Here is a 56,674-nt window from a genome sequence, read left to right on the forward strand (position 1 = left end):
CCGTCCCGGTTTTGGGATGAGTGGGTTAGAGAGAATCAGTTAGCTATCGCATAGCTGCTGGACTGCTTAAAGGGACCCAACCAGGGGCACGCTAATGTTGGAAGAATAGGCTTTGCACTCGGCGATGGCGCGGCTCCCATCGAGTTCATGCTCAATGGAAATGTCTAGTTCAACGCCCTCACTAGTGACATTCAGGCTTTCAGTTGAAGGTGCTTTATAGCCAAGGTGATGCATCACCTGCGCCATAAAATGTTCGAATAGGTGACCCCTCCGATTTCCTTGTTCATTTGGAGTGTCCCCAGACGCGAGAAGGATGACGATCGGATCTTTAACGACAACTTGATTCATGGCCCCCACCAGATGCTTGATTAGGTTCAGCCTACGCGAGCAAATATAGCATCCGGCGGAACGACTCCATTGACACGGGTTATGGATCCCATGCTCACTCCGGGTCCTGAAGGAAGCTCAAATTCCGGTAACACAGGAAAACCCCTGACTTCGGTCGGATTGGTTTCTTCGTCGGCCACTTTCCTACGGATACGAAGCTGTCCGAATGAAAACTAGTTGATGATATTTCAACCTTTCCTCTAAAACGGATGTCAAGGAATATCGGCCTAGTTCACCCGACATTGTCTAGATATCTAACGGCGCGCTCGAATAGTTGAGCTGCCAACACTTGGCCATGGTTCACGGTTTCCGAATCTACAGTGCCATAAGCCATGCCGACAAGCAGACCCTCTCCATCGACAACGGGGCATCCCGAGAATCCGTCAGTTTGAGGCGGTTCAACTAGGTGCACAACATCTGGCATGACAAGGGAGTGTAACTGCACCTTCTTTTCAGGCCACGGCGCGCAACCGACCATGTAAAGTGTTTGGCCAGGGATGAGATCATTTACCAAGTCAACAGGTAGATGGAATATCTCAGAGGCGTTCAGTATAAGGTCGTCCGGATCCAGCGGCAGTAGGATCATGTCCACTAACACACTAGGAATGTCATGGGCCCGGAGAAACTTGAAACGCGGACGTCTGTTGCCAAATGTACCTACATCGAACAACGACATCACGGTTTCGCTTGTCCCGGTCGGCGCGTATTGAATTTGGTCCGCCCACAACGTCCAATCATCCGTCTGAGAAACTTTTCCAGTCGCGAGATGCGCCACCGTGACCAGATACACCTGATTATCGACCGAAATCAAGAAACCTGTTCCGACATTGAACGATCCGTCGCCATCCGGTGACAGAGCCTTCAAAGGAAAAACTTTTTGGTGTAAATCCACTAGACAACAGCAACTTTCTATGCGTGAACAGTCAAATCCTGCGAGGCCGGTTCGGCGAAGTCCATCACGCCGGGCGATAGACATGTGGGTGTCCGTGTTCGAATTACGAGGGTTCCAAGCCTCGGAACCGAGTTGGTCTTGTGCCGCCTACGGTACCGGCTTTAGGGTACAGCTGCGTAACGCACTAGCCCATCGAGCAATAAGAATTAGACATGTCTTCTTTACTCCTTCCAAAGTAGCAGTAATTCATACATCTGCTTCAATGAGTTACAGGAATTTCAAGAGCAGGCTTCGCATTACAGTGGTCTGGCCATGGTTAATTTCCCAGCAAGAAATATTGGCAATTTCGTCTGATCCAGACAGACATGACCATGACAACTGCGGCTTGAATCCGACAAGACGCGAGACCCCATTCCTATATGACATGAAGTGCAATCCGATGCTCTAATGTCCCAGAAAAGTACTGTAGGATTATCGACTTAGTGTTAAGCAGAATTACATACTGCGCATGAGTAATTTCTATCCCAAATCTAAATTAACCAGAGATCGTTTTAGTCGTCCGAAATTGATTATTCTAGTAAATTTCATCCGCTTCCATTCTCGAGGGCGCAAGGATAATTGCGTTCCCGAACACATCTCGGCCACTTAATTTGTATCTTGCCGAATGGGGCTATACGCCGGCACCGGGAATTCGCAACTGGGCCCTAGCTTCGGCGCCCGGGTTTCCAACACGTTACAGCCGCCTATCGGCTCCCCGATCGCCCTGGTGAAATTAAGTTCCCTTCGGCGCAACAACCTGAGCACCTCGGTGAAATACCTGTTTGAAAAGCTCAGAAGCATCAAACGCTAGAGAAGGGATCGGGTAGCGTGAGCGCACAGCTAGAAGCACCTGGCACATCGCAGGCACTGGACATCCAGCCGGGACGCTGGGTCGGCAACTGGACCCCGGAGGATCCTGCCTTCTGGAAGCACACCGGATCAGCGGTAGCCAGCCAAAACCTCAGGTGGTCCATCTTCGCCGAGTTCCTCGGTTTCAGCGTATGGCAGCTTTTCGCCATCATCGTGGTCTATCTCCCGGCCGCCGGATTCAGCTACAGCACCACCGAACTGTTCTGGCTGATCTCCATCCCAAGCCTCGTCGGAGCGACGCTGCGCATCCCCTACACGTTCATGGTCGCCCGGTTCGGCGGACGCAATTGGACAGTGATTTCCGCATTGCTCCTGCTGATTCCTGCCGGCGGCATCACGCTCGCGCTGGCCGATGCGTCCACGCCGTTCTGGGTCATGCTCAGCCTCGCAGCGCTGACCGGCTTCGGCGGCGGCAACTTTGCCTCCTCGATGGCAAATATCACCTACTTCTACCCGGCCGCCCGCAAGGGCTGGGCGCTGGGGCTGAACGCTGCTGGCGGCAACCTCGGCGCGGCCGTCGCCCAGCTGCTCGTGCCGGTCATTGTCACGGTGTTCGCCGCCGGGGCGCTGCAGCTCCCGCTGGCTGGGTTGCTCTGGATCCCGCTGATTCTGCTCTCCGCGTGGGGTGCCTGGAAGTACATGCACAATCTGTCATCGGCACGCTCGGATATCCGTGGCGCGGTAGCCTGCCTGAGGGAAAAGCACCTGTGGATCATTTCGGCGCTGTATGTGGGGACATTCGGCTCCTTCATTGGATTCTCGGCAGTCTTCCCCAAGCTGATCGTTGACACCTTCCCGGAATACGCCGCCTTGCCGCTGGGCACCGCCACCATCACCTTGGCCTTCCTCGGCCCGCTGGTCGCATCGCTGGCCCGCCCGTACGGTGGCAAGATCGCCGACAAGCTCGGCGGCGCACGCATCACCGTGGCCACCTTTGCGGCCATGGCCTTGATTACCGCCGCACTGGTGATCAGCCTGCCCCGGGCGAACTTCTGGGTCTTCCTCGCCTTGTTCTTGCTGCTCTTCACCGCAAGCGGCATCGGCAATGGCTCGACCTATCGCATGATCCCGGCAGTCTTTGCCCTGAGCGGCCAGGGACCTCAGGCCGGACAAGTGGATTCTTCCCGCAAGGCTGCTGCCGCACTCGGATTGATCTCGGCCATCGGCGCCTACGGCGGCTTCCTGATTCCGCAAGCCTTGGGCCTGTCCGTTTCCACGACGGGAGCCTACACCGCGGCATTCATCATCTTCATCGCCGCCTACCTGCTGCTCATGGCCACCGCATGGTTCACCTATGCGCGACCCGGCACCCGCTTCGCGAAGCACGGAGTCTAGGATGACCGCCACGCATTGCCCCTACTGCGCCCTGCAGTGCGGCATCACCCTGGAACCCAAAACGCAGGCCGAGGCCTCGGAACCGGTGAGCTTGAAGGGCCGGGACTTCGAGACCAACGGCGGGGCGCTGTGCCGGAAGGGATATAGCGCCGCGACACTGCTGGATCATCCCGAGCGCCTGCAGACGCCGCTGCTGCGCCAAGCCGATGGCAGATTTGCACCGATCGGCTGGGAGCAGGCATTGGATCTGATGGCCGACAAGGCGCGGAGCATCCGTGCCGAATCCGGTGCTGATGCGCTAGCGGTTTTCGGTTCCGGATCGCTGACGAACGAAAAGGCCTACCAGCTGGGCAAGTTCGCGCGGCTGGCCCTGGGCACGTCGCGCATCGACTATAACGGCCGGTTCTGCATGTCCTCGGCTGCCGCGGGCACCAACCGCGCCTTTGGCCTGGACCGCGGTTTGCCGTTCCCGCTGGCGGATCTGGATGAGGCGGGGATGATCCTGATGCTCGGTTCCAACGTCGCCGACACGATGCCGCCTTTTGTCCGGCATTTGGCCGGGGCGCGTGAGAACGGCGGACTGGTGGTGGTTGATCCGCGGCGTTCGGCAACCGCCAAGCTCTGCGAAGATAATGCCGGCTGGCACTTGCAGCCCACCCCGGCCACCGACCTGCCGCTGCTGCTGGGCCTGGCCCACGTGCTGGTGGCCGAGTCCTTGGCCGACACCGGTTATCTGGCAGCCCGCACCAATGGTTTCGACGCAGTGAAAGCATCATTGGCCAGCTGGTGGCCGGAGCGGACGGCCCAGGTCACCGGCGTTCCCGCCGAGCAGATCCGGCGTACCGCCCGGGCCCTGGCGCAGGCGGCCAGCGAAGCCAAGGCCGGCGGCAAGCCCGTCTACATCCTCACCGGCCGGGGCATCGAACAGCACGCCAACGGCACCGATACGGTCACCGCCGCGATCAACCTCGCCTTGCTGCTCGGCCTGCCCGGAACTATGGCCGGCGGCTACGGCACCATCACCGGCCAGGGCAATGGGCAGGGCGGCCGGGAGCACGGACAGAAATGCGACCAGCTTCCCGGCTACCGCAAGATCACCGACCCGGAACACCGTGCACAGGTGGCCCGAGTCTGGGGCGTGGAACCCGAAATCATCCCCGGTCCCGGGCTACCTGCCGTTGAGCTGCTCGAAGCGCTGGGCACCCCAACCGGTCCGCGCATGATGATGATCCACGGGGCCAACCCGGTGATCTCCGCACCCGATGCCTCGAAGGTGAGCCGGGCACTGGCCAGCCTCGATTTCCTGGTGGTCTGCGACTTCTTCCTATCGGAAACTGCAGCCCAGGCAGACCTGGTGCTGCCGGTGCTGCAATGGGCCGAAGAGGAAGGCAGCATGACCAACTTGGAGGGCCGGATCCTGCGCCGCCGCGCCGCCTTGGAGGCACCGGGAAATGCGCGCAGCGAACTGTGGATCCTCTCCCAGCTCGCCCAGCGGCTGGACGCTCCCGGCCGCTTCTCCCCCGATCCGCGGGAAGTCTTCGAAGAACTCAAAGAAGCGTCAGCCGGCGGCTTGGCTGACTACTCGGGGGTGCGTTGGGATGATCTCGATGCCGGTGCCGCTATCTATTGGCCCTGTCCTGCAGGCACCGCGGTGACGGCCGAACCCGGCATCCGCAACGGCACCCCGCGCCTGTTCCTAGACGGCTTTGCCCACGCAGATCGGCGTGCGGTGCTGGTTCCGGTGGCATTCCAGCCTGCGCCCCGGAAGAATACCAGCGCTACCGTCTCACTGGTGACCGGCCGTCTGCTGGAGCACTACCAGTCCGGCGCGCAGACCCGCCGAGTTCCCGAGCTGGCCCACGCCGCACCAGAACCAATGCTTGAAATCCATCCGGCAACCGCATTGGCGCACCAGATTGCCCATGGGCAGAAGGTCGTGATCAGCAATCAACGTGGTGAGGTGACCGCCCGGGCGCTGCTGACCGCTGATGCCCGGCTGGACACGGTCTTCCTGCCGTTCCACTACCCGACGTCGGGAACCGCGAACCTGCTGACCGAGGCCAAGGTTGACCCGCACAGCAGGATGCCTGAATTCAAGCACGCCCATGTTTCGCTGAACGCTGTGGAAGAGGAACAATGACCGAGCAACGCCCGCAACGCATCGTCATCATCGGCTTCGGCCCCGTCGCCGCATCCCTCGTCGAGGGGCTGCTGCCCGCGGCGGCTTCCGGCCAGTGCGCCATCACCGTGATCAGCGCCGAAGATCATCTGGCCTACAACCGCGTGCTGCTCGCTGAGCTGGCCGTGGGCGCCGCCGAGCTCGAGCATCTGGGCATGGTGGATCCCCAACGGCTGGCAGATGCCGGAGTCGAGGTGCGCTTGGGTGTGCGGGCCACCGGCATCGACCGTTCGCGGCGCCGAGTCCATCTGCAGGACGCTGGCCATATTTCCTATGACCGTCTGGTCTTCGCCACCGGTGCCCGTGCTGTAGTCCCGACGCTCAACGGCCTGAACTTCGATCCGCATGCGGAAACTTCCCTGCCTGCCGGGGTCTTTGCCCTGCGCACCGTGGATGATGCCCATCAGCTGCGGGAATCGCTCGGTGCCAGCCGGCGCATTGCAGTTCTGGGCGGCGGCGTGTTAGGCATCGAAGCCGCCTTGGCCATTGCCACTACGGGGGCGCAACCGGTGCTGGTGCACCATGGCCCAGCACCCTTGGGACGGGTCGTGGACGCAGACGGCGGGGCGCTGCTAACTAAGAATCTGCGCGACGCCGGCGTCGAGGTGATTTCCGGAGTGAAGGCCACTGGCATTCAAAAGGATGAGCAAGAATTCGCCGGGCTGATGACCTCCACCCACGGACTGATCCAGGCTGACGCCCTGCTCATTTCCACCGGTGTGCGAGCCAGAACCGAGCTGGCTTCGGGCTGCGGGTTGCCCGTGGGCCGGGGCATCAAGACCGATGAATTCCTCTGCGCCGATACCGAGCAACGAATTTTTGCCGTGGGCGACTGCGCAGAAGTTGCCGGGCAACCGCCGGTCGGGTTGTTGGCCCCGGGGTGGGCCCAGGCCGCATGGTTGTCCCAGTACTTTTCGCAGCAGGTTGGTTCGGGAGCTGCCGAACCGCTTCCTGCGCCGGATTTCTCCGCCTCCGACGTGCTGATGCTCAAGGGCCAGGGCATCGAGCTGACCGCGGCCGGCGACATCAGCGCCGGCTATTGGGATGAACCGGACCTGCAGGCAACCGTCTATGCGGATCCTGCGCGCGGACGCTATCTGAAGATCGTCACCCGCAAGGATGCCGTCACCGGGTTCCTGGCCATGGGCTTGCCGCAAACCAGTGCCGAGCTTGTGCTTGCCTATGAACGGGGCACCGCGTTGCCTGAAGACCGTTCGGCCCTGTTGCGCTTGGATGATCCGGCGACTGATCAGGTCTCTGCAATCCCCAGCGATGAAGACCAGCTCTGCCGTTGTTCTGGCGCCACCTACGGCCAGGTGGCCCACGCGGTGAACGCGGGATGCACCACCGTCGCGCAAGTGGGTGAAAGCTGCCGCGCGGGCACCGGCTGCGGCGGGTGCAAGGCGAAAATCGAAGAGCTGCTGGCCAAGGCTCCCGCCGTGGCGTAATAGCAATGATGGCAGTCGGCTCCTAGCGGCACAGAACCGCTCAGTGAAGCACCCGGTACACCAGATGCACTTCACTGGCGAAGGCCGAGGTCTGAATGCGTTCCAGCTCGATATGCTGCCCCAAACCTTCGAACAGGGATATGCCGCTACCAAGCAATACCGAGGCAATATCCAGGTGCAGCTCGTCGACCAGTCCCAGGGCAAGGCACTGCCGCGATATTTTCCCGCCCAGCAAGCTGACAAAACCGCCTTTGGCATCCTGCTTGGCTGATTCCACTGCGCCGGCAATGTCATCAACAACGAAGGTGTAGGTGATGCCGTCGCGTACCACCGGCTCAGTGGCTGTATGAGTCATCAGGTATACCGGGACCTGAAGCATCCCTCCATAAGGGATTTCGCCCTCCTCGATCGTTTGCGTCCGATTCGCACCGCCGACAATGGCTCCGATCTTCTCCATGACCAAGGCAACGACCCCATCATCTTCGGGGGCGGAGGGACGGCCAAACATCCAGTCCACCCCACCCTCAGCATCCGCGAGAAACCCATCGAGGGTGATGGTCGCATGGATAATCACAGTGGCCATAGCTTCGTTCCTTTTCACCAGGGGTACGGCTGTCAATGAAAGCAGTCAAGAAAGCCAACGCCGACGACCATGTCAGGTGCCACCCTAGAACAACCGCTGACACGCTGGCTAGCCTTTACTGGACCTCCTCAGACCTGATGCCACCAACATTGGTGCCCCAACCGGCTGTCACCGATCATCGGAATCAGCGGTTACCTCGCTTGGTTAATGACGGTGGCATTGAGGCCTGCACTGGGTGTTCCATGCCCAGAGGCACGCCGCAAAACGACGCAGGGACAAAAGCCGTTGGCTTTTGTCCCTGCGTCTTGATGATGATGCGAGTTGTCGTGTTTCTTGGCGTCTCTGCTGGACATTGCATTTGCTGGAGCTAGTTGGTTGCAAGCGATTCCGTCTCGTCGAGGATTTCGAACCAGCCTTGCCAGGCCGAATGCTCGACGTTCAGGATGCACTCTGATTTGATGCTCATTTGATCTGCTCCATCCATAGCTGTCCCTCGATTTCCATGAGCCGTTGCACGGGCAGCGGCAGCGAATCGGCGTTCAGGCACTCGCCGGTATCCAGTCGGTACACTTCCTTGTGCAGCGGGCAGGCTACCGTGGCCACTGAAGCACCATCGACGACTGTGTCACCCAGAATTCCACGGGCCATGACCTTCGCGCCGCTGGTCGGGCAATGATGCGAGGTGGCGTAGAAGGCGTCTTCTTCGGTGCGGAACAGGGCCAGCTGCGTGGTCTCGTGCCAGAGCGCTTCTCCCCACCCGCGCTCCAGCTCTCCGCTGCGGCACAGCGGAGCCAAGCTCAGAGTAGCTTCACGGGTGTCTTCTGCGATTTGCGTGCTCATGATTCCCAGTCCTTCGTGGTTGGTTTTCGCTGATGAATCGAGCTTAGAATCCGCATGTTTCGCCCTATGCCCAACGCGATTGCTGGTCGGTAAAGCATCGCTAACAGCAATTTCAATCGCCGTGAATCGAAAATCCTCCCGTCATTCCGCCGATTTCCGCTGTTCCCTTTCCTTGGCTGAATCGAATTCCCGGCCAAATGATTCGTTCATGTTTCAGCTCCTTCACCAGGACGTCGATCCATGGTGGAGAGAATTGCGCCGGCCGAAACACAAGGGTAATTGCCGCGCAAAACGCGCTTTCTACAGTGGTCTCATCAGCCTGAAACTCACCGTTTCCCAGCGAAAGTCGAAATAGATCATGGGTACAACACACACTGCACGCAACATCCTGGTCATCGGCGGCGGCCCCGCGGCCCACCGCTTCACCGAAGCCTTGGCCAGCCGCGCACCGCAAGATCTGCACATCACGGTACTGACCGAGGAAACCCACCTACCCTATGACCGCGTGGCCCTCTCCCAAGCGTTGACCAACCCCGGGGTGGATCTCACCCTCGGCGATCCGAAGCTCTGGGAAGCTGAGCATGTCACCTTGGAAACCAACGCCAAGGCCGTGGCTATCGACAGCACACAGCGCACGGTCGCCACCGCCGATGGACGCAGCTTCGCATATGACGAATTGGTGCTCGCCACCGGATCCAACGCTGCCACCTTGCCCATCGCCGGCAACGAGCACACGTTCGTCTATCGCACGCTGGAAGATGTCTGGTCCATCGCCGAGAAGGTCAAGGAGCTTTCAACCACGCTCGGCCGCGCCCCGGTGGTGGCCACCATCGGCGGCGGGCTGCTTGGATTGGAAGCCGCCGCAGGTGCCCAGGCGCTGGGCGCCGAAGCTGTCGTCATTGACGGCGGCAAGTGGCTGATGGGCACCCAGCTGGATGAAGGTGCTGGCCAAGCCATGGGCCGGCTCATTGAGCAGACAGGTTTCACCGTCCACAACGGGGTCTTCCCGCAGGAGATCCTGACCAGCCAGGACTCCGGCAGCCGAGTAGTTACCGGAGTGCTGATGGCAGATGAACGCGTGATCGAAGCCGACATGGTCATCGTGTCGATCGGCGTGCGACCCCGCGATGAACTGATCCGCAACTACAACGCGGCCCTGGACGAGTCCGGCAGCGAAGCGCCCCGCTTCGGCATGGGTCCGCGCGGCGGCGTGGTCATCGATTCGCATTGCGCCACGGATATCGAGCACATCTGGGCCATTGGAGAGGTCGCGAACTACGAGGGATTCTGCATCGGCCTGGTCGCGCCGGCCAACGCCATGGCTGAAATCGTGGCCGAGCAGTTGGCCGGCGGCGAGGCCGAATTCGCCGGCTTCGACACTGCCACCAAGCTCAAGCTCTCCGGGGTGGACGTTGCCAGCTTCGGCGACGGCTTCGCCCGAGCCGAGGGTGCATTGGAAGTGGTCTACGCGGATGCCCCGCGTGGCCTGTACCAGAAGCTCGTGGTGTCATCCGACGCCAAGACCCTGCTCGGCGGCATCTTCGTGGGAGATGCCACCCCGTACCAGTCATTGCGTCCGCTGCTCGGCCGGGAACTGCCCGGCGAACCAGGCGCATACCTCAGCGCACTGGGCGGCGAGGCGCCGGAGGGCGAACTGCCCGATGACGCGACGCTGTGCTCCTGCAATTCGGTTACTGCTGGCACCATCCGCGATGCCGTCTCCGGTTGCGGCTGTTTCGAGGGCGAGGCTCCGGTGACCACCGTTTCCGGGCTGAAGGGGTGCACCCGTGCCGGCACCCAGTGCGGCTCCTGCGTTCCGATGCTCAAGAAGGTCATGGAAGCGCAGATGCTCAAGGACGGTGCGGAAGTATCCACCGCCCTGTGCGAGCATATTTCCTTCTCCCGCCCGGAACTCTACGAAGCCATCCGTGTGGCCGGGTTGCAGGCCTTCGGCGAGGTGATGGAGCGTTTCGGCACCGGCAAGGGTTGCGATATCTGCAAGCCGGTCATCGCCAACATCCTCTCCTCGCAGACCAGCGTGCACCCGATGGACGCAGGACTTGCCGGCGCCCAGGACACCAACGACCGCGTGCTGGCAAATATGCAGAAGGACGGCACTTACTCGGTGGTCCCGCGCATCCCGGGCGGGGAGATCACCCCGGAAAAGCTAGGCGTGATTGCGGCGGTGGCGCAGAAGTACGGCTTGTACACGAAGCTCACCGGCGGCCTGCGCATCGACATGTTCGGCGCCCGGCTGGAGCAGCTGCCGGAGATCTGGCGCGAGCTGGTGGATGCCGGTTTCGAATCCGGACAGGCCTACGGAAAGTCGCTGCGCAATGTGAAGACCTGCGTGGGTTCCTCCTGGTGCCGGTACGGCATGCTCGATTCCACCGCGCTGGGCATCGAGATGGAGCTGCGCTACCGCGGCCTGCGCGCACCGCACAAGCTGAAGATGGGCGTCTCCGGCTGCGCCCGCGAATGCGCCGAGGCCCGCGCCAAGGATATCGGCGTCATCGCCACCACAGATGGCTGGAACCTGTATGTGGGCGGCAATGGCGGTGCCAACCCGGCACACGCCCAGCTGCTCGCCGGCGGCCTGGATGAGCAGACGCTGTTCAAGTACATCGACCGCTACCTGATGTACTACATCCGCACCGCGGACAAGCTGCAGCGGACCGCGCATTGGCTCCAGGACCTGGATGGCGGTCTGGAGCGCGCCAAGCAGGTGGTGATCGAGGATTCGCTGGGGTTGGCTCAGGAGCTGGAAGCTGCCATGGAAGCCCATGTGGCAAACTACGAGGACGAGTGGGCGGCGACCCTGGCCGACCCGGTGAAGCTCAAGCGCTTCCGCTCCTTCGTGAACACCGCGGCTCCGGATACCGCGCTGGAATACATTACGGAGCGGGGGCAGCAGCGCCCCGCCGAGCCGGTGGCACTAGGTGCCAGCATTCCCGTCGGGGCGCCGCGAAACTAGGAGCTGTTTCCCACCCGCGCTGCTACCAGCGCGGGTGGATCTGCTCGCGCAGCTTGGCGTCGTAGAGAGCGCGGACCGAGGCGTTGAAGCCCTCGGAGATCTGCAGCGAACCGGCTGCCGCGTTGGCGCGGGCCTGCTGCGCGTTGCGGGCGCCGGGGATGATGGTGCTCACCCCGTCCTGGGCTGCCAGCCAGGCCAAAGCCACCTGCGCGCTGCTTGCCTCGGGCGTCTCGGCGGCAGCCAGCTTCGCGAACTCGCTAGCGGTTTCGAGCCCGGTGGCGTAGTCCACGCCGGAGAAGGTCTCGCCGACGTCGAAGGAGGAGCCGTCGCGGTTGAAGTTGCGGTGGTCATCCTTGGCGAACTCGGTCTGCAGCGTGTAGCGGTTGGTCAGCAGTCCGCTGGCCAGCGGCACGCGGGCGATGATGCCCACCCCTGCCTCGCGGGCTGCCGGCAGCACGGTGTCCAGCGGCTTGTGCCGGAAGGCATTAATGATGATCTGCACGGTGGCGATGTTCGGGCGTGCCATCGCGGTGAGCGCCTCGTCCACGGTTTCCACCGAAACGCCATAGTTGGCCATCCGTCCCTCGTCCACCATGGTGTCCAGGGCATCATAGATCGCATCGGTCGAGTACACCGGGGTTGGCGGGCAGTGCAGCTGGACCAGGTCCAGGGTGTCCACGCCCAAGTTCTTGCGGGAACGGTCGTTCCATGCGCGGAAGGCGTCCAGGTTGTAGTTCTCAGGCAGCTGCTCCACACGGCGGCCCATCTTGGTGGCTACGGTGACGCCCGCATCCGGATTGGCCTTCAGCCAGGTGCCGATCAGCTGCTCGCTGCGGCCATCACCGTAGACATCGGCGGTGTCGAAGAAGTTCACCCCGGCTTCGTAGGCGGCATCGAGCACGGCCAGCGCGTCGGCTTCATCCACCGAGCCCCAGTCGGCGCCAAGCTGCCAGGTGCCCAGGCCAATGGCCGATACGTTGCGGTGGGTACGTCCAAGTTCTCGTTGTTGCATGTCTACGATTCTAGTTCCCGCAACCTGTTTTCCTGGGGATGGCAAAATCTCCTTCGCCGCGTTGCCGTGTCCAAAACGGTTCTCAATTATCTAAACGATAGAATATTGAATACCATCACGTCATCGAGGAGATCATGTTCCCCACCATCATTACCGTCCTTTGCGCCATCGCAGGATTGCTTGTCTTGCTTGCCGGAAATGCCATGAAACCGGAAAACAAGAATCGTGCCGCCACCCGCTTCACCGGAATCACCGTTTTCATCGTGTCACTGATCGTGCTGGCCATCATGTCCACCACCATCGTGCAGCCACGCACCGTCGGCGTGAAGGTCGCGCTGGGCAAGCCGACCTCCGTGGTGAGCAACGGCTTCCATCTGAAGTGGCCATGGGAAAAGGTCGAAAAGCTGGATGGGTCGGTGCAGAACGATGTCTACTCAGCCGACAGTGCCATCCCGGTCCGGCTGGGCAACAACGGCCGCGCCGATGTGGATGCGTCCATCCAGTGGCAGCTGAAGACCGATGATGCCATGGATGTTTTCCTGGATTACCGCACCTTCGAGGGCATCCAGTCCAATTTGGTCGACCGCAACTTCCGTGCCGCGCTGAACGAGGTCATGGCCACCTACGATCCGCTGGAATACGGCGAACCCGCCAGCGGCGGCCAGGATCTGGAAGGACTGGCGAAGTCGGTGCAGGAAAAGATGCAGGCCAAGGTCAAGACCCAGATCGAGATTCGCTCGGTCACCTTGCCGATCATCAATTTCGATGAGCCGACGCAGAACCGCATTAACGAGCTGCAGGCGGAAACCGCCAAGACCCGCGTGGCCCAGCAACGCAAGCAGACCAGCGAGGCCGAAGCCGAAGCCAACAAGATCCTGGAACGCTCGCTGACCCCGGAGACCTTGACGTCCAAATGCCTGGATATCGTGGCCGAGTCCGGCCAGAGCCCTATCGGCTGCTTCCCCAATTCCGGGGTCCAGCCGATCACCATGACCGGTGACAAGCAGAAGGACTCCAGCCAGTAAAGCCATTCACGTCCAAAACGCCCCAGTTCATTGAACTGGGGCGTTTGGCTTTTTGTGATGGGTGCTGCCGCTAGCCTTGCGGCATCGGCCGGTCGCCGGCGTGGCCCGGCTGCTCCGAGATGACCTGGATTTCCAGGCCCTTCGAGTCGTACAGCTTACCGTCGATCAGGCGGTCGCCGTCTTCGAGGCCGGCCAGCTGGTACTTGTAGACAGTACGCAGCGAGGTTTCCTGCTTGCCCCAGTTCAGCTCATTGAAGATGATGTTCAGCAGCACGGCCATGATGGTGGCCGAGGAGATGCTGGACTGGAAGATGGTGCTCACCCAGGCAGGGAATTCAGCGTAGAAATCAGGCTTGACCATCGGGATGCAGCCGAAGGCCAGCGAGGTCGCGATGATCAGCATGTTCATGTTGTCATCCTTGGCCTTGGCCAAGGTGCGGATGCCTGCCGCTGCCACCGAGCCGAACAGCACCACGCCGGCACCACCCAGCACCGGGGCAGGGATCGAGGCGACCACGCGGCCGAGCACCGGCAGCAGGCCAAGGACCACCAGGATGCCGCCGCCGGCGGCCACCACGAAGCGGCTCTTCACACCGGTAATCGCCACCAGGCCCACATTCTGCGCGAAGGCCGACTGGGTGAAGGTGTTGAAGACCGGGGCGACCGTGGAGGAGAGCATGTCAGCGCGCAGGCCGTTGGCGATACGCCGCGAATCCACCTTGGAACCGGTCACCTCGGCCACCGCCAGCATGTCCGCGGTGGTTTCGGTGTAGGTCACCAGGATGACGATCATCATCGAGATGATGGCACCGATTTCGAAGACCGGTGCGCCGAAGGCGAAGGGCGTGGGAACCGCGAAGATGTCGCCGGTGAGCACCTGGGAGAAATCAGCCATGCCCAGGAACACTGCCACCAGCGTGCCCAGCGCGATGGACAGCAGGATCGACAGGCGCGAAAGCGCCGGGACGCCGGACTTGGACAAGGCCAGCAGGATCAGCAGGGTGATAGCGGCCAGGGCGATATTCTCCAGCGAGCCGTAGGAGTCCCCGGCACTGGCACCGCCCATGGCCCAGTCGGCGGTGACCGGGAAGAGCGAGACGCCGATAATCGTGATCACCACGCCGGTGACCACCGGCGGGAAGAAGCGCAGCAACTTGGCGAAGAACGGGGCGATGATGATGCCGATGGCGCCAGAGGCAAGCACCGCGCCGAATACTGCCGGCATGCCTCCCCCGCCGTTGAGGATGGCGATCATGGTAGCCACGCCGGAGAAGGACGTGCCCTGGACCAGCGGCAGCTGGGCGCCGAAGAACGGCACGCCCAAGGTTTGCAGGATGGTGGCCAGGCCGCCGATGAACAGGCAGCTGGCAACGAGCACACCCATTTCGGCTGTGTCCATGCCCGCGGCGCCACCCATCACCAGCGGCGGTGCGATGATGCCGCCGTACATGGTCAGCACATGCTGGAAACCGTAGGCCACGGTTTTATGGGCAGGCAGGCGTTCGTCTTCTGGTCTGATGCTCTCAGCGGCTTGGCTGCGGGCAGCACTCATGGGGAATTTCCTCTTCGGTGGACTGCGGAATGGCGCATCCCATGCGTTCGGATGCGCCCCGCCGTCAATTCTCCCGTACCGGGGCGCCCGATGGACAACCGGCAAGGCCCGAATGGCTGCGAGGTGCCTTACGTCAAGCGCTTAGCGTTCCTCTGGTTCAGCTATCCAGCGTGCGCCCGGGCTGCTGGGTGTGCTCGACGAAGCGCACCATCATCGCCTTGAAGCCCGGCGTATTGGATTCGCGGGCCACCAGATCGCGGTGCACCAGCGCGTTGGCTTCCGGGTAGTAGGCCGCCACGCAGCCCTTGGCCGTCGGGTAGGACACCAAGCGGAAGCGGTTGGCGCGGCGCTCGGTCCCGCGGAAGACCGAGATGACATCGACCAGGTCGCGGTCCTGGAAGCCGGTCGCCGCCAGATCCTCCGGGTTGATCAGGATGACCCGGCGCCCGTCCTTGATGCCGCGGTAGCGGTCGTCCAGCCCGTAGAACGTGGTGTTGTACTGGTCATGGCTGCGCATGGTCTGCAGGATCAGGTGTCCCTCGGGTGCTTCCAAGGCCTCGAATTCCGAAACCGTGAAGCGACCCTTGCCGATATCGGTGGCGAAGGAGCGGGTGTCGCGCGGCGGGTTGGGCAGCACGAAACCGTTCTTGTCGCGCACCCGGCGGTTGAAGTCCTCGAAGCCGGGCAGCACCCGCTCGATGTGGTCGCGGATCACGTCGTAATCCTCGGCCATGGCCCGCCAGTTCACCGGGTGGTTGTCGCCCAGGATGGCCTGCGCCATGCGCGCGACGATCACGGGTTCGGCCAGCAGGTGGTCGGAGACCGGGGTGAGCCGGCCCCGGGTGGACTTGATCACCGACATGGAGTCCTCCACGGAGAGGAACTGCGCGCCTGAAGGGTGCTTGTCGTCCTTGTCGGTGCGGCCCAGGGTGGGCAGGATCAGCGAGGTCTTGCCGTGCACCACATGCGAGCGGTTGGGCTTGGTGGAGATGTGCACTGTCAGCTTGGCGCGCTGCATGCCAGCTTCGAGGGCTTCGGTATCCGAGTTGGCCAGGGCGAAGTTGCCGCCCATGGACACGAACACATCCACCTCGTCCTTTTCGAAGGCGTGCAGCGCTTCGGTGGAATCGTAGCCGTGGGCGCGCGGGGATTCGATGCCGAATTCGGCGTCCAAGGCGGTGAGCAGCTGCTCGGTGGGCTTTTCCCAGATGCCCATGGTGCGGTCGCCCTGCACATTCGAGTGGCCGCGCACCGGGCAGGCGCCGGCGCCGGGCTTGCCGAAGTTTCCCTGGAGCAGCAGCAGGTTGATGATTTCCTTCAGCGTCGGCACCGAGTGCGGCTGCTGGGTCAACCCCAGCGCCCAGCAGATGATGGTGGCCTTGGACTTGGCCAGCAGCATTGCGATCTCGGTGATCTGGGTGCGGGTCAGGCCGGTGGCCTTTTCCGTGGCGTCCCAGTCCAAGGTGGCGCGCGCGTCCTTGTAGGCCTCGAAGCCGTCGGTCACCGCGGCGATGAACTCGTGGTCCACCACCGTGCCCGGATGCTTCTTCTCTTCTTCCAGCAGCAGGTGGCCGAAGGCCTGGAACAGGGCCAGGTCGCCGCCGACCTTGATCTGCAGGAAGTCGCTGGAAATCGGGTCCGCCTTGCCCAGCATGCCGCCCACGGTCTGCGGGTCCTTGAAGCCGAAGAAGCCGGCTTCCGGCAGCGGGTTCACCGCGACCACGCGGGCGCCGCGCTTCCGCGCGTCGGCCAGCGCGGAGAGCATGCGCGGGTGGTTGGTGCCGGGGTTCTGCCCCACCACGAAGATCAGATCCGTATGCTCGAAGTCTTCCAGCGACACGGTGCCCTTGCCGATGCCGATGGTCGGGTTCAGCGCCGTTCCGGAGGACTCGTGGCACATGTTCGAGCAGTCGGGCAGGTTGTTGGTGCCCAGGCTGCGGGCCAGCAGCTGGTACATGAACGCGGTCTCGTTCGCGGTGCGCCCGGAGGTGTAGAACACGCACTTGTCCGGGGTGGTCGCATTGACGTGCGCGCCAATGGTCGAGAAGGCCTCGGCCCAGCTGATCGGCGAGTAGTGGGTGTCCCCTTCGCGGATGATCATCGGGGTGGTGATCCGGCCCTGCGAGCCCAGCCAGTATTCGGTCTTATCGCGCAAGTCCTCGATGGAGTGCTGCGCGAACCATTCCGGGGTGACGGTGCGGGCGCTGGCTTCCTCGGCGATGGCCTTGGCGCCGTTCTCGCAGAATTCGGCGGGCTTGCGCTTGCCGGTGATGGATTCAGGCCAGGCGCAGCCCGGGCAGTCGAAACCGTCGTGCTGGTTGACGCGCAGCATCGAGCGAAGGGTGCGCGACGGGCCGGCTTCGGCGAAACCGCGCTCCATGGACACCATCACGGCTTTGAGGCCGGCGGCGGCGTGCTTTGGTTCGCTGACCTTCAGCTCATCTTCATTGATGTCTTTCTTGGGTGCCGAGCGATGCATGAGACCCTCCTGGTTGGTGGCGCGCGCGGAACTGATATCCAGCTCACATATTACAAGGCTACGCTGTGATCACCCGATGCGCATGTGTATAAATGTTCACGCTGCGTCCGCGGGAGAACGCAGCGAGCGTCAGGCCTGATTCCTCGGCCAGATCCGCGGCCAGCGACGAGGGCGCGCTGACCGCCGCCAGCACCGGAATTCCGGCCATCGCGGCCTTCTGCACCAGCTCGAAGGAGGCGCGTCCGGATACCTGCAGTACGGTGTCCCCCAGCGGCAGCAACCCCTCGCGCAGGGCAGCCCCGATGACCTTGTCCACCGCATTATGACGCCCTACGTCCTCGCGCAGGATCAGCAGCTCCCCGGAGGCGGAGAACAACCCGGCCGCGTGCACTCCCCCGGTGGCGGAGAACAGCTGCTGCGATTCGCGCAGGGTGTCGGGCAGGCCCAGCAGGGTTTCCAGCTCCACCTGCCCGGCGTCCGGAGCCGGCGCGAAGGCGGCTTTCTTGCGCACCTCGTCGATGGAATTGGTCCCGCAGATCCCGCAGGCGGAACTGGTGACCACATTGCGGGCGGCCAGCAGATCGGGATGCTTTGCTCCCGGACCCAGCTGCACCTCGATGACGTTGTAGGTCTGGTTGCCCGCTTCGTCGGTGCCGGCGCAATAGCGCAGGGAGACCAGGTGCTCGGAAGCGGAAATGATGCCCTCGCCCACCAAGAAGCCGGTGACCATATCGAAGTCGTCGCCCGGCGTGCGCATGGAGGTGGTGTAGGAGGTGTGGCCGAAGCGGATCTCCAGCGGCTCCTCGCCGGCCAGCTTCTCCTCGCGGACGCGCGAACCCTCCAGCGTCGCCCTGACGATGCGGCGGCGCGCGATCTTGCGGCCCATGTGCTTCTCCTGCCTGCTGCTCTTCTCCCCTGAGTGTGGCACCCTTGGCCAGAGGAGGCAAAGCGGAAGTGCGGCGGCCGTAAGTCGCACCGGGCCCGTCGCCCCTCCTCTGGTCCCTAAACGCTTACGCAGAATCCAAGGGAACTACATCGTGGCTTTCTCTGCTTGCAACAACGCTTCAACCTGCTCGACCGAGACGGTTTGAACCATGGGGTTCAGCAACTCCATGAGCCCCAATGCCTGCTGGTGGGCAGCATGGGTAGCGCCAGCGCAAGCATCGGTGACCACTGTGACGCGCTTTCCGGCATCCACAGCCCCAAGTACGGTCGCCAAGACGCAACAGTCAGTAGCCACGCCTGCAATGACCAGGTGCTCGCTGCTCGAGGTGAGTTCGGCAAGCTGGTGACCCCATTTGGAGAAGGTCGGCAAGCTCAAGATCCCGTCATCGGGCTGAGGTTTAAGAGTGAGGTCCCATTGCGGGGAGTCAGGGCCTTGGCGGCATTGATCCCAGCGATCGTAATAGTCTTGCCACGCCCCCTGCTCTCTGGCATCCCTGACGAAGCGCGTCCAGATTGCGTCGTCGAACTTCGTGCGCAACCGCGCAACCTGCGCCGCCGCCTGGTCGTAGTTCGCAACGAACCATTGGCTTTCAGGATCCTGGAAAATTCGCTGCATGTCGATGAGCACCAGCGCTGCAGAAGCGACGGGTATCGAGAACGGTACCGCTGTCATTATTTATTCACTCTTTTCTCTAGGTCAACACGCAATTCGCTGATCCCCGGACGCTCTGTTGCACGCATCCCCGGCAGCGGGGCTAACCTACACATTGCCATGTAGGCGACCGTGGCAGCCACAATACCGGCGACGAATCCGAGATCCCCGAATAAGGCCGAGGTCGATGCGAACGGACCCACAATGAGGCTGGTGTTCCAGAATAGACTTGACACCAGGCAACCAATAATCCAGGCGAAGAAGCCCCATTCAACGCGGCGGCCGGTATTGAAAAGTTCCGCGACCGAAGAAGCGATATTCTTGCGCATGCGCAGGTAATAATCCAGCAACAGCACAGCGCTGAAGGGGACGACCAGATAGGCAAGCAAAGACAAGAAGTCATAGAATCCGCCGTACGGATTGGTCTGCATCAGCAATGTCATCCCCAGACTAGCCACAGCCACGATGATCACTCCAACGATGCGGCTAACCGGGATTTTGACGGTCAGCAGCGACAGGGATCCGCCGTAGAGATTCATGGCGCTGACTGGAATCGTGGAAAGTACCACAGTGAGCATGGCGACCGGAGCCCAAGAACCCGTTAGTTCAGCCAAGGCCGGAATGGCGTCCAGTTCTCCGGCGAAACTTGAAACCAGCACGCCGATGCTGCCCAGCCAAGCCATGGCGATGAAGCTGCCGGCAGCGGTGTATCCCACGACTTTGGCATGTGAGGTGCTGCGCGGCAGGTAGCGCGAGAAGTCAGAAGCGAATGGGGTCCAAGTCATCACATAGGCGAAGAAGAATCCTGCAAAGGTGACCCAACCACCCATGCCACCCATGTACAGCGGCGCGCTGGTATCGATCCCCACGGAAAAGTCCGCTCGGCCCAGTGACAGGACCGAGATGATGACGAAGAGGACGGTCAGCACGACCGTGGCGATCTTGTTCACCAGATGCACGAGATTATGTCCCCAGATGGCGAAGACCGATTGCACCGCGAAAATGGCCACTGCTGCTAGCGTAAAGGGGACATTGACCAGCATCTGCAAGGCAATGACGGCGAAAACGGTATTTACAGCCGTCCAACCGATGGCGGACACGATAGTAAGCAAGGTGATGGGCAGGAAGTTGCCGTAGAAACCCATCGGCCCACGCCCTTGGACCTGTTGAGGCACACCGAGCTTCGTACCGATTCCTGCCAACACGCCCATAACCACCACGCCCAGCAAGGTGCCTACTGCGACCGCGCTCAACCCTTGGGCCACGGAAAGCCCGAAGAGCGAGGAGAAGAAGCCCGAGACCATGACCGCCAGGACCATGTTGGCCGCGAACCACAGCGTGAACTGGCTGCGGGGATGCCCATGCCGTTCGGCATCCGGAATCTGCTCAGTTGCGTAGGGTTCCGCTTTGGTCAGCGACGCACCGTAAGCTGGCGTGGGATTATCCTGCTCTAACATCGTATTTCCATTTCTCGAGTGTGTTCGGCGCGACAGACCCCATGTCTGCCAAAATCGCCGCTTTCGGCGTGCATTGAGCCGGTAGTTACTGCTGGCACGGACTACGCCGAGCCTTGTGCCTATCGGGCGGATGCAGTCGTTGCTTCTCGCTGATCAGCGGTAGCCTGTGGAACGGTCACTGCCGGCAGGCGCGTGTCGCAGCGCAACTCCTTCATCAGCGACATCCCCAGCAGCGTCACAATCGCTGTGAACGGCACCGCGGAGAGGATGGCCGCCTGTTGAAGCGCTTCGAGCCCACCCACGAGCAGCAGCACGATCGCGCAGACGCCGGTGAGCAGTCCCCAGACCACCAGGACCGGGCGCTTGGGGTACATGTTTCCGCCGGAGGTCAGCGTGCCCAGCACATAGGTATTGGAATCAGCACCGGTGATGAAGAACAGCACCACGAGGATTACCGTGAAGGCCGAGGTCACTTCTGGTATCGGCAACTCGGCCAGCATGGCGAAGAAAGTGCTGTTGGTGTCCTCCAGCGTCGCCTGGCCGATGCCGGAGCTGCCGTTCATCTCCTGGTGGATCGAGGTGCCGCCGAAGATGCTGAACCACACGCTGAAGACCAGCGACGGGACACCCATGACCGCAAAAACGAACTCACGGATGGTCCGGCCCTTTGAGATGCGCGCCAGGAAGATGCCGACGAAAGCACCCCAGCTCAGCCACCAGGCCATCATGAAGTAGGTCCACCATTGCATCCACTGCAAGTCCTCCGCTCCCGAGGGCGTCAACAGCGCCACGGCCGGGAATTCGCCCAGGAACTGCCCCATGGAACGGAAATAGATGTTGGAGATGAATCCGGTGGGGCCGGATACCAGGACGAAGACGCCAATAGCGGCGGCACCGATCATCGTGCCCTGGCTGAGCCATTTGATGCCTTTGCCCACGCCGGAGAGCGCCGAGAGGGTGAAGACGATGGTCACGCCGGCGATGATCACGATCTTGACGAACAAATCCGTGGGAATCCCGATCAGGCTGTTCAGCCCCTCGGCGATCTGCGAAGCACCCAACCCCAGGGAAGTGGTCGTGCCGAAGAGCGTCGCAAGCACGGTGAACACGTCAATGATTTTCCCCAACCATCCGTCCATCGACTTTCCGAGGATAGGCCTGAGCATCACCGAGACGAGGCCCGAATTGCCCCGGCGGTGTGTCGAATAGGCAATGGCAAGGCCAAATACGCCGAACAGCGCCCAGGCATTTGGTCCCCAGTCGAAGTATGAGAATTGCAAGGCCAGAACTGCGGCATCCATGGTTTCCGGCTCGGCCCGGCCATGCGGCGGCACCATGAAGTGGCTCATCGGCTCAGCAGCCCCATAGCTGATCAGCCCGATGCCCATCACAGCACCGAGGATCATCGCGATCCATGCCCAAGTGGAGAATTCAGGCCGGTCCGCGTCCTTGCCCAGCCTGATGCCCCCGTAGCGCGAAAAGGCCAGGAACAGCATCAGCACGATGCAGCCGAGAGTCACCAGCAGGTAGCTCCAGCCAATGTACTGCGCCGACCAGCTGGACGCCCCGGACATCAGTGTATTGAGCCGCTCCGGTGCAAAAGCCGCCCACAGCACGAAGACCACGACCAGGGCCAGCGAAAGGAAGAGGACGCTGCCTGGGCGCTGGAGCTGCTTGTAGACCTGTTTCGCTTCGTTCTTGTCCGCAGCCCGGCGCAATTTGCCGCCGGTGAGCGTAGGCCCTCCGCGTGGCCCATTGCCCTGCATTTCGTTGGTTTCGGTTTTCATGGCTCTCACACTTCGTTGTCTTGGAGGATTCTGCCAGCGCCGGGCTACAGCGCGGTCAATTCGGCGCCGTCGTAGAACCGGCCGGCTTTGTAGACCATCGGCTCAAGCTGGGCGACCTCGGAATGCTTGACCTTGGCGATGAATACGGTATGGGTCTTGGCCTGGAAGCGCTCCTTGATTTCGGCTTCGATGGACGCGGCCGAACCGTCGATCAGCGGGCTGCCGTTCGGGCCTTGGTGCCATTCGAGGTTGGCGAACTTGTCATCGCCCTTGGCTGCGAACGTGCCCACGGTGTCGCGCTGTCCGTTGCTCATGATGTTGATGCCCAGATGGGTGGATTTGAACAGCGACGCATAGGTGCTGGTGGTCTTCTGCACGCAAACGAGCACCAGCGGCGGCTCCAGCGAAACGGACACGTAGGAATTCGCGGCAAGCCCGCGGGGCTTGCCCTGCTCGTCCATGGTGGTCACGACGGTCACGCCGGTAACGAACTGGCGGTTGAATCCCTTGAGTGCGTCGAGGTTCGGCACCCCGCTCAAATCATCCACGACCACGCCTTCGCCGGCAGGTTCGAATGCGGACTTGAGCGAAGGGACTCCCACATCTTCCAGCAGCTCGCTCTGGTCCCACGTCACCTGCTCGGAGATGATCTTTCCATCCTGGATCTTCATCAGGTTGGAACCACGGGTTTCCACGGTGTTGCCAGTAGCCGGCACTCCCTGCAGATCGTTGATGAAGGTCCCGGTGGTGTGCCAGAAAATCGCGATGGACTGTTCCTGCTCATCAACGAGCAGGTGGTCGATTCTTGTCACCAGATCTGGGAAAGCTTCCCGAACGGACAGGATCTCCCGCTTCAGTTCGCCAATGGTGGCGACGTTCTTGGATTTCTTGCTGATTCTCCGGAAGTCCGCGTGGAAGATCTCGTCCAGGGCTTCGACCTGCCCTCGATCCCAAGCCGCTTCCCAAGCGTTGACGAGCGATTCCTTGACGGGCTGGAGTGAATTTACAATTTGTTGCATGCAAGAAATGCTAGCAAAGGTTGTGATGGAGTCAACACATTTCAAAAGATTCTCTTTAAATTAGCGATTTTTTGCCGATTGAGTAAGTTTCTGTTGCATACAAGAGAATCTATGGATAGAGTTCTTGTATGCAAGAGAGTTCAATCGTGGAATCAAAAGCCAGAAGCACCCCGGAGGCGCCGCTGCTCGGCAGGCTCCGTCAGATGATTGTCACCGGAGTTGTCCAACCCGGGGACCTACTGGCTGAGACTGCCCTCGCGCAAGACTTCGAAGTCAGCCGCACTCCGATCAGGGAGGCTTTGAAGCAGCTGGAGCGTGAGGGCTTGGTTGAGGTGCGAGCGCGGGTCGGAACTTTCGTCAGGAAGCCTACCCAGCGCGAAATCAACGAGATGTTTTCGCTCAAGGAAGCCTTTGAGGGATTGGCCGCTGGCTTGCTGGCTAGGCGCGGGGCCGTACCTGAACTGGAGCAGCTCAAGGAAAACGTTGCACGCAGCCAGCGGGCCGTCGAACGCGGCGACGCCGAACTCTATTCGCAATTGGTCCATGAATTCCACAGCACCTTGGTAGCAGGAGCCGACAACAGGAAGTTATCCGAGCACTATGACCTGCTGATGAACCAGCTGGCCTACCATCGCATTGTTTCGCAGACCCTGAGCTTGCCTGGGCGCTTGCAGAATTCGAAAGACGAGCACCAGGCAATCATCGACGCCATCAGCTCCAAGGATCCATTGGCCGCAGAACTTGTGATGCGCAGGCATGTTGCAGCATCAAGCCAGTCGGCTGCCCTGGCCGCAATGAAAGAAGAAGACGAAGAACAACCGGGTTAGCCCCACAATAGCCTTGCAAAGGAATAACCAGATGAATTCTCCACTGGCCCAGCCGTCCCAGCTCATCGATTTGAGCAACAGATCAACGCTCGATGCCTACGAGGACTTGGCCCGGGCCATCGGCTTGCGCAAGATCTCTTGCACGGTGGAAGAACTTCCCCACCACGAACTGGGGGCCATCACCCGTGCGACGGCCACCGCTGTAATCCCCAATCCATGGCTGGGCACCGGAACGTCGCAGGACTTGTCCAAGCGGACCGAAGCCATTGCGCCATTGCTGGTCAAGCTGCTCTCGGATCGCCTGCTCCATGCCTTGGGCGGAGCCGAGAAGGTCGAAGCTTTCGGCAAGGCCGCTTTGGTGGGCAGCGATGGGGAATTGGAGCACGCCGGCGCGCTGATCCACACTCCTTTCTTCGGCAACCTGCTGCGCGAAGCTCTCGGGGGCACCTCGATCATCTGCTTTGTCGATGGCCGAGGCGTTCCCGGTGAGTCGCTGCGCGTACCGATGTGGCACAAGACCGCAGCAGCCACCCGAACCCACTACCAGACCCTGGAGCTGTCGTTGCCCGACGCCCCGCATGCCGGGGAGATCGCCGTGATCGCCGCGGCATCTACCGGCCCGCGTCCGCACGCCCGCATCGGCGACCGCACCACCGACCAAGTCATCACCTCCGAAATCCTGAAGGGAATCCAACTATGAACTACCGCAAGCTTGTCACCATCGTCGAGGAAACCGCTTCCGAAGGCGGCCGTCCAGTCGAGCCGGCGGCAAAGGTGGTCATTGTGGCCGCCGTCTTCGACAATCCCTGGGCAGGCCAGGGCTTCGTGGAAGACCTGACCGAAGGCATCGACAAGGTCGCCTCGGATCTGGGCGCCCTGCTGGCTCCCCGCGTAATCGAAGCGCTGGGCGCCCCGCTGGAGGCCTACGGCAAAGCAGCCATCGTGGGCCTGGACGGTGAAATCGAACATGGTTCGGCCCTGATCCACACCCTGAAATTCGGCAACCACTTCCGCGACGCGGCCAACGCCACCACCTTGCTGCCGGCCGTGGAAAAGCGCGGACCGGCCGGGGTGCAGTTCGACATCCCGCTCAAGCACTTCACCGACGCCACGATCCGTTCGCACCACCAGAGCATCGAGGCACGGATCGCCGATGCTCCCCATGCCGGCGAAATCCTGATTGCGCTGGCCGGTTCCACCACTGGCCGCCCGCAGCAGCGCCTGGCCCCGCTGTCCACCGAACAGTAGCAGGACGCATCAGCCGGAACGGAGCGAAGCACGCATGACAAGCACCAACCAGCCAATGGTTGTCCTCCTGCATGGAGTCGGATTGGACCGGACCATGTGGAAGCCCCTGCGCGAGCAGCTGGGACGCGAATCGGTGGCACTGGATCTGCCAGGGCATGGTTTGCGCCCGCCCTTGCGAGGCGAGCAGAGCCTGGCGAGCCTGGCCTCCGATGTGCTCGCACGGATCGAAATCCGGGAGCCGGTGCACCTTGTGGGATTCTCCCTCGGTGCGCTGGTTGCCCAGCACCTTGCGCGCTTCGCTCCCGAACGCGTGCTGACCTTGTCCGCGGTGAACTCCGTATGCAAGCGCACCAGCGAAGAGTCCGCCGCAGTGGAGGAACGCCTGGCTACCGCCGGCACGAACTTCTCCCAGGGAGTGGACCGGGCCATCGAACGCTGGTTCCCGGCGCCGTCCACCACCGTGGATCCGGAGCTCATCGAGGCTACGCGGCAAACCATGGCCGGTAACGACCTCGAATCCTACCTGCACGCCTACGCGGTCTTCGCCCGGGGCGACCGGGAGATTGCCGGCGAGCTCGGGGCGATCAAGCAGCCGACGCTGGCCATCACTGGCGAGCTGGATCCCGGCTCGACCCCGCAGATGTCCCGCCGGCTGATTGCCGCCGTACCGCAGGGGCGGCTGCGCATCATCCCCGGAGCACGGCACATGCTCCCGGTGGAGAATCCACAGGCCTTGGCCACGGAATTGAACAGTTTTTTCAGCGATAACGAAGGGAAACAGGCATGAGCGAGCGATACATGCATTTCATCAACGGCGAGCACGTCGCTCCCAGCGAAGATCGTTTCTTCACCAGCACCAACCCGGCGACTCTCGACGAGCTCTACGAGGCCGCCCGTGGCAATGCCGAAGATGTGGACCGCGCTGTCAAGGCCGCCCACGAGGCCTTCACCGCTCCATCGTGGAGCACCTTGAGCGCCACCGCCCGCGGACACCTGCTGCGCCGGTTGGGCGATCTGATCGGCGAGAATGCCGAGAAGCTGGCCCGCTACGAATCCCTGGACAACGGCAAGCTGCTGCGCGAAATGCGCGGCCAGCTGGCCACCCTGCCCGAATACCTCTACTACTATGCCGGGCTGGCCGACAAGGTGCAGGGCTCCCAGATCCCGAGCATGAACCCGGCGATCCTGAACTACACCCAGCGCGAGGCGCTGGGCGTGGTTGGTGCCATCACCCCGTGGAACTCGCCGCTGACTCTGACCACATCCAAGATCGCCCCGGCACTGGCCGCCGGCAACACCGTGGTGATCAAGCCCAGCGAATACACCTCGCGCACGGTGCTGCTGCTGGCCGAGCTGGCCGACCAAGCCGGATTCCCTCCGGGCGTCATCAACGTGGTCACCGGTTTCGGAGCCGAGGCTGGAGCCGCACTAGTGGCCCACCCGTTGCTGGCCAAGATCTCCTTCACCGGTTCCACCGCCACCGGCTCCTCGATCGCCGCCCAGGCGGCCAGCCGCTTCATCGGCTGCACCCTGGAACTGGGCGGGAAGAGCCCGAATATCGTCTTCGACGATGCCAACGTCGCCAACGCGGCCATGGGCGTGGTGGCAGGCATCTACGCCGCTGCCGGCCAGACCTGCATTGCCGGCAGCCGGGTTTTCGCCCACAAGTCGGTCTACGACGAGCTGCTGGAACGGGTCACAGAACGTGCCAAGTCCATCATCATCGGAGACCCGCTGGCGGATTCCACCGAGCTGGGCCCGCTGGCCTTCGCCGACCAGCTGGAGAAGGTCGCTTCCTATGTGAAGATCGGCGCAGACGAGGGTGCCAAGGTGCTGGCCGGCGGCGCCCGCCCCGAAGGCATGGACCTTCCGGGCTACTATTTCTCCCCCACCGTGCTCACCGACGTGAACAACGACATGCGCGTGGTCCGCGAGGAGATCTTCGGTCCGGTGGCAGCGATCATGCCTTTCGAGCACGAAGACGAGCTGCTGGCCATGGCCAACGACACCGACTACGGTCTGGCCGCTGGCGTATGGACGCAGAACCTGGCCCGTGCCCACCGCATGGCCCGAAAGCTGGATGCCGGAACGATCTGGGTGAACACCTACCGGGCGATGTCTCCGATGTCCCCGCGCCAGGGATTCAAGAACTCGGGCGTCGGCATCGAGCACGGCATCGAATCCATGAACGAGTACACCCGCCTCAAGAGCGTATGGATCAACACCGACGAATCCCCCGTCGCGGATCCGTTTGTGATGCGCGGATAAGGAAGGGGCACCCATGCCATTGATTGACGTTTCCATCGCCAAGGGCCGCAGCCCGCAGCAATTGCGCGCCCTGATCTCCGCGCTGCACCAAGCGGCCGAAAACACCGTGGATGCCGTACCAGAGAACATCACGGTCATCGTGCGCGAAATCGAGCATGAGCACTGGTCCCGGACCAACCAAACCATCGCCGAACGCAATAACAGCCAGGCAACTGCCTAAGGGCAGCAGAGCACCGAAAGAAGGATAGGCATGCGCTTTTCACTGTTCATCCACATGGAACGCTATGACGACTCGATCAGCCACGCACAGCATTTCGAGAATCTCGTCGAGCTGACGCAAATGGCCGAAGCCGGAGGCTTCTCCACCGTCTGGATCGGTGAACACCACTCCATGGAGTACACCGTCTCCCCGAACCCGATTCCGCAGCTGGCATACCTGGCTGCCCGGACCTCCACCATCCGGCTCGGAGCCGGCACCATCATCGCTCCCTTCTGGAACCCGATCCGTGCAGCCGGCGAACTCGCGCTGCTCGACGTCATCAGCAATGGCCGTGCCGAACTGGGCGTGGCACGCGGAGCCTACCAGTTCGAGTTCGATCGCATGACCGATGGCATGACGGCCACTGACGGCGGAGCCTCCATGCAGGAGCTCATCCCGGCAGTCAAGAAGCTGTGGGAGGGAGACTACGCCCATGACGGCGAGGTCTGGCAGTTCCCGATCTCCACCTCGGTCCCGAAGCCCGCGCAGAAGCAGATCCCCGTCTGGGTTGCCGCCCGCAGCCCCGAGTCGCACGACTACGCTGTGGCCAACGGGTGCCATGTCATGGTGACCCCGCTGATGAAGGGCGACGAAGAAGTCGAGTCATTGGTCGAGAAGTACGAGACGGCCATCGCGGCCCACCCCGAGGTGCAGCAGCGCCCCGACATCATGGTGCTTCGCCACACGTACCTGCACTCCGCTGACGAGCCGGAAGCCTGGCGCCCGGCTGCCGAAGGCATCAACAAGTTCTACCGCACCTTCGATGCGGTCTTCGGCAACAAGGTGGAGCCTCTCAACGGTTTCATCGATCCGAGCCCAGAGGAGAAGTTCGCCGGACGCGAGGAATTCACGCCCGAGTCCCTGCATCGCACCGCAATGATCGGCACCCCGGACGTGGTTATCGAGCGCCTTCGCCACTATGAGGAGCTGGGCGTCAGCGAATACAGCTTCTGGAGCGACAACGCGCTGAGCCACGAGGAGAAGAAGCGCTCGCTGCAGCTGTTCATCGACGAAGTCGTGCCGCATTTCGCGAAGCAGCCAGCGCTGTAACGACCCACGGCCGCCGTGCATCCGGTTCTCCGGAGCCGGCGGCCTTCGCCGTCAGGCTCCAGATCCTTGATTGCTCGGCGGAGCTCGACTCGCGAAACATGTCTTGGCCCCGACTGTTGCTTTCCTCCCCATCAGTGGCATCGTTGACCGGAGGAGGCAAAGTGGAGGGGCAGCGGCCGTAAACTATGCAGATGGATACCGACCGCGACCGCTTCCTCAGGCTCTACGACGAGCAGCTGCGCACCGAGGCCGAGACGCCAGGTGCCCAGTCCATTACCCGGCTCGGTCCGCTGCGCTTGGCCTCCTACGCCAATGGGCGCGGATTCATCACCTATCCGCACTTCAGCGGGAATGAACCGCAGACCTTGGCCCAGCTGGCTGGAGCAGCACTGGAGCATTTCGCGGCGCAGCCGCGGATCACCGAGGTGGAATTCAAGACCCGCGGACACGACCATGCACCCGGCCTGCCCGAGCGCTTGCAAGCATTGGGATTCAATGCCGAGGAGGGCGAATCAATCATGATCGGACCGCTGCAGGCATTGCTCAGTGGCGACCCCGGTCCGGCCGGGCTGGAACTACGGCGTGTGAGCGCTGCAGAAGAAATTGAGGAAATGTGCCGCATGGTCAACCAGGCCTTCGGCGAACCCTACGACCCAGCCACCGCCCAAGCCCTGATTTCACGCATGGGACGCAATGACGGCATGGAACTGTGGGTCGCCTGGCTGGAGGGGCGAATGGCGGGTGCGGGCCGTCTGGAGCCGGTGGCCGGCACCGAATTCGCAGGCCTCTGGGGAGGCGGCGTGCTGCCTGAATACCGCGGACGAGGTGTCTACCGGGCCCTGGTTGATGCCCGGGCACGCAGCGCGATCGCCATGGGCTGCAAGTACGTGCACAGCGACAGCACAGAGTATTCCCGTCCGATCCTTGAACGCCAGGGCCTGGTCAAGGTTTCCACCACGACCCCTTACATTTGGAAGCGCGCGGCAACCGGAAGCTAGCCGCTTCCAGCTAGCCTTTCGGCGGGCAGATGACCGCGAATTCGGCTCCGGTGACATCGCCGAGCACTGCCATGCGGCCGAAGTAGGAGTCATGCGGTTCATGGATAACCGTGCCGCCGAGCCGCTCGGCGAGCGCCACGGTTTCATCGGTGTCCGCCACCGCGAAGTAGGCGCGCCAGCCGGACTTCGAGTCCGGGTAGCCGGAAATGTCGAAGATGCCCGCCACCGCCTCGGGCCCTTGGCCATAGGTGTGGTAGCGGAACTCGTCCGTGTCCGAGACCGGGGACAAGTTCCAGCCCAGGGCCTCGCGGTAGAAGCGGGCCACCGGCTCGAAGTGCTTGGTGTGCAGTTCATTCCAGATCCGTGTGCCCGGTGCACGGCTCGTGGCCGTTCCCGCTGGCGCGAAGGCTTGGAAGAGTCCCACGCCGGTGCCGGCTGGATCCCCGATGATGGCCATGGTTCCCTGTCCGGGAACCTCGATGGGCTTGAGATAGACCTTGCCGCCGTGCAGCTTGGTGGCGTAGGCGGCAGCGTGCACATCGGTGACATTCAGGTAGGTGGTCCAGCAGTCCGGAACCTCGGAGTCCGGGTCATTGGCAATGAAGTCGGTGACCATCGACCCGTTGAGATAGACCTCGGCATATCCTTCGTCTGTATCTGGCGCGTTCCGGCGCATTTCCCATCCGAATAGCTGCGCATAGAACTGGGCGGAGCCTTCCATGTCGCTGGTGAGCAGATCGACCCAGCAGGGTTCGGCTCGTGGATCCCTTGGTGCCGGCATCGCTTCCCCATTCCACAATTCATCCAGCTCGCTTGGGCTGAGTCTATGTCCTTTCCATTCAGATCAGCAACGGAAAATTTGCTGCCACCCAAGATATTACGGAACTGGATGCCTTGCGATGAACCGCAGTTTCACTATGCTTTAATGTGACACAGCACACAGGCATCGTTGGTTCACCCGAGGAGTTCACCATGAGCGTTCCCACATCCAATCTCACAGTTTCAGTGGCAGCAATTCTCGCAGAAGGGGCCGCCCGCTACGGCGAACTGAACGCCATCACCGTCGATGGCCACAGCACAACTTATAGGCAGCTATGGGATGAGACGCGGAACTATGCCGGGGCGTTGCAGGCCCACGGCATCACGGCGGGTGATCGGGTGGCTCTGCTCATCCCCAATGTCGCTGACTTCGCCCGCGCCTACTATGCGGTCCTGGCCTTGGGCGCCGTGGTGGTGCCGGTGCACGCACTGCTCAAGGCCCGCGAAATCTCCTACATCCTGGAGGACTCCGAGGCCAAGCTGATGATCTGTGCCGCGCCGCTGCTCGCCGAGGGTGCTGCCGGAGCCACCGCTACAAGCGTCCCGGTGCTCAGCGTGCTGGCGCCGGAAGACTCGGGTACCGACCGGCTCGAAGACCTGGCCCGGGCGGCTACGCCGATTGCCACCTACCAGCCGCGGCACCCGGAAGACCTGGCCACGATCCTGTATACCTCGGGCACCACCGGCAAGCCCAAGGGTGCCCTGGGCACGCACCTTGCCTTGATTGAGCAGACCCACACCACGCTGCTGAACACCATGGACTTGCGCCGCGGCGACAAGCTCTTCGGCGGGCTGCCGCTCTTCCACACCTTCGGCCAGACCTGCGTGCTCAATACCGGGCTGCGGGTGGGCGCCGAGCTGATGCTGCTGCCCAAGTTCACCGCCGAAGGCGCCCTGGAGCTGCTGCTGGACGCGGGCATCGATGTCTTCTTCGGGGTGCCGACCATGTATGTGGCCCTTCTCGAAGCAGGCAAGCACCGCACGGAGACGCCCCAGAAGCTGCGCTACGCCATTTCCGGCGGAGCGTCGCTTCCGGTATCCATCCTGACCGCCTTCGAGCAGCGCTTCGGCGCGCGGATCCACGAAGGCTACGGGCTGACCGAGACCTCTCCGGTGGCCTGCTTCAACCATGTGGGCGTCGAGCCGCGGCCCGGCACCGTCGGCACCCCGGTCTGGGGCGTGGATGTGGAAATCGCGGACCCGGCCAGCCCGGAGAAGATCCAGCTGCTGCCGCGCGGCGAGCTGGGCGAACTGGTGGTCCGCGGGCATAACCTGTTCTCCGGCTACCTGAACCGGCCCGAGGCCACGGCCGAAGCGGTGGTCGATGGCTGGTTCCGCACCGGGGACCTGGGCACGAAGGACGAGGATGGCTACCTGCGCATCCTGGACCGGACCAAGGACATGATCCTGCGCAACGGCTACAACGTGTACCCGCGCGAAATCGAGGAGGTGCTGGTGTCCCACCCGGAGATTTCCAACGCTGCCGTGTACGGGGTGCCGCATGAAACCCACGGGCAGGAGATCGCCGCCTCGGTGACCCTGGAGGCTGGCTCCACACTAGGCGCGCAGGACCTGGTGGCGTGGGCCAGCGAGCAGATGGCCGCATACAAGTACCCGCGGCTGATCGAGATCGTCACCGAGTTCCCGCTGGGTCCCAGCGGGAAAATCCTCAAGCGCGAACTGGTCGCCCAGTTCACCGCAGAGCAGCGCTAGCTGGCACTATTTGCGCAGCCCGCTGTAGTCCGGGGTACGGCGTGCCAGGAACGCGGATCTGCCTTCGGCCAGGTCCGCGTTCGCCCCGTTCTCTTCCCACAGCGTTTCCCACCAGCTGTCGGTGGCTTCCCCAGCGCTCACCAGGTTGATCGCTTCCTTGGTGCGCGAAATGGAATACGGCGAGTTCGCCGCCAGCTGGCCCAGCAAGGCGTCCAGCTGCTCTTCGAGCTGCCCATGGGAAACCACCTTGGTGAACATGCCCCAGCGTTCGGCTTCGGCAATGGACACCTCCGCTCCGGAGAGCAGCAGGTACTTGGCCCGGTGCTCCCCCACGGCACGCACCAGCCGCTCGATGCCCGGGCGCGGGAACACCAAGCCGATTCTTGCCGGGGTGATCGCGATGCGCACATTATCCGAGGCCAGCTGGATGTCGCAGGCCGAAGCCAGCTGCCAGGCACCGCCGAAGCAATTGCCTTCCACCACCGCAATGGTCGGCTTCGGACAGCCCATGATGATCTTGTCGAGCAGATCGAAGTGGTTAATCAGCTCCCCGTCCTCATCCCGGTCGAAGAGCACCTGGTCCATTTCATCGATGGCAATCCCGGCGCAAAAGTTCCCTCCGGCGCCGCGCACCACAATGGAAGCGACCTCGTCATTGGTCGCCAGACCGGCAAAGGCACCCACCAGCTGCAGGCACATGTCCTTGGTGAGCGCATTGAACTGGCCCGGATTCTCCAGCCGCACCACGGCGGTGGACCCGGCAATCCCTACGCCGACCCGTGCATTATTGTCCTTGCCCATCAGGATCCTCCCCGATTCATCATGCGTCCTAGGCAATCTATCGCGAATCGGCCAGCCTGCGGAACCTCTCCACGCTCCGCTTGCCTCCGGGCCGATGGAAACGTGTGCGAAACTGGGCGTGTGGATGCACAGATTATTTACACCATCATCGCCGGGCTGCTGCTCGTCGTCTCGGCGTTGGGCACTATTTTCCCGGTGCTGCCCGGGTCCTTGCTGACCATCGGCACGCTCCTGGCCTGGGGCTGGCTGCTGGGATCCGGCGCCTCCTGGTGGGCGGCCGGACTGGGCATGGCGATCGCCCTGCTGGGCTGGTCGGCCTCAGCAATCCTGACCGGCAAGAAGCTCAAGGAACATCAGATCCCCAAGGGATCCATTCTCTTCGCGGTCGTCGGTGCCATCGCCGGCGCGTTCATCATCCCGGTCGTCGGCATGTTCATCGGTTTCGCGGTGGGCCTGTTCGCCGGTGAAAGCGTGCGCCGCCGCGAGGTCTCCGGGGCGTTCGGCTCATCCTGGGCTGCGCTGAAGGCCATGGGCTTGGGCATCGTGGTGGAATTCGGCTGCGTGCTGCTGGCGTCTTCCATCTGGGTCATCGGCATGATCATGCACTTCGTGATGCGCTAGATCCAGCCCATCTCCCTGGCGTAGCGCGCGGCCTCGATGCGGTTGGCCGTGCTGGTCTTGCCGATCGCATTGGACAGGTGGTTGCGCACGGTGCCCACCGACAGGTGCACCGTCGAGGCGATCTGCGAGACCGGCGCACCGGACGCGGCCAAGGCCAGGATCTCGCGTTCGCGCCCGGTCAGCGGGTTGCTGCGGCTCTCCACGCTGAGCATCGCTCGCTGCGGATCCACCACCTTGTCCCCGCCATAGACCCTGCGGATGGCGGCAATCAGCTCGGCAGGCGGAGAATCCTTGACCAGGAAACCATGAGCTCCGGCTTCGAAAGCCTGGCGGAAGTACCCGGGACGGTCAAAGGTGGTCAGGATCAGCACCTTTACCTCGGGGTGGCTGTCCTTCAGTTCTGCCGCGGTGCTCAGCCCGTCCTGCCGCGGCATCTGCACATCCAGCAATGCAATATCGGCCCGATGCGCATCCAGCGCCGCGGCAACTTCGTCTCCGTCGGCGCATTGCGCAACGACCTCGATGTCCTCTTCGAGATTCAGCAAGGCAGCCAGCGCGCCGCGCACCAGATGCTGGTCATCTGCAATGAGTATCCGGATCATCGGGCGTTCCCCTCTGCCGCAAAGACTACCTGCACACTGGTTCCGCCCAGCCGCGAGGCCCCCACCGTGCAACTGGCGCCGAACTGCTTGGCACGCTCCTGCATTCCGCGGATGCCGTGCCCGGGCGTGCTGGCCTGCAGCCCGTCGCCGTCATCTTCGATGCTGACGTGTCCGGGTTCCAGCTGCAGCACGATCCTGCTGGCGTGCGCATGGCGCAGCACATTGGTGACCGCTTCGCGCAGGATCCATGCCACATGCGAACGCAGCTGCATCGGGACCTGCTCGGCGGATCCGGCCACCGTGAATTCGAGGTTGTTGTCGTTGCAGGCCTGCCGCAGCTCAGCTAATTCCGCAGCCAGATCCTGGCGGCTAAGCCCCTGCACCGTGGTGCGCACCGAATCCAGCGCATCCACGGCCAAGGCGCTGAGCTGTTCCAGTTCGCCGCGGGCCTGGGCGTACTGCTCCTGGTCCAGCAGGCGCAGGGCCAGCTGCGCCTTCAGGTTCAATGCGGTGAGCGAATGGCCGATCCCATCATGCACGTCCCGGGCAACGCGTTCCTGTTCGGCGACCAGCAGGTAGTCGCTGCGCATCTTTTCGGCTTCGGTCGAGCGCCGGATGGCCGCCACGGTGATCGCATACACCACCATCAGCACGAGGTTCAGGCCGATCAGGAAGATCGCGTCCATGAACTGGCCGTAGATGATTGGCAACGCGAAGCTGAGCACCAGCACCGCCGAGTAGGCCGCGATGGCCCACCTCCTGCCCAGCAGGAAGATCGCGAAGGAGGTGATGAAAGGGAAAAGCCCCATGGTGGTCAACCCGACGACCGGGATGCCCAGCACAATAATCGCGCAGAGCACCAGGAAGTTCACGTGCGCCCGGCGAGCACTGGTTCCGCCCTGCCCGATCTTCGAGGAGAATTTCGAATAGGACTGCAAATACACGGCGGCGAAGAGGGCAATCAGCGCCAAGCCGATGATCCGGGTGGGCAGCGAATAGTCCTCGACGAGCAGGTCCAGCACCGGGAAGACCAGGAAGATCACCCAGACCCCGGCCACCAGCCAGCCTCGGCGATCCCAGAATTTCTGGTCTTCGTCGAGGCCGCAGAGCGGGTCGTCCACCGGCGCGGAGCCAGGCTGGCGTGGGCTCACTGGCGAGCCTTGGCCTTGCGGGTGGCGAAGACCGCGAAGAGAACGAAGATGAGTGCCCATGCCACTAGGTTAGCGGTTGGGATCCACAACGCATCCGGTGCCATATCGACCCCGGCAGGCATGTCCTTGAGCAATGGGTAGCGGGCCAGCGCGACGTAGCCATACATCGGGGTGAAGCGGGCCGCGTCGAGCATGCCTCCTTCCAGAGGCATGAACACGTTGCCGAAGAAGGCGAAGAACACCATCAGTCCCGAGGCCAGGCCCAGGGCCGATTCGGATTTGAACGCCATGCCCACCCCGATCCCGTAACAGGCGAAGATCATGGCACCGAGCAGGATGATCAGGTAGCTCGCGGCCCAGATCCAGCCTTCTTGCGCTTCGGCTCCGGTAGCGGCGCCGAGGGCGAAGACGAGCGCTGCCGAGGCGCCGGCAACGGTGGCCGCGACGATCATCTTGCTGCTGACGAACATGCTCGGCGGCATTTTTGTCAGCGAAATTTGCCGGCCCCACCCCTGCATGGTCTCGGTGGCCACGGTGCCAGCGATGGCCACGGTGCTGACTGCCGCTCCGTAGGCCGCCATGGAAATCATCAGATAGAACTTCACATTACCGGCTCCCAGCTCGAACTCGGTGTAGCTGGGGATGCTGCCGAACAGGATGTACATTGCCGCGGGCAGCAGGAGGGAAAAGATCAGGTTGTATCCATCGCGGAAGTGCCGCGCGAATTCCACGCGGATGTAGGTGCTCATCATGATGGGTCCTTGGTCAGTTGGATGAAAGCGTCCTCGAGGCTCGGCGAGGAAATTTCCAGGTCGTAGCCTTGGTACTCGGTCAGCAGGGCGGCTGCGAAGCTGTCGGAGTCGGAGCTGCGGAAGGCGAAGCGCAAGCCATTGCGTTCAGCCACCTGCACCGAATCGCTGGAGGCGGCGGCCCGTTCGGCATGCTCGGCCGAGGGGAAAGAAGCGCTGACGGTGCGTCCGGAGATGAGCTTGCGCAGATCCTCGGTGGCGCCGTCGGCGACGATGCGCCCGTGGTTCATCAGCACGGTGCGTTCTGCGAAGTTCTGCGCTTCTTCCAAATAGTGCGTGGCGAAGATGACGGTGCGTCCTTCGGTGGCTTCGACGCGCATTGCGGCCCAGAAATCCCGGCGGGCCATCACGTCCATCCCTGCAGTAGGCTCATCGAGGATCAGCACATCCGGATCCGGCAGCAACGCCAACGCGAACTTGATGCGCTGCTGCTCGCCGCCCGAGCACTTGCCCACGCGCCGCTTGGCGATCTTGTCCAGTCCGGTGCGTTCCATGACCGCACCGATGCGATCGGCCTGCTCATGCATGTGGGCGATGACCGACACCGTTTCCCTGACAGTCATGTCGCGCAGCAGCCCGCCGGTTTGCAGCACTGCCGAGACCCTGCCAGCCAACACCGCCTGGCGCGGGTCCAAGCCGAGGATCTGGGCCGATCCCTCGGTGGGCTGGGTCAACCCGAGGATCATGTCCACGGTTGTTGTCTTTCCGGCTCCGTTGGGCCCTAGGAAGGCCACGATCTGACCGGTCTGGATCTGCAGGTCGATGCCCTTGACGGCTTCGACCTTGCTGCGCGGCGTTGAGAAGGTCTTCTTCAAGCCGCTGAGCGAAACTGCATTGGTTTTAGTCAGCGTTTCCATGACTCCCAGTTTTCTCCGTTTGCCAGGTAGGCAGAAGAGCAGAAAGTCATGGGTTGCCCATGACCGTTGTCATGGACCAATACCAGTTGCTCGACGCAACTATGCTGATCATTGCTCGGAAACCTGCTGTGAGCTTGGCAACTCGCCGCTGCGCGATGCGCCCTGGCCACATGATGCAGGCCTTGCGAAAAGCCATGATCCACCGGGTCAACGAACAAATTGGAGATTTCCTCCCTTGTGGTCGGGTTATCCCGCATCAGGCTTTACGGATTCCTCTCTGGGAAACTCACAGCGTATTCCCGTAGGATTTTTGCTGTGCTAGATCATTCTTCGTTTCTTTCCCTTGTGACCGATTACGCGGCCCCGACCATGGGCGCGGCATTCCTGCCCGACTGGTTGAACCCTGCCGTCTTCCTGAACAACCCTGCGCTCGGCCCATGGGTTCTGCTGCTGGTGTGCGCCATTGTCTTCGCTGAGACCGGCTTGCTGGTGGGATTCTTCCTGCCTGGTGATTCGATGCTCTTCACCGTTGGCATGCTCATCGCCACCGGCACCATCCACATCCCGCTGTGGCTCTTCTGCGCAGCGATCTTCGTCTGCGCTTTCGCCGGCGACCAGACCGGTTACATCATCGGCAAGAAAACTGGTCCTGCCATCTTCAAGAAGCCGGATTCCCGCTTCTTCTCGCAGCAGAACGTTGAACGCGCCCACGAATTCTTCGAGAAGTTCGGCGGCCGCGCGGTGATCCTTGCACGCTTCGTGCCAATCGTCCGCACCTTCGTCCCGGTGATCGCTGGCGTTGCGAAGATGAACCACAAGACCTTCGTCTTCTACAACCTGATCGGCGCTGCCCTGTGGGGCATCGGCGTCACCCTACTGGGCTACTGGCTGGGACAGTTCACGTGGATCGAAGAGAACATCGACCTGATCTTCATCCTGATCGTCCTCATCTCGGTCATCCCCATCGGTGTCGAACTGCTCAAGGCCCGCAAGCCGAAGAGCAAGACCATCGAAGACTGATTTTCAAGCACTTCTCCGGCGGAATTGTCCGCCACCCCACTGTACGCCGCGGCGCATCAACCAATGTTCACAAGGTTGGGTTGTGCCGCGGCGTACTCCTTTGCAGACAAGATCCACCTCGTCTTCCAAGGCGTTGCTTGCCTCGCGCGTGATCGGGCGGATGGCATTGGCCAGCACTTCGCAATCGCAGTAACCGCCCAGCAGCTGCATCTTCCGTTCCACCGCGGTAGCCCGCGGGGCACTCTCGTCGCGATAGGCCAGCAGGAAGAGATGGGTCCCGTCGCATCCTTGGGCTCTCAGGGCCCGGTAGAGGAAGCAGGCAAGGCATTCATGGTCGACGGGTTCGAGTACCGCGGGCATGGGTGGCTCCTTAAAGCAGTTGAAGGCAGTAGTGTTTCGCTACTGCCTTCAACTGTCTGTGGTTCAAGCACCGCGCACCGCGCCAAGCTCACCAGCTGTGGATATCTAGCTGCCTGCCAGGCTCTGGCGGAGGAATGCCGCTACGCGTTCCACTGCTTCTGTCACTCGTTCGTATCCTGCAGCGAACGACAAGCGGATGAACAGGTGCCCTTCGAACGGATCGAAGTCGCCTCCCGGGGTCAGCGCCACATGCGCGTATTCCAAGACTGATTGGCAGTACTGGCCCGCTGAACCGAAAAGCTCCAGGACTTCGGGAGCCAACCGGCCATAAAGGTAGAAGGCCCCATCAGCGGGAGCCGCCTCGCTGATCCCCAGGCTGCCCAGGTGCTCCAGCACGTGGGCCCGGGTGCGGGCGAACTCGGCCACACGCTCATTGGCCTCATCCAGGCTCCGCTGCTCGAAAGCGGCCACCACCGCACGCTGCGCCGGCGCCGGAGCGCACAGCGCCAGGTTCGAAGCCAGCGCGTCAACGGTGGCCACCAGGTCATCGGGCACGATCATCCAGCCCAGACGCCAACCGGTCATCCCCCAGTATTTGGAGAAAGAGGAGACCACGATGGAGGTACGGGAGAACTCCCACGAGGTGTGCCCCCTGCGGTCAGGGACGAACTCGATGCCGTGGTAGATTTCGTCGCTGACCAGCCGCACGCCGTTGGCTTCGCACCAGCTGGCCAACTCCGAGAGCTCCTGGGCGCTGAACATGGTTCCGGTGGGATTATTCGGCGAGGCGATCACCAGACCATCCAGGCGGCCATGCTCCTTCTTGGCCGCTTCGAGCAGCTGCACGGTGGGCTGGAAACGCTGTGCCGCACCGGTGGGCAGGTCCACCACTTCCAGCCCGAGGGCCCGGAGGATATTGGCGTAGGCCGGGTAGCCGGGGCGGGCCAGCGCCACCACGTCTCCAGCGTCGAAGGCCGCCAGGAACGAGAGCTGGAAGGCTCCGGAGGACCCGGTGGTCATCACGAAGTTCTTGGCCGGAATCTGCACCCCATAGGTATCGAGGTAGTGCCGGGACAGAGCCTGGCGGGTTTCGAGCAGGCCCGCGGTGGAGGTATACCCGAAGTCGGCGTGCCCGGCATGCAGCTGGGCGGCCAGCTCATTGACCGCCGCTGGCGCACCGCCGCCGGGTTCTCCGACGCACAAGGAGATCACGTCGTGCCCCGCGGCACGCATCGTGGCGACCTGGTCAACGATCTGCATCACTTCAAAGGGAGCTACCTTGGAACGCTGGGAAGCTTGCACTGTTTATCCTTCTTTCCGCAGGCATCGAAGAACCGCAGCATCCTCGCCGCGGCCTTCTGCGCTATCTGCTTCAAGGCTATCGGCTCCAGCGTGGCATTGCGCCCACCGGAAGCCGGTGAGCAGGCTCACTGCCCCGGTTCACCCTCCGTTTGCCTCCCGTCCACCCTTGGGGCATCCGCCCCGAGCATCCTCGAAGTATCCGCCTATTGCAGGCGACACCTCGCACAGGAGAACGAACCATGAACAAGCCACTCTCAGCCGCCCTGGCCGCCGCAGTATTGCTCCCCCTGGCCCTGGCGCCAACCGCCGGAGCGGCAGCCTCGCCTGCATCCGCGGCTGCCGCCCTTCCGGCGGCAGTTGCCAAGGACCCCGCACCGGGGTTCCGCGTATTGCCATATTTGCAAGCTCCTTCTTCCACCTCGATGACCATCAACTGGATCAGCGAAACCGATGAGCCGGGCACCATCAGCATGAGCGGACCGGGCCTGGGCAAGTCCGGCCAGCAGAGCAGCGAGCCGGCATACCTGGATCTCATGGAATACACCCAGGCCGAGCTCGATGAGCAGATCGCTGGCTTGGAGCAGGGCTCGTGGCTGAAGTCGAATTCGAATTACAAGCACTCGGTGACCTTCGAAGATCTCAAGCCGGGAAAGACCTACAACTACACGGTGACCCAGTCCGGCGAAACCCACAGCGCGGCTTTCAAGACGGCGCCGAAGGGCGACGCCTGGAAGAACGTGCGCATCATTGCGTTCTCCGATTCCGAGACCGAGCCGCGCGGACGCACCGAGCATCGCGAATGGGAACTCTCTCCGGTCAACGGCTACACCGCGGATTCGCTGCAGCGCCCGGGTGCCGGATCTGCCTGGGACCAGGAGTTCGGCATGACCACCCGCTACGGCCAGCCGACCCTGCGCTACCCGCTGGACCAGTCCACCGCCTTCAACGAGAACCTCAAGCACATCCAGGCCGCCGATCCGGACCTGGTCATGATGGCTGGCGACCTCACCCAGGGTTCGGGCTACCAGCCGGCCTGGGATGAGTTCTTCAGCCATGTGGCCGGGGAGCATTCGGACCTGGCCTCCAATGTCCCGCTGCTTCCGTCGCTGGGCAACTGGGAAACCTATGCCGCGCTGAACGGCGGCTACGGCACGGATGCCGGCCGCACCCCGGCGGTCATTTCGCGCAACCGCTTCCTGGATTACTTCTCGCTGCCGCGGGATCCGCAGCACCCCGAGTACAAGGGCTCCTACTACCGGGTGGATCACGGGCCGGTCACCGTGCTGACCTTGGATTCCACCAACGGCCGCCCGGATGAGAACACCAAGACCGGCCAGCTGTCCGGTGAGAAGTTCTCGGGCGATGACACGAATATGGACGCAGGGAAGTTGTCCACCGATACCCAGGGCGAGTTCACCTTCGAGTCCTACGTCCAGGGCTTCAAGGAGCTGTTCCCCGGATCCACCGATAAGGACGTGGACCTGCCGAACATGGATGCCGCTTCGGCGCAGTGGGCTTGGGCCGAGAAGCAGCTGGCCGATGCCCGCGCCAAGGGCCAGATCGTGCTGGTCCAGTTCCACCACGCGGCCTACTCCAACGGCGTGCACGGCACCCCGCCCAACCATGAGCACCCGGATAATCAGTCGGGCACCGCAATGCGCGCCTACACTCCGATGTTCGAGGAGCACGGCGTGGCAGCGGTGATCTCCGGCCACGATGAGATGTTCGAGCGTTCCTGGGTGGATGAGAACGGCGACGGACGCGGATTCCACTCCTATGACGTCGGAGTGGCAGCCGATGGCCTGCGCGGTGAGAAGCTGGTGCAGAACGCCGAAGGCGGGTACGGGCCGTTGCGCTTCAACTCGCATTCGCAGTGGTCGGCCCCGGCCGATGAACCGGAAACCTGGGCCGAGGATGCCAACGGCGTTCCGCAGCTGGTCTCCGGCGGCTTGCATTACGGGCACCTGCTGATCGACGTGGCCAATACCGCGCAGGGCGCCGAGCTGACCTTGACCCCCGTGCATATCTTCCCGCTGCTGGATTCGCAGTACCAGCTGGAGAAGACCGAGCGGCGGGCCTATGACGATGTCGTGCGCTTCGCGGTAGGCAAGGACGGGGTGCCACTGGCAAAGTAGCAATGGCGGATCAGGCGACTTGTCGCCATGGCTGCAGGTAGTGGACTATTGAAGTGAGCAAAGGCCACTGAGCGCAGCAGCGCAGGGAGCAGGACAAGACATGAGTGAACAGCGCGTTTTCAAGGCAGTAGTCGCCAAGGAAGCCGGCTGGTGGAACATCTGGATTCCCGAATTGGATCATGTGACTTCCACCCGCAAGTCGCGCAAGATCTCCCTCTACACCCGCTCATTGATCGCAGCGGTGCTCGGCATCGAGAAATCCTCGTTCCGTGTCGAGCGCGAACTGGTTTCCGCGGGTGAATTCGAGCGCCGCTTCACCGAAGCCGTGCGCGCGACAAGCCCGCAGGAAAAGCTGTAGGCAGCACGCATCCACGGCAGAGGCCGTCGTGTCTCCAAGTGGCACGGCGGCCTCTGGCTATTTGCCCGTGGTGTCCAGTTCGCGTTCCTTGACCGGGTGGCGCGAAAGGATGGAAATCCGGTTGAAGGCATTCATGGCGATGGCGATCCACTGGATCGCGGCCACCTGCTCATCGCTCAGCACCAGCCGGGCCGAAGCCACCGCAGCTATGCGCTCTTCGGGGTTCGGAAGGTCAGTGGTAGCTTCGGCGATGGCCAATGCGGCGCATTCTTCTTCGGTGAATAGCCCTCCGCATTCATCCCAGGTGCGCAGCAGGGTGATCCGCTGCAGGCTCTCGCCGGCATCCAGCGCCTTGCGCGCATGAAGGTCCAGGCAGAAGGCGCAGCCATTGATCTGCGATACGCGCAAATTGACCAGCTCAGCGGTGCGGTCGCTGATCCCGGCGGCGCGATAGGACTTGGCGACATCTTTGGAGAATCTGCCAATCGAGTTCCAAAGCTCGGGATTGGTCTTGTCGAGGAACATCGGGTCTGAAACGGCCATAGTTGAACCATACATCGACGTGCAGCCCTCCTGCTCGAAGGCATCCGGGTAAAGAACCGTGGAGACCAGCGAAAGCTGGTCTCCACGAAGTTTGCTACTTGTCGCCGTCGGCTGCGAGCTGGCCGCAGGCGCCGTCGATTTCCTTGCCGCGGGTATCTCGCAGCGTGGTCGGCACGCCCAGCTCATCGAGGCGTCGCACGAACTTCGACGTGATGTCAGGTTCGCTGCGGGTCCAGATGGAGCCCGGCACCGGGTTCAGCGGAATCGGGTTCACGTGCACCCAACCGCGGCCGCGGGCGTTGAGCTTCTTGGCCAGCATTTCCGCGCGCCACTCGTGGTCGTTCATGTCCTTGATCAGCGCGTACTCGATCGAGACACGGCGTCCGGTCTTCACGTAGTAGTCGTAGGCGGCATCCAACGCCTCGTCGACCTTCCAGCGCGAGTTCACCGGGATCAGTTCGTCGCGCAGCTCGTCATCCGGGGCGTGCAGCGACAGGGCGAAGGTGACCTGGACGTTCTCGTCGGCCAGCTTGCGGATCGCCGGAACCAGGCCGACGGTGGAAACGGTAATGCCACGGGCGCTCATGCCCAGGCCTTCCGGGGCCTCGGCGACCATGCGGTGCACGGCGTTCATCACGCGCTTGTAGTTGGCCAGTGGTTCGCCCATGCCCATGAACACGATGTTGCCCACGCGCTCATCAGGGTGCTGGCGTCCGCCCAGTCCGCCCTCGGCGATCACTCGGTTGGCCTGGACGATCTGGTCAAGGATTTCAGCAGTGGACATGTTGCGGGTCAAACCCGCCTGGCCGGTGGCGCAGAACGGGCAGTTCATGCCGCAGCCGCACTGCGAGGAAATGCACAGGGTGATGCGGCCCGGGTAGCGCATCAAGACCGACTCGACCAGCGAGCCGTCGAACAGGCGCCAGAGGAACTTGATGGTCTTGCCGTCATCGGTTTCCAGTCGCTTGACCTCGGTGAGCAGCTTCGGGAACATCGCCTCGGCGAGTTCCTCGCGGCCGTTCTTCGGCAGGTCGCTCATCTGCGCCGGGTCGGTGGTGTAGTGCTGGAAGTAGTGCACGGAGAGCTGCTTGGCGCGGAAGCCCGGCAGTCCCAGTTCCTTCAGCTTGGCCTGGCGTTCGGCCAGGGACAGGTCGGCAAGGTGCGTTGGCGGCTGGGAGACGCGGCGCTTGGTGGAGAACTGCAGCTCCGGACGGCCATCGGCACCCATCTCCTGCTTCCAGCCTTCGGCGGTCGGCACGACCTGGGCACGGCCTTCGGCTTCGGCTCGGGACTTGGAGATGCGCAGCTGCTGGGCGCGCTGGGCCGCGGCCTGCTCGTTGCGCAGCGCCTTGCGTTCTTCAGCGGAAAGTGGGGTGGAATCGATGGAAGTCATTGCTACCTATTGTTTCATGTATCCGCGAGAGTTTGGCGGTGAGTTTGGGCACGCGCAAGCAGTGCCGCACCGCCAATCTACCGGCGGTACGGCACTGCTGCATACGGGTATTCAGTACTTGAAGGATTCCTTCAGGTGGCCAATGTTGCCCACGGCCCCGGCCAGGTCCATGTCCCCCAGCTGCCCGCTGGTGGCAGCTGCAGGGCGGTCCTTGCTCCAGTGGCGGAACCCTTCCTGGTGCTCGCGGGTGATCACCGCGTCACCGGTGCCAGCCATGACTGCCTCCAGCTGGTAGGTCTCGCCCCAGATCGGCTCGCCGTTTTCGTCTTCGCCCTGGTATGCCCTGACTGATCCGCTGACCGAGCCGTTCTTCAGCTGCTTGTCGATATGCACTTCAAGCGCGTCACCGTACATTCCCACGATGTCCAGCGTCTCGCATCCGCTGTCCGGATCCCACGACGGCAGTTCGCCTGCCGGGCAGTCGAAGTTCACCACAGCTGCATCACCCGAACCAGTGGTGCGTGCGAAGAAGCTGATCAGGTGTGCGTTGCCGGCAAAACCGTCAAGCTCGCCGACATGGGCCACCTCGCCCGAGAGCCAGATACTGTCGGTCTTTTCCGGGGGCGCCGCCGAAGCGGGGACAAGCGCAGTGAGCGCCAGAAGGGCGGTACTTGCGCCGCATAGCACGGCACTGGTCGTTATCCTCATGATGGGTCCTTTCCGCTGCGCATGCCTCGCTGCATGCGCAAGTGAACCCGACCAGTGTGCAGTCACCCAGCCCGTTAATTCAACAGATGGACATAAAAGTTATCTGAGCTCAATGCAAGCTCGCAGGCAACAGATCCGGCCAAGCCGTCACGCTTCTGCCACGACCTGCGCTGTCCGCGTCGCCGGGTATCGCACTGATTGATGCAATCACGCAACCAGCAACCGAAACGTTGCCATTTCGTCATGCAACGGGAATAGTCCTCTGCCCGGGCGAAGTCATCGTGAAACTGCGCGCGACCTTCTGCTTCAACCAGCCACTGGCAGCCAATGCTGAAATCGCCGTATCCCGCAGCGGGACGGACCAGCTCGGCAGGGCCCGCCCCAGCAGCATGTTGACCTGCGCACGCCGGGCAGCACTGCGGGCGGCCGCGAGCCGCAGATCATCCAGTGAACCAGCTGGTGCACCGGCAGCAATGAGGTCGGCTATTGCCTGCGCATCAGCCAGCCCCAAGCTCAGCCCCTGGCCACCGATGGGGCTGATCTGATGGGCCGCGTCCCCGAGCAGCACCACCCGCCCGTGGACCATCGAGGACACCATTCGGGTAGCAGTGCCGAAATAGCTGGTCATGGTGCAGGCCCCGGGGTCAAGCAGGTATCCGGTCCGGTCCATAATCATTTCGGTCAAGATTCCCGGCGAATCATTGTCCAGCTTCTGTTCGACGCGCACCACCCAGCGCCGCCATGCACCGGGCAACGGGAAGGATTCGACAATCCCCTGCCGATGCAGGAACAACGCCGCCGTATGCGCCAGTCCCGTGGTATCGGGAAAGTCCCCCATCAGATACCGGTCGCGATGCGCAGAACCGGCAAAATCCACCCTGAGATCCGTGCGGACTGCGGAGCGGACCCCGTCGGCACCGGCCAGCCATCGTGCCCGGCAGGCAGCGCCGCCGGCTGCGAACTCCACGGATTGCTCGGACTGCCCCAGTACCTTCTCGAAAGCGCGACCGGGCATCAGCGACCCCGGTGCCAACCGCTCCAGCCGCTCGCGCAGCAAATGCTCGGTGGACTGCTGCGGCAAGGACAGCACATAGGGGTAAGGTCCGCCAATCTTGGCGAAATCCATCGCGGCGATGCTCCGCCCGCGCGAGATCCCCAGCCCGCCGCGGATCTGCACGCCGTGGCGCTGCGCGGCCTCCCCCACTCCGAGCTGATCCAGGACCTGCTGTGCCGGAGGGTGCAGGCCAAAGGCCCGCGAGTGGGCTGCCGGCACACTGCGCTGCTCGAAGACTCGGACGCTGCGCCCGTTTTGGGCGAGCAGGATGGCCAAGGCCAAGCCCACCGGTCCGGCACCGATGATCGCGACGTCATCCACGGCGTCCAGCGTCCCAGCACAGCAGGTTGCGGTACGGGCGCTGCGTGCGCACTTCCCACCCGGTCCGGAGCAGTTGCTCCAGTTCTTCGGGCACATAGCTGCGCCTGATGGAGGTCAGGCCGTCGCGGCGGATCAGCGAGCTGCCGGCCAAGGGCAGGGTCGCCAGGCCGAAGAGTCCCAGCGCCATCGGCGAGCGCCGGATATCGCTGTGCAGCCCGACCCCGGTGCACAATTGCTCGGTGTCTTCCTGCAACTGCATTAGCTCATCCGGTGACAGGTGGTGCAGCAGGTGGTTGGAAAGGACCAGATCGTACTGCTCGCCGGCGGCCGCCAGCCGGGTACTTGTAGTTTCATGGAATTCCAGCACCCCGGCAGGCAGCTTGCTGCGGTGCAGCGCTTGCCTGGCGTAGCCGATCGCCCGCGGATCCGGGTCGATGCCGTGCACTGCGACTTCGAATCCGTCGGCGAGCGCCCACCGGGCCAGATTCGCCGCGATATCCCCGCCGCCGCAGCCCACATCCAGGATTTTGGCCCGTGCCCGCTGCACCAGCAACGGGCGGATGCATTCCAGATAGTTGCTCCGCCAGCCGGCCACGACCCGGTTCACCAAGGGGAATTGGGCGTAGGTGCGGTGCAGCAGCACCGGGTCGCAATCCGGCCGGTCCATTTCCTCGATGGCTGCCGTATCCCGCTCCAGCCGGAGCATCATTCTCTCCTGGATACGGTGAACAGCCCAGTTTCAACGGTCAATCCAGGACCGAAAGCCATGGAGCAGATCCGTTCCCCGTTCTCCGGTTCTGCGGAATCAAGGATTTCCTTGAGCACGAAAAGCACCGTGGCGCTGGACATGTTTCCATAGCGATCCAGGATCGCGCGGGCCGGCTGAAGCTGCCGATCATCCAGGCCCAGCCGGTTTTGCACCCGGTCCAGGATGGCCCGGCCGCCGGGATGCAGTCCCCAGTGCTGGATCTTCTCAACCGAGAGTTCCGAGTCGGTGTCCTTGTCCAGGAGCGGTTGCAATGCCGCGGTGATGTGCTCGTCGATGATGTGCGGGACGTAGGTGCCCAGCACCATCTCGAATCCGTGATCACCGATATTCCACGCCATCGCTTCTTCGCCTACCGGGGTGAGCACGGTCTCGAAGCCGTCCATCTGCAGCGGCCCGCTGCCCTTTGCCGAAACGATCACCGCGGCCGCCCCGTCCGCGAAGATAGCCGAGCCCATGATGGTGTCCGGGTCATTGGAGCTGTGCACATGCAAGGTGCACAGCTCTGCGCAGACCACCAGCACGGTGGCGTCCGGGTCGGCCAGGCAGAAATCGCGGGCGGCGCGAAGCGCCGGGAAGGCCGCGTAGCAGCCCATGAACCCCAGGTGATGGCGCACCGTACTCGGAGCCAGCCCCAGCGCACGCACGATCTGGTAGTCCGGGCCCGGGTTGTAGAACCCGGTGCAGGAGACCGTGATGACGTGGGTGATGTCTTCTGGCGCCAGATCCGGGCAGGCATCGAGCGCCTTCTTCGCGGCGTCTCGGAAGAGCGCCCCGGCCTGCTTCGCGTACACGTTGTTGCGTTCGGCGGTGCTCGGGGAAAGCAGGAGGCCGGCGGCCCGGTCATAGAACATCGGCTGTTCCGGCTGGGGCAGGGAGAGGTCGAATTCGTCGACGCAGCTGTACCGGGTGCTGATCGCGGCGGAGTTGAAGGAGGTGGCGATGAGCCGCTCGCCCAGCCGGCTCAGATTCGGCTGGCTGGCGAAAACATCACGGATTTCGTCCTGGGCAAGTTGCGTCGCGGGAACTGCGGTCTGGATCGTGCGGATCTTCACTGGCATGCCCCGAGCCTAGGGCCGTTGCCAGCGATGGTAAACAGCTTCGGCGAATTGCCAGCATTCACCCGATGATCCGTTGCCCTCCGCGCGTGGATTATCTATCCTCGGCGAAGAATATGATTATTGTAATTAACGTCAGATTTAATCGATCGCGCAGGAAGAGGCCCCGTGGCAAAGGCATCAGTTCATTCCTTGGAGGGTATCCGCCGGACCATCCTTGATGGCTTCTGGTCCCCCGGAGATCGCCTGCAGCCGACCGCATTAGCACTGCAGTTCGAAACCAGCACGACGGTGATCCGCGAATCGCTGACCCGGCTGGCTGGTGAAAACCTGGTGGTCATCCGCCCGAATCGCGGTTTCTTCGTACCGGATCTGGACCTTCGCGAACTGGCAGATATCACCGAGCTGCGTTGCTCCACCGAAGCGCTGGCCGCCCGCTTGGCAGTGGAGCGCGGAGATGTCGCATGGGAATCCAAGGTGATTGCGGCCCATCACAAGCTCTCGCGCACCCCACGCCGCTTGCCGGAGGAACCTGGCACACTCAACCCTGCGTGGTCCGAAGCGCACCGCGAATTCCACCATGCTCTGCTGGTGCCTTGCGATTGCCAGCCGATGCTCAAGCTATCCGCCGACCTTTCGAACTTCACCGAGCTCTACCGGCGCTGGGCCGCCCCGTCGAAGGCGGCAGGAAAGCGCAACGTCGAGAAGGAGCACCAGGAAATCCTGGATGCCGCTCTGGCTCGCGATGCCGTCCTGCTCGGAGAGCTGCTCGGGAACCATTACCGTTCCACCGTCCAGGTGGTCATTGATGCTGGGTTGAGCACCCTGCGCTAAATCATACGGCGCACACCGTTGGTGGCGCGCCGTTCGGCTATTTCTTGCCCGGCGCAGGCGGAATGACGCGCTCGCTGACAATCGCGGCGTTCATCGCCGCCACTGCTCGCTGCGCCGAGTCCGCTGCCGGTGAATCCTGCGCGAGTTCGGCAATCCGGGACTGCGCCTGCGCTGCCGTCATCGGCGCAAGCTCATCTTCCAGCACAGGGTGCACCAGGCCTACCGCCTGAAGGATCGCGAGCACGGTGGTATCGCTGGTTCCAGGGATTTTCTGCCCGTGAAGGGCACCGTGCAGGTCGGTTCTGATCTGGCGCTGGATCTGCTGGTTGATGATGCGCACCCGCTGCTTTCCCAAGCCCAGCATCGTGCGTTCGCCGTATTCGATAATTCCGCCCTTGGCCAGGGAATCGGTCAGCAACCGGACATCGCACAGGGAATTGATCTTCACCGCGTCATCCAGGCTCAGGCTGCCCCGCCTTTCCAGCTGCTCCAATGGCGCGGCAAGCACTGGATCCGGGCAGGGCCCGGCACCGATGAGCTGGATCTGCCGCTGCTCATCCTCGCTGAGCGCCACACGCCCGGCAATCATCAGGTCGGTGATGATGGCGGCGTTCATGCCGTATCCCGTAGCTGATACAACAGCCTCTGGTTTCTCGGAGTCATCGGCCATGAGCAAGTAGAGCTTTTCTGCGATCAACATGTTCTCAGGCTACCGGCCCGCACTGGAGGAGATCTTCAGCCTTGCGACGGATATTCAGGTTCAGTCGCCCTTGGCCGCGGGCTTCTTCTTGGCCTTGGCCAATTCGGATGGCGAATGGGTGGTCCGGGGTTCGGAGCGATCCTGCGTCATGGCCGAGGTGGTGCGGATGAAGACCGAGATCCAGCTGAACATGATGGCCACCACCGACAGCTCGAAACCGGTCAGGTTGTAATAGGACCATTTGGTCCACAGCTGGAAGGCGCCCCAGATCGCGCCGATAGCCGCATAGGACAGCAGATGGAACACCACCGGGTAGCCCGGCAGCAGGACGATAGTGCCCAGCAGCAGGAAGATCATGGCCACCGAGACCATCTGCACGAAGGCCGAATGCACCTCCATGGCCACGTCGAAGGGGACCAAGCCGATGCCGATAATGCCCACGGAGACAAGCAGCAGGCACCAGCGCACCAGCTTCGGACGAGGACGCACCATGCGTGCAATCTTGTAGCGTTCCAACGCCGGGCGGCAACGGTAGGTCTGTGCCAGGCGGACCAGGTCGCGGGTCAGGAACTCGGTGAAGGCAGCGAGCACCAAGCCGGAAATCACCAGGGTGAGATTGAAAGTCCAGAAGGACCCCATGCCGGCTTGCGTGGTCCCCAGCGACGAGAACATGCTCCGCCACCAGTTCTGGTCTTCGGCCAGCAGCATGCTGATCAGCACACCGGCGCACATGAAGATCCCCAGCACCACTGACAGGGACTCCGCATTGATCCGCGCGGTGGCCTCCAGGGACAGGTAGGCGCTGATGCCCGTGGCTACGCTGACTGCCAGCGCCCCTGCGAGCACGTCCAGATGCAGCCCGTAGAAAGCCTGCTGGAGCAGGTGGAACACGACCAGCATGATCATGATGGTGCTGGCTACGTGCACCAAGACGAGGCCAAGGGCAGTAACCATCTGGCGCCATGCGGGAATCCTCTTCAGCCACGTCTCGCGGGCCCGGAGCATGGCGCGGAACGCATAGGCGCTGCTGGTTCCGGCCGAGACGGCACCGCAGACGGCTGAAACAATGCCTACCGACAGATCGCCAAAGAGCGGCGGACGTTCACCGGCGAAGATGATGAGCCCGACAACCAGCCCGAAGAGGGAACAGATCAGGCCGGCCCATAGGGCACGGCGCTCGATGTCCAGTTCGGTGACTCGCTTGCTGAGAGTGACATCGGGATATTGGGAATGCACGTAGTACATTCTCTCATTTTCATTGAAGAACGTCGGTAGTCGTTGCTGTTGCTTTCCGGGAGCAGGGGCGCGCTGCTGAAGTTCAAGAGGTGGATGGCACTCAAGACACCTGTCAATAGGTCAGCGAATAATGTATATTCATCATATGCTGACCATTTCGAGTCGTGTGGAAGTGATGAATAGGCTCGGGCGCGCTCTAGCCGATCCAACCCGATCACGAATACTTTTGTCCCTGTTGGAAGAACCCGGATATCCCGCCCAGCTGGCACGGAATCTTGAGTTGTCGCGGACGAATGTCTCCAACCATCTTGCTTGCCTGCGCGGGTGCGGAATCGTTATTTCGGAACAGGAAGGACGACAGACTCGCTACGAAATCAGCGACCCGCATATAGCTGCAGCGCTGTTGGCATTAGTGGAAGTGACGCTAGCGGTCGATGAGAATGTCCCGTGCATGGATTCGACCTGCACCGTTCCAGGTTGCTGCAATCCAAAGGAAGTCTCATGAATCTGGCATTGGCAACCCCCGCGCGCGCAGCAATCCTCAAACGACGAATCCGGCTGATTGTCGCCATCACTATCACCTGGAACATCATTGAAGCTGTTATCGCGTTGATCGCTGGTGGAGCCGCATCGTCAGCCGCCTTGGTGGGCTTCGGTCTGGATTCCATAGTTGAAGTGCTCTCCGCAGCGGCCGTCGCCTGGCAATTCGCTGCGCCCGATCCAGCGCGACGTGAAAAAACTGCCTTGCGGATCATAGCTATTTCGTTCTTCGCATTGGCCACATATGTTTCCGTAGATGTCGTACTGTCGTTGACAGGTGTTCGCGAAGCGGAGCATTCCACGGTAGGTATCGTCCTGGCCGCGTTGAGCCTGGCGGTCATGCCGTTTTTGAGCTTGATTGAACGCAGAACCGGACGTGAGCTTGGTTCAGCCTCGGCAGTGGCCGATTCGAAGCAAACACTAATTTGCTCCTACCTTTCAGCGGCCCTGCTGGCCGGGTTGCTGCTCAATAGCATGCTGGGGTGGGCATGGGCCGATTCAGCTGCGGCATTGATTATTGCCGTAGTTGCAGTACGCGAGGGCGTTGAAGCATGGCGCGGAGACGCCTGCTGCGCCACCCCCATCAGCGCGCTGACTGGTGAACGGGTTGAAGCAAAATGCACTGACGGCTGCTGTTCCTAGCCGCCACGGGTGAAGCGGACCACCAGCAGATTCGTGTGCCCTTGCGGCGCAGCCGAACTCCGCGGAACAGGTCCTTGCACTAGTTCGAGGGCAACGCGAGCAAGCCGCTGACCATCAGGCTCACCGCGCCGCTGAAGGCAATCAGCACCACGAAAGCGCGGCTGAACTTCTGCGGAATCCTCGGGGCCAGAAAATTGCCCAGCACGATGCCCAGCACCATCGCGCCGAAGCAGGCGCCCCATTGCTGCCAATGCAACTGCGGCATGCCGCCCTTGGCGATCAGCGACGTCAAGGACAGCACCAGGAAATAGAGCTGGACGGATATGGCGAATTGGGCTTGCGGCCAGCGGCTGGCTACCGCATATCCGGCAATGGCCGGACCGGAGACCCCGGCAGTCACGGACATGAAACCGGAGACAGCCCCGGCGCCAATCGCCAATCCCCTGCTTTGGGCCATGGCGAGGTTCCGGATCATGAAACTCGAGCACAGCGCGAGGATCACCATGAAGGAAATGCCGATGTTCAGCCATGGCCCATCCAGCAAGTTCGCCACCCACGCCCCGGGAATGGTCATGAGCATGGCGGGGATGAGCATGAAAGCGACTTTCCGGTATTCGACTTGCCGAAAGACCTGCGCAAAGATCAGCAGGCTGCTGCAGGCGCCGAGCAAGTTGACCAGCATGACACCTTCGTGCGGCCCCAGCACCATCACCAGGAAGGGCGAGGAAACCAGTGCGAATCCCATGCCGGAAATACGCTGTGTGGAGGCACCCACGAAGACTGCGGCCGCCAAGCCAATGATCGCCGCTAATTGCACGCCCTGCTCCACACTGCCTCCGCTATCCCTCGTCGCTGTCCACTATTACGTTAGTCCACGGCCAATGAGTCATTTGAATGGAGCACGCTTCAGCTGGAGTTCTACGCTGTAGGAATGCGCAATGACGTGGATTTCCTGGTAATTGGCGGCGGGGCGATGGGCTCGGCAGCCGCGTGGTCCCTAGCCGCTCGCGGACACGAGGTGCTGCTGCTTGAACGCTTCGCTCCGGGACATCAGGAAGGCGCATCGCACGGGGCCACCCGCAATTTCAATCCGGCCTATGCCGAACCCGAGTACCTGCGCCTGCTGCAGCGTTCCAACACCCTGTGGGATGAGATCTCGCAGCGTTGCGGCACTGCGCTGCTGACGCGCACCGGATTGGTCAATCACGGAATCGTTGAAGCTCAGCGCGCCATGCACGAGGTGCTGGGCCAGGCAGGTTTCGACAGCGAGCTGTTGTCCATTGAAGCTGCGGAAGAGCGTTTCGCCGGTATGAAGTTCGAGACCGAAGTCCTGCATATCCCTTCCGGCGGCCAGATCAACGCCGACCTCGCAGTTTCCTCCCTGCAGCAGCTGGCAGTTGCCGAGGGTGCGTCCGTGGAGCATGGGCACCAGGTGGCAAGCGTTCAGGTGCTTGCCGATGACTGTGTCGAGGTCCATGCCCAGCACCGGGGAACCAGCTCGCGCATCCGGGCCCGCCATGCCATTGTCACCGCGGGCGCCTGGACCCGGTCGCTGCTCGGCGATGCGCTCAGGCTGCCGGCCATCCACGTCACCGAAGAGCATCCGGTGCATTTCGCGCAGAAGGACCTGCCTGCGCACTGGCCCGGATTCAACCACATCCTGGACCCGAACCGGGAAATCGGTTCACGGATCTTCGGTCCCGTCTACGGGATGCGCACCCCCGGCGAAGGCATCAAGGTGGGCTGGCACGGCTCCGGGCAGATCATTGATCCAGAGCACCGCCCGCACCAAGCCAGCGGGGAGCAGCTGCGCGGGCTGCAGGACTACGCGGAACGCTGGCTTCCAGGGGTCGATCCCTCGCGCTATGAGACGGTGTCCTGCACCTACGCCAATACCGAAGACGAGCACTTCATCCTCGACTCGCTTGGTCCGATCACCGTCGGCGCAGGGTTCAGCGGCCACGGCTTCAAGTTCGTGCCCGCCATCGGCGAGCACCTGGCCGAGCTGGCCTTGGGCCGGCGCACGGTCGAACCGAAGTTCTCGGCGAACCGCACGGTGGCGAAGCCAGTCTTCCTGCAGCGCCGCCGCGCGGCCGGCATCAGCTAGCCGCCTGTTCCCGTGCAGCTGCGGGCACCTGCTGGGTGATGCAGTGGATGCCGCCGCCACGGGCAAATAGCTCGCGCGCATCCACGCTAACAACCTCCCGGCCACGATAGGCGGCGGCCAGGATGCCAGAAGCCTGCTGGTCGTTGGGGTCATCGAAACTGCAAGCGATCACCCCGCCATTGGTCACCAGATGGTTGATATAGGAATAGTCCACCCAACCCTCGGCATCGCGCAGCACTTTGGGGGCCGGCACGGCAATGAGTTCCAGGCTCCGCCCCTGGGCATCGGTTGACTGCTCCAGCCGTTTGCGCACCGCCTGGGAGATGGCATGGTCCGGGTGCCGCGGATCCTGCTGGTCGTGGTAGAGCACGACGCCGGGCCGGGCGAAGCAGGCGACAATGTCCACGTGCCCGCGCGTGCCGAATTCCTCGTTGTCACGGCTCAGCCCGCGATCGAGCCAGATGGTTTTCCGGGCGCCCAGCAGCCGCGCGAATTCGGCCTCGATGTCTTTTTCGGTCTTCCCCGGATTGCGGCCCGGATCGAGCTGGACGCTGCGCGTGGCCAGAACCGTGCCTTCCCCGTCCACGTGGATTCCGCCTCCCTCGTTGGTGATCGAGGCCCGCTCGTGCGCCGCGCCTGCAAGCTGCGCGACGTGGCCTGCTACCAGCCGGTCGTTGTCCCAGCTGGCCCACTCCTGCGCGCCCCAGCCGTTGAAGTTCCAGTCCACCGCCGCCAGCTGGCCGTCCGGGGTGCGCACGAAGCTCGGGCCTGAGTCGCGCATCCAGGCATCATCCAGCGGGTGCAGGGCATAGCTGACTGCATCGCCCAGGTGGCGCCGGGCCGCGGCTTCGCTGGCCGGGTCCACCACCATCGTGACCGGGGTGAAGGCACTGACCGCGCGGGCCACTGCGCTCCACGCGGAGCGTGCGGCTTCGGCCTGCTCCTCGCTCTCGCCCAGCGTGTAGCCGCCGGAGGGGAAAGCCATGAAGATGCGTTCATGCGGATCGGTTTCCGCGGGCATGAAGAACTCAGGCATGGGAGCGCCCCAGTTCTCCCAGGCCGGACTCGGTGCGGGCTTCGGTGAGCGCGCCGTAGGTTTCCGGGCGGCGGGTGCGCAGGAACGGGAAGAGCGTGAGCCAGTCGCGGCGGGCATCCAGATCCAACGTCGCCACCAGCACTGCGGATTCGTCGCGCGGGGCGCGGGCCAGGATGCGGCCGTAGGGGTCGGAGATGAAGGATGAGCCGTAGAAGGTCAGTGCACCCTCGTCGCCCCAGCGGTTGGGCACCACCATGAACAGCCCGTTGGCGATGCCGTTGCCGATAATGGCCTGGCGCCACAGCGGTTCGGTGTCGAAATCCGGATGGTCCGGTTCGGAACCGATGGCCGTCGGATAGGCCAGCAGGTCCGCCCCGGCCAGCGAATAGATGCGCGGCGGCTCGCTGAACCACTCGTCCCAGCAGGTCGGCAGGCCCATGGCCAGGCCGTCCAGGGCTTCGATCTTGTGGACCGGGTAGGGATCCTCGTTGGGTCCCTCGCGGAAATACTTGTCCTCGTAGTATCCGGCGGTGCGCGGAATGTGCAGCTTGTTAGTCAGCGCGGGAATCCCGCCCTCCGGGGAGAGCACCACCGCGGTATTCAGTCCCAGCCCGTCGGCGGCCGGGGCCTTGCGGAACAGCGAGATGTGCACGTGCAATTGGTACTTGGCGGCCATCTCCCTTGCGAAGGCGACGGTTGGCCCGGTTTCAAGTTCCTCGGCGGACTCATCAGCCGCGTCCGGGTTGGGAACTACGAAGGCCGGGTACTTGCTCAACGTCAGCTCCGGCAGGAAAACGATGCGCGCGCCATGCTTGGCCGCACGGGCGATGCCGCCCTCCAGTTCGCTGCGCAGCTCCTGCGGGTCTTCGTGCCAGCGGTGCTGGACCAGAGCGATGGTGATCTCGCCGCGCTCGGCGGCGTCCACGCGGGCCAAAGAGGCCGGCGGAGTCAAGGCGACTATTTCCTTCAAGGCTGAGCTCCATTGATAAAACGAATGTTATTCGTTTACAGATTAAGGGTTGGGTTGGCTCCTGCACAAGGGATTTAACGAATGACTTTCGTT

The 56,674-nt window shown here is 62.7% G+C and carries 54 protein-coding genes; 23 read left to right on the top strand and 31 right to left on the bottom strand.

Annotated features, from left to right (window positions below):
* Positions 1–66 precede the first annotated feature (66 nt).
* Positions 67–348, bottom strand: coding sequence for a restriction endonuclease (locus BKX98_RS17400; RefSeq protein ID WP_143181071.1), 282 nt, complete (start codon positions 346–348; stop codon positions 67–69).
* A gap of 271 nt (positions 349–619) precedes the next feature.
* The gene (locus BKX98_RS08335; protein ID WP_073706858.1) at positions 620–1,279 is read right to left on the bottom strand and encodes a hypothetical protein; all 660 of its coding nucleotides are present in this window, start codon (positions 1,277–1,279) and stop codon (positions 620–622) included.
* 867 nt (positions 1,280–2,146) lie between these two features.
* Here BKX98_RS08335 and BKX98_RS08340 point away from each other — a divergent pair.
* The 3 genes from BKX98_RS08340 to BKX98_RS08350 are packed head-to-tail and all read left to right on the top strand — an operon-like array spanning position 2,147 to position 7,150.
* Positions 2,147–3,523 (top strand): MFS transporter, encoded by a 1,377-nt coding sequence (locus BKX98_RS08340; RefSeq protein WP_073706859.1) that lies wholly within the window; start codon positions 2,147–2,149, stop codon positions 3,521–3,523.
* Position 3,524: 1 nt separating this feature from the next.
* Complete coding sequence (locus tag BKX98_RS08345; protein ID WP_073706860.1) at positions 3,525–5,663, top strand: molybdopterin oxidoreductase family protein; 2,139 nt, start codon at positions 3,525–3,527, stop codon at positions 5,661–5,663.
* On the top strand, positions 5,660–7,150 hold the full coding sequence (locus BKX98_RS08350) for an FAD-dependent oxidoreductase (protein ID WP_073706861.1): 1,491 nt from the start codon (positions 5,660–5,662) through the stop codon (positions 7,148–7,150). Before BKX98_RS08345 ends, BKX98_RS08350 begins: the two co-directional genes overlap by 4 nt.
* Before the next feature lie 40 nt (positions 7,151–7,190).
* Here the strand turns inward: BKX98_RS08350 and BKX98_RS08355 are convergent, their stop codons facing one another.
* Entirely contained in the window at positions 7,191–7,733 is a 543-nt protein-coding gene (locus BKX98_RS08355; RefSeq protein ID WP_073706862.1) for a dihydrofolate reductase family protein, read from the bottom strand.
* Between the two features lie 462 nt (positions 7,734–8,195).
* On the bottom strand, positions 8,196–8,573 hold the full coding sequence (gene nirD / locus BKX98_RS08360) for a nitrite reductase small subunit NirD (RefSeq protein WP_073706863.1): 378 nt from the start codon (positions 8,571–8,573) through the stop codon (positions 8,196–8,198).
* A 358-nt stretch (positions 8,574–8,931) separates the two neighbouring features.
* Between nirD and nirB the strand changes: the two genes are divergently transcribed.
* Entirely contained in the window at positions 8,932–11,547 is a 2,616-nt protein-coding gene (gene nirB, locus BKX98_RS08365) for a nitrite reductase large subunit NirB (protein WP_073706864.1), read from the top strand.
* A 22-nt stretch (positions 11,548–11,569) separates the two neighbouring features.
* On the opposite strand, the gene BKX98_RS08370 is transcribed toward nirB, so the two are convergent.
* Positions 11,570–12,559: an aldo/keto reductase gene (locus BKX98_RS08370; protein WP_073706865.1), complete on the bottom strand. Its 990-nt coding sequence runs from the start codon at positions 12,557–12,559 to the stop codon at positions 11,570–11,572.
* Between the two features lie 134 nt (positions 12,560–12,693).
* On the opposite strand from BKX98_RS08370, the gene BKX98_RS08375 reads away from it, so the two are divergent.
* On the top strand, positions 12,694–13,584 hold the full coding sequence (locus tag BKX98_RS08375) for an SPFH domain-containing protein (protein ID WP_073706866.1): 891 nt from the start codon (positions 12,694–12,696) through the stop codon (positions 13,582–13,584).
* Between the two features lie 70 nt (positions 13,585–13,654).
* Here the strand turns inward: BKX98_RS08375 and BKX98_RS08380 are convergent, their stop codons facing one another.
* The 7 genes from BKX98_RS08380 to BKX98_RS08410 form a co-directional block, all read right to left on the bottom strand.
* Positions 13,655–15,136: a nucleobase:cation symporter-2 family protein gene (locus BKX98_RS08380; RefSeq protein WP_073706867.1), complete on the bottom strand. Its 1,482-nt coding sequence runs from the start codon at positions 15,134–15,136 to the stop codon at positions 13,655–13,657.
* Positions 15,137–15,293: 157 nt separating this feature from the next.
* On the bottom strand, positions 15,294–17,615 hold the full coding sequence (locus BKX98_RS08385) for an FdhF/YdeP family oxidoreductase (protein ID WP_073706868.1): 2,322 nt from the start codon (positions 17,613–17,615) through the stop codon (positions 15,294–15,296).
* A gap of 58 nt (positions 17,616–17,673) precedes the next feature.
* Complete coding sequence (gene fdhD / locus BKX98_RS08390; protein WP_073706869.1) at positions 17,674–18,501, bottom strand: formate dehydrogenase accessory sulfurtransferase FdhD; 828 nt, start codon at positions 18,499–18,501, stop codon at positions 17,674–17,676.
* Between the two features lie 144 nt (positions 18,502–18,645).
* On the bottom strand, positions 18,646–19,233 hold the full coding sequence (locus BKX98_RS08395; protein WP_073706870.1) for a cysteine hydrolase family protein: 588 nt from the start codon (positions 19,231–19,233) through the stop codon (positions 18,646–18,648).
* Entirely contained in the window at positions 19,233–20,669 is a 1,437-nt protein-coding gene (locus BKX98_RS08400; RefSeq protein ID WP_073706871.1) for a cytosine permease, read from the bottom strand. Before BKX98_RS08400 ends, BKX98_RS08395 begins: the two co-directional genes overlap by 1 nt.
* Before the next feature lie 119 nt (positions 20,670–20,788).
* A complete protein-coding gene (locus BKX98_RS08405) occupies positions 20,789–22,456 on the bottom strand; it encodes a BCCT family transporter (RefSeq protein WP_073706872.1) in 1,668 nt (555 codons plus the stop codon).
* Between the two features lie 44 nt (positions 22,457–22,500).
* The gene (locus tag BKX98_RS08410) at positions 22,501–23,475 is read right to left on the bottom strand and encodes a flavin reductase (protein ID WP_073706873.1); all 975 of its coding nucleotides are present in this window, start codon (positions 23,473–23,475) and stop codon (positions 22,501–22,503) included.
* Between the two features lie 128 nt (positions 23,476–23,603).
* Here BKX98_RS08410 and BKX98_RS08415 point away from each other — a divergent pair, with 128 nt between their 5' ends.
* The 8 genes from BKX98_RS08415 (at position 23,604) to BKX98_RS08450 (ending at position 30,125) form a co-directional block, all read left to right on the top strand.
* Positions 23,604–24,302 (top strand): GntR family transcriptional regulator, encoded by a 699-nt coding sequence (locus tag BKX98_RS08415; RefSeq protein WP_038993194.1) that lies wholly within the window; start codon positions 23,604–23,606, stop codon positions 24,300–24,302.
* Between the two features lie 31 nt (positions 24,303–24,333).
* A complete protein-coding gene (locus tag BKX98_RS08420) occupies positions 24,334–25,002 on the top strand; it encodes an amino acid synthesis family protein (protein WP_083586705.1) in 669 nt (222 codons plus the stop codon).
* Positions 24,999–25,550, top strand: a complete 552-nt coding sequence (locus BKX98_RS08425) for an amino acid synthesis family protein (protein ID WP_073706874.1) — start codon at positions 24,999–25,001, stop codon at positions 25,548–25,550. Before BKX98_RS08420 ends, BKX98_RS08425 begins: the two co-directional genes overlap by 4 nt.
* Before the next feature lie 34 nt (positions 25,551–25,584).
* Positions 25,585–26,337, top strand: a complete 753-nt coding sequence (locus BKX98_RS08430) for an alpha/beta fold hydrolase (protein WP_073706875.1) — start codon at positions 25,585–25,587, stop codon at positions 26,335–26,337.
* On the top strand, positions 26,334–27,818 hold the full coding sequence (locus tag BKX98_RS08435; protein WP_073706876.1) for an aldehyde dehydrogenase: 1,485 nt from the start codon (positions 26,334–26,336) through the stop codon (positions 27,816–27,818). The genes BKX98_RS08430 and BKX98_RS08435 overlap by 4 nt, the downstream gene beginning before the upstream one ends.
* 13 nt (positions 27,819–27,831) lie before the next feature.
* Complete coding sequence (locus BKX98_RS08440) at positions 27,832–28,038, top strand: tautomerase family protein (RefSeq protein WP_073706877.1); 207 nt, start codon at positions 27,832–27,834, stop codon at positions 28,036–28,038.
* A gap of 30 nt (positions 28,039–28,068) precedes the next feature.
* Positions 28,069–29,127 (top strand): LLM class flavin-dependent oxidoreductase, encoded by a 1,059-nt coding sequence (locus BKX98_RS08445; protein WP_073706878.1) that lies wholly within the window; start codon positions 28,069–28,071, stop codon positions 29,125–29,127.
* Positions 29,128–29,318: 191 nt separating this feature from the next.
* The gene (locus tag BKX98_RS08450; protein ID WP_073707231.1) at positions 29,319–30,125 is read left to right on the top strand and encodes a GNAT family N-acetyltransferase; all 807 of its coding nucleotides are present in this window, start codon (positions 29,319–29,321) and stop codon (positions 30,123–30,125) included.
* 10 nt (positions 30,126–30,135) lie between these two features.
* Here BKX98_RS08450 and BKX98_RS08455 read toward each other — a convergent pair whose 3' ends face one another.
* Positions 30,136–30,906: a VOC family protein gene (locus BKX98_RS08455; RefSeq protein ID WP_073706879.1), complete on the bottom strand. Its 771-nt coding sequence runs from the start codon at positions 30,904–30,906 to the stop codon at positions 30,136–30,138.
* 191 nt (positions 30,907–31,097) lie between these two features.
* On the opposite strand from BKX98_RS08455, the gene BKX98_RS08460 reads away from it, so the two are divergent.
* Positions 31,098–32,657 (top strand): long-chain fatty acid--CoA ligase, encoded by a 1,560-nt coding sequence (locus BKX98_RS08460; protein ID WP_073706880.1) that lies wholly within the window; start codon positions 31,098–31,100, stop codon positions 32,655–32,657.
* Between the two features lie 6 nt (positions 32,658–32,663).
* Here the strand turns inward: BKX98_RS08460 and BKX98_RS08465 are convergent, their stop codons facing one another.
* Positions 32,664–33,458: an enoyl-CoA hydratase/isomerase family protein gene (locus tag BKX98_RS08465; RefSeq protein WP_073706881.1), complete on the bottom strand. Its 795-nt coding sequence runs from the start codon at positions 33,456–33,458 to the stop codon at positions 32,664–32,666.
* Between the two features lie 120 nt (positions 33,459–33,578).
* On the opposite strand from BKX98_RS08465, the gene BKX98_RS08470 reads away from it, so the two are divergent.
* The gene (locus tag BKX98_RS08470) at positions 33,579–34,079 is read left to right on the top strand and encodes a DUF456 domain-containing protein (protein ID WP_073706882.1); all 501 of its coding nucleotides are present in this window, start codon (positions 33,579–33,581) and stop codon (positions 34,077–34,079) included.
* Here the strand turns inward: BKX98_RS08470 and BKX98_RS08475 are convergent.
* From BKX98_RS08475 to BKX98_RS08490, 4 genes are read right to left on the bottom strand one after another with little or no spacing between them, the layout of a single operon-like run.
* Entirely contained in the window at positions 34,076–34,681 is a 606-nt protein-coding gene (locus BKX98_RS08475) for a response regulator transcription factor (protein ID WP_073706883.1), read from the bottom strand. The genes BKX98_RS08470 and BKX98_RS08475 overlap by 4 nt on opposite strands.
* Positions 34,678–35,832, bottom strand: coding sequence for a sensor histidine kinase (locus tag BKX98_RS08480; protein WP_073706884.1), 1,155 nt, complete (start codon positions 35,830–35,832; stop codon positions 34,678–34,680). Before BKX98_RS08480 ends, BKX98_RS08475 begins: the two co-directional genes overlap by 4 nt.
* Complete coding sequence (locus BKX98_RS08485; protein ID WP_233125315.1) at positions 35,829–36,581, bottom strand: ABC transporter permease; 753 nt, start codon at positions 36,579–36,581, stop codon at positions 35,829–35,831. Before BKX98_RS08485 ends, BKX98_RS08480 begins: the two co-directional genes overlap by 4 nt.
* On the bottom strand, positions 36,581–37,498 hold the full coding sequence (locus tag BKX98_RS08490) for an ABC transporter ATP-binding protein (protein WP_073706886.1): 918 nt from the start codon (positions 37,496–37,498) through the stop codon (positions 36,581–36,583). Before BKX98_RS08490 ends, BKX98_RS08485 begins: the two co-directional genes overlap by 1 nt.
* 59 nt (positions 37,499–37,557) lie before the next feature.
* Here BKX98_RS08490 and BKX98_RS08495 point away from each other — a divergent pair, with 59 nt between their 5' ends.
* A complete protein-coding gene (locus BKX98_RS08495; RefSeq protein WP_073706887.1) occupies positions 37,558–37,803 on the top strand; it encodes a hypothetical protein in 246 nt (81 codons plus the stop codon).
* Positions 37,804–37,843: 40 nt separating this feature from the next.
* Positions 37,844–38,518 carry a DedA family protein gene (locus BKX98_RS08500; RefSeq protein WP_369826776.1) on the top strand — a complete coding sequence of 225 codons (675 nt, stop codon included), beginning with the start codon at positions 37,844–37,846 and terminating at the stop codon, positions 38,516–38,518.
* A gap of 3 nt (positions 38,519–38,521) precedes the next feature.
* Here BKX98_RS08500 and BKX98_RS08505 read toward each other — a convergent pair whose 3' ends face one another.
* Complete coding sequence (locus BKX98_RS08505; RefSeq protein WP_066141960.1) at positions 38,522–38,878, bottom strand: DUF2695 domain-containing protein; 357 nt, start codon at positions 38,876–38,878, stop codon at positions 38,522–38,524.
* Between the two features lie 105 nt (positions 38,879–38,983).
* A complete protein-coding gene (locus BKX98_RS08510) occupies positions 38,984–40,180 on the bottom strand; it encodes a pyridoxal phosphate-dependent aminotransferase (protein WP_073706888.1) in 1,197 nt (398 codons plus the stop codon).
* A gap of 239 nt (positions 40,181–40,419) precedes the next feature.
* On the opposite strand from BKX98_RS08510, the gene BKX98_RS08515 reads away from it, so the two are divergent.
* A complete protein-coding gene (locus tag BKX98_RS08515; protein ID WP_073706889.1) occupies positions 40,420–42,315 on the top strand; it encodes a metallophosphoesterase in 1,896 nt (631 codons plus the stop codon).
* A 100-nt stretch (positions 42,316–42,415) separates the two neighbouring features.
* Positions 42,416–42,673, top strand: a complete 258-nt coding sequence (locus tag BKX98_RS08520) for a hypothetical protein (protein ID WP_073706890.1) — start codon at positions 42,416–42,418, stop codon at positions 42,671–42,673.
* Positions 42,674–42,730: 57 nt separating this feature from the next.
* Here the strand turns inward: BKX98_RS08520 and BKX98_RS08525 are convergent, their stop codons facing one another.
* The 6 genes from BKX98_RS08525 to BKX98_RS08550 all read right to left on the bottom strand — a co-directional run bounded on the left by BKX98_RS08525 (position 42,731) and on the right by BKX98_RS08550 (position 48,519).
* Positions 42,731–43,216 (bottom strand): carboxymuconolactone decarboxylase family protein, encoded by a 486-nt coding sequence (locus tag BKX98_RS08525; RefSeq protein ID WP_073706891.1) that lies wholly within the window; start codon positions 43,214–43,216, stop codon positions 42,731–42,733.
* A gap of 94 nt (positions 43,217–43,310) precedes the next feature.
* Complete coding sequence (rlmN, locus tag BKX98_RS08530; protein WP_073706892.1) at positions 43,311–44,609, bottom strand: 23S rRNA (adenine(2503)-C(2))-methyltransferase RlmN; 1,299 nt, start codon at positions 44,607–44,609, stop codon at positions 43,311–43,313.
* A 111-nt stretch (positions 44,610–44,720) separates the two neighbouring features.
* The gene (locus tag BKX98_RS08535) at positions 44,721–45,317 is read right to left on the bottom strand and encodes a hypothetical protein (RefSeq protein ID WP_143181072.1); all 597 of its coding nucleotides are present in this window, start codon (positions 45,315–45,317) and stop codon (positions 44,721–44,723) included.
* A 241-nt stretch (positions 45,318–45,558) separates the two neighbouring features.
* On the bottom strand, positions 45,559–46,692 hold the full coding sequence (locus BKX98_RS08540) for an NAD(P)/FAD-dependent oxidoreductase (protein ID WP_073706894.1): 1,134 nt from the start codon (positions 46,690–46,692) through the stop codon (positions 45,559–45,561).
* Complete coding sequence (locus BKX98_RS08545; RefSeq protein ID WP_083586710.1) at positions 46,685–47,398, bottom strand: methyltransferase domain-containing protein; 714 nt, start codon at positions 47,396–47,398, stop codon at positions 46,685–46,687. Before BKX98_RS08545 ends, BKX98_RS08540 begins: the two co-directional genes overlap by 8 nt.
* Entirely contained in the window at positions 47,398–48,519 is a 1,122-nt protein-coding gene (locus tag BKX98_RS08550) for a type III polyketide synthase (RefSeq protein WP_073706896.1), read from the bottom strand. The genes BKX98_RS08545 and BKX98_RS08550 overlap by 1 nt, the downstream gene beginning before the upstream one ends.
* Before the next feature lie 165 nt (positions 48,520–48,684).
* Between BKX98_RS08550 and BKX98_RS08555 the strand changes: the two genes are divergently transcribed.
* Positions 48,685–49,350: a GntR family transcriptional regulator gene (locus BKX98_RS08555; protein ID WP_083586711.1), complete on the top strand. Its 666-nt coding sequence runs from the start codon at positions 48,685–48,687 to the stop codon at positions 49,348–49,350.
* Positions 49,351–49,387: 37 nt separating this feature from the next.
* Here BKX98_RS08555 and BKX98_RS08560 read toward each other — a convergent pair whose 3' ends face one another.
* Positions 49,388–50,050, bottom strand: coding sequence for a GPP34 family phosphoprotein (locus BKX98_RS08560; RefSeq protein WP_073706898.1), 663 nt, complete (start codon positions 50,048–50,050; stop codon positions 49,388–49,390).
* Positions 50,051–50,110: 60 nt separating this feature from the next.
* Positions 50,111–51,295 (bottom strand): hypothetical protein, encoded by a 1,185-nt coding sequence (locus tag BKX98_RS08565; protein ID WP_073706899.1) that lies wholly within the window; start codon positions 51,293–51,295, stop codon positions 50,111–50,113.
* A 136-nt stretch (positions 51,296–51,431) separates the two neighbouring features.
* On the opposite strand from BKX98_RS08565, the gene BKX98_RS08570 reads away from it, so the two are divergent.
* Positions 51,432–51,791, top strand: coding sequence for a helix-turn-helix transcriptional regulator (locus tag BKX98_RS08570; RefSeq protein WP_073707232.1), 360 nt, complete (start codon positions 51,432–51,434; stop codon positions 51,789–51,791).
* Positions 51,788–52,468 (top strand): cation transporter, encoded by a 681-nt coding sequence (locus tag BKX98_RS08575; RefSeq protein ID WP_073706900.1) that lies wholly within the window; start codon positions 51,788–51,790, stop codon positions 52,466–52,468. The genes BKX98_RS08570 and BKX98_RS08575 overlap by 4 nt, the downstream gene beginning before the upstream one ends.
* Before the next feature lie 79 nt (positions 52,469–52,547).
* On the opposite strand, the gene BKX98_RS08580 is transcribed toward BKX98_RS08575, so the two are convergent.
* Positions 52,548–53,285 carry a sulfite exporter TauE/SafE family protein gene (locus tag BKX98_RS08580; RefSeq protein ID WP_073707233.1) on the bottom strand — a complete coding sequence of 246 codons (738 nt, stop codon included), beginning with the start codon at positions 53,283–53,285 and terminating at the stop codon, positions 52,548–52,550.
* Between the two features lie 126 nt (positions 53,286–53,411).
* Between BKX98_RS08580 and BKX98_RS08585 the strand changes: the two genes are divergently transcribed.
* A complete protein-coding gene (locus BKX98_RS08585) occupies positions 53,412–54,575 on the top strand; it encodes an FAD-dependent oxidoreductase (RefSeq protein ID WP_233125316.1) in 1,164 nt (387 codons plus the stop codon).
* On the opposite strand, the gene BKX98_RS08590 is transcribed toward BKX98_RS08585, so the two are convergent.
* Together BKX98_RS08590 and BKX98_RS08595 are read right to left on the bottom strand one after the other, a co-directional pair.
* Positions 54,568–55,611, bottom strand: a complete 1,044-nt coding sequence (locus tag BKX98_RS08590) for an agmatine/peptidylarginine deiminase (RefSeq protein ID WP_073706902.1) — start codon at positions 55,609–55,611, stop codon at positions 54,568–54,570. The two genes, BKX98_RS08585 and BKX98_RS08590, sit on opposite strands and share 8 nt — an antisense overlap.
* Positions 55,604–56,581, bottom strand: coding sequence for a nitrilase-related carbon-nitrogen hydrolase (locus BKX98_RS08595; protein ID WP_073706903.1), 978 nt, complete (start codon positions 56,579–56,581; stop codon positions 55,604–55,606). The genes BKX98_RS08590 and BKX98_RS08595 overlap by 8 nt, the downstream gene beginning before the upstream one ends.
* Positions 56,582–56,674: the final 93 nt, after the last annotated feature.

Origin of the sequence: Glutamicibacter sp. 0426 (genome assembly GCF_001906485.1) — a bacterium.
Classification (GTDB): Bacteria; Actinomycetota; Actinomycetes; order Actinomycetales; family Micrococcaceae; genus Glutamicibacter; species Glutamicibacter nicotianae.

Coding starts and splice junctions, on each gene's coding strand:
- BKX98_RS08380 (WP_073706867.1), bottom strand. CDS start 15,136: ATGAGTGCTGCCCGCAGCCAAGCCGCTGAGAGCATCAGACCAGAAGAC.
- nirD (WP_073706863.1), bottom strand. CDS start 8,573: ATGAGCACGCAAATCGCAGAAGACACCCGTGAAGCTACTCTGAGCTTG.
- BKX98_RS08345 (WP_073706860.1), top strand. CDS start 3,525: ATGACCGCCACGCATTGCCCCTACTGCGCCCTGCAGTGCGGCATCACC.
- BKX98_RS08465 (WP_073706881.1), bottom strand. CDS start 33,458: ATGGGCAAGGACAATAATGCACGGGTCGGCGTAGGGATTGCCGGGTCC.
- BKX98_RS08395 (WP_073706870.1), bottom strand. CDS start 19,233: ATGACAGCGGTACCGTTCTCGATACCCGTCGCTTCTGCAGCGCTGGTG.
- BKX98_RS08355 (WP_073706862.1), bottom strand. CDS start 7,733: ATGGCCACTGTGATTATCCATGCGACCATCACCCTCGATGGGTTTCTC.
- BKX98_RS08415 (WP_038993194.1), top strand. CDS start 23,604: ATGCAAGAGAGTTCAATCGTGGAATCAAAAGCCAGAAGCACCCCGGAG.
- BKX98_RS08545 (WP_083586710.1), bottom strand. CDS start 47,398: ATGCTCCGGCTGGAGCGGGATACGGCAGCCATCGAGGAAATGGACCGG.
- BKX98_RS08425 (WP_073706874.1), top strand. CDS start 24,999: ATGAACTACCGCAAGCTTGTCACCATCGTCGAGGAAACCGCTTCCGAA.
- BKX98_RS08400 (WP_073706871.1), bottom strand. CDS start 20,669: ATGTTAGAGCAGGATAATCCCACGCCAGCTTACGGTGCGTCGCTGACC.
- BKX98_RS08350 (WP_073706861.1), top strand. CDS start 5,660: ATGACCGAGCAACGCCCGCAACGCATCGTCATCATCGGCTTCGGCCCC.
- BKX98_RS08440 (WP_073706877.1), top strand. CDS start 27,832: ATGCCATTGATTGACGTTTCCATCGCCAAGGGCCGCAGCCCGCAGCAA.
- BKX98_RS08370 (WP_073706865.1), bottom strand. CDS start 12,559: ATGCAACAACGAGAACTTGGACGTACCCACCGCAACGTATCGGCCATT.
- BKX98_RS08445 (WP_073706878.1), top strand. CDS start 28,069: ATGCGCTTTTCACTGTTCATCCACATGGAACGCTATGACGACTCGATC.
- BKX98_RS08520 (WP_073706890.1), top strand. CDS start 42,416: ATGAGTGAACAGCGCGTTTTCAAGGCAGTAGTCGCCAAGGAAGCCGGC.
- BKX98_RS08430 (WP_073706875.1), top strand. CDS start 25,585: ATGACAAGCACCAACCAGCCAATGGTTGTCCTCCTGCATGGAGTCGGA.
- BKX98_RS08405 (WP_073706872.1), bottom strand. CDS start 22,456: ATGAAAACCGAAACCAACGAAATGCAGGGCAATGGGCCACGCGGAGGG.
- rlmN (WP_073706892.1), bottom strand. CDS start 44,609: ATGACTTCCATCGATTCCACCCCACTTTCCGCTGAAGAACGCAAGGCG.
- BKX98_RS08525 (WP_073706891.1), bottom strand. CDS start 43,216: ATGGCCGTTTCAGACCCGATGTTCCTCGACAAGACCAATCCCGAGCTT.
- BKX98_RS08435 (WP_073706876.1), top strand. CDS start 26,334: ATGAGCGAGCGATACATGCATTTCATCAACGGCGAGCACGTCGCTCCC.
- nirB (WP_073706864.1), top strand. CDS start 8,932: ATGGGTACAACACACACTGCACGCAACATCCTGGTCATCGGCGGCGGC.
- BKX98_RS08450 (WP_073707231.1), top strand. CDS start 29,319: ATGGATACCGACCGCGACCGCTTCCTCAGGCTCTACGACGAGCAGCTG.
- BKX98_RS08485 (WP_233125315.1), bottom strand. CDS start 36,581: ATGAGCACCTACATCCGCGTGGAATTCGCGCGGCACTTCCGCGATGGA.
- BKX98_RS08535 (WP_143181072.1), bottom strand. CDS start 45,317: ATGAGGATAACGACCAGTGCCGTGCTATGCGGCGCAAGTACCGCCCTT.
- BKX98_RS08385 (WP_073706868.1), bottom strand. CDS start 17,615: ATGCATCGCTCGGCACCCAAGAAAGACATCAATGAAGATGAGCTGAAG.
- BKX98_RS17400 (WP_143181071.1), bottom strand. CDS start 348: ATGAATCAAGTTGTCGTTAAAGATCCGATCGTCATCCTTCTCGCGTCT.
- BKX98_RS08455 (WP_073706879.1), bottom strand. CDS start 30,906: ATGCCGGCACCAAGGGATCCACGAGCCGAACCCTGCTGGGTCGATCTG.
- BKX98_RS08505 (WP_066141960.1), bottom strand. CDS start 38,878: ATGCCCGCGGTACTCGAACCCGTCGACCATGAATGCCTTGCCTGCTTC.
- fdhD (WP_073706869.1), bottom strand. CDS start 18,501: ATGGGCCGCAAGATCGCGCGCCGCCGCATCGTCAGGGCGACGCTGGAG.
- BKX98_RS08375 (WP_073706866.1), top strand. CDS start 12,694: ATGTTCCCCACCATCATTACCGTCCTTTGCGCCATCGCAGGATTGCTT.
- BKX98_RS08565 (WP_073706899.1), bottom strand. CDS start 51,295: ATGTACTACGTGCATTCCCAATATCCCGATGTCACTCTCAGCAAGCGA.
- BKX98_RS08420 (WP_083586705.1), top strand. CDS start 24,334: ATGAATTCTCCACTGGCCCAGCCGTCCCAGCTCATCGATTTGAGCAAC.
- BKX98_RS08490 (WP_073706886.1), bottom strand. CDS start 37,498: ATGGAAACGCTGACTAAAACCAATGCAGTTTCGCTCAGCGGCTTGAAG.
- BKX98_RS08590 (WP_073706902.1), bottom strand. CDS start 55,611: ATGCCTGAGTTCTTCATGCCCGCGGAAACCGATCCGCATGAACGCATC.
- BKX98_RS08550 (WP_073706896.1), bottom strand. CDS start 48,519: ATGCCAGTGAAGATCCGCACGATCCAGACCGCAGTTCCCGCGACGCAA.
- BKX98_RS08570 (WP_073707232.1), top strand. CDS start 51,432: ATGCTGACCATTTCGAGTCGTGTGGAAGTGATGAATAGGCTCGGGCGC.
- BKX98_RS08515 (WP_073706889.1), top strand. CDS start 40,420: ATGAACAAGCCACTCTCAGCCGCCCTGGCCGCCGCAGTATTGCTCCCC.
- BKX98_RS08410 (WP_073706873.1), bottom strand. CDS start 23,475: ATGCAACAAATTGTAAATTCACTCCAGCCCGTCAAGGAATCGCTCGTC.
- BKX98_RS08560 (WP_073706898.1), bottom strand. CDS start 50,050: ATGTTGATCGCAGAAAAGCTCTACTTGCTCATGGCCGATGACTCCGAG.
- BKX98_RS08495 (WP_073706887.1), top strand. CDS start 37,558: ATGACCGTTGTCATGGACCAATACCAGTTGCTCGACGCAACTATGCTG.
- BKX98_RS08475 (WP_073706883.1), bottom strand. CDS start 34,681: ATGATCCGGATACTCATTGCAGATGACCAGCATCTGGTGCGCGGCGCG.
- BKX98_RS08575 (WP_073706900.1), top strand. CDS start 51,788: ATGAATCTGGCATTGGCAACCCCCGCGCGCGCAGCAATCCTCAAACGA.
- BKX98_RS08460 (WP_073706880.1), top strand. CDS start 31,098: ATGAGCGTTCCCACATCCAATCTCACAGTTTCAGTGGCAGCAATTCTC.